General features: G+C 70.9%; 55 protein-coding genes (1 of these 55 running past the window's edge). 37 read left to right on the forward strand and 18 right to left on the reverse strand.

The window, feature by feature from the left end; genetic code table 11:
* Positions 1–40: 40 nt before the first annotated feature.
* Both VHW64_RS10670 and VHW64_RS10675 read left to right on the forward strand, forming a co-directional pair.
* A complete protein-coding gene (locus VHW64_RS10670; protein WP_329650532.1) occupies positions 41–493 on the forward strand; it encodes an HAD-IA family hydrolase in 453 nt (150 codons plus the stop codon).
* 104 nt (positions 494–597) lie between these two features.
* The gene (locus tag VHW64_RS10675; RefSeq protein WP_329650533.1) at positions 598–954 is read left to right on the forward strand and encodes a cyclic nucleotide-binding domain-containing protein; all 357 of its coding nucleotides are present in this window, start codon (positions 598–600) and stop codon (positions 952–954) included.
* A gap of 34 nt (positions 955–988) precedes the next feature.
* On the opposite strand, the gene VHW64_RS10680 is transcribed toward VHW64_RS10675, so the two are convergent.
* Positions 989–1,498, reverse strand: coding sequence for a CAP domain-containing protein (locus VHW64_RS10680; protein ID WP_329650534.1), 510 nt, complete (start codon positions 1,496–1,498; stop codon positions 989–991).
* Between the two features lie 36 nt (positions 1,499–1,534).
* Here VHW64_RS10680 and VHW64_RS10685 point away from each other — a divergent pair, with 36 nt between their 5' ends.
* The 6 genes from VHW64_RS10685 (at position 1,535) to VHW64_RS10710 (ending at position 7,678) form a co-directional block, all read left to right on the forward strand.
* Positions 1,535–2,668 (forward strand): class I SAM-dependent methyltransferase, encoded by a 1,134-nt coding sequence (locus VHW64_RS10685; protein ID WP_329650535.1) that lies wholly within the window; start codon positions 1,535–1,537, stop codon positions 2,666–2,668.
* Positions 2,669–2,729: 61 nt separating this feature from the next.
* Positions 2,730–2,924, forward strand: coding sequence for a DUF3046 domain-containing protein (locus VHW64_RS10690; protein ID WP_329650536.1), 195 nt, complete (start codon positions 2,730–2,732; stop codon positions 2,922–2,924).
* Between the two features lie 171 nt (positions 2,925–3,095).
* A complete protein-coding gene (locus VHW64_RS10695) occupies positions 3,096–4,376 on the forward strand; it encodes an endo-1,4-beta-xylanase (RefSeq protein ID WP_329650537.1) in 1,281 nt (426 codons plus the stop codon).
* An 83-nt stretch (positions 4,377–4,459) separates the two neighbouring features.
* Positions 4,460–5,683: a xylose isomerase gene (gene xylA, locus VHW64_RS10700; RefSeq protein ID WP_329650538.1), complete on the forward strand. Its 1,224-nt coding sequence runs from the start codon at positions 4,460–4,462 to the stop codon at positions 5,681–5,683.
* Entirely contained in the window at positions 5,676–6,365 is a 690-nt protein-coding gene (locus tag VHW64_RS10705) for a ThuA domain-containing protein (RefSeq protein ID WP_329650539.1), read from the forward strand. Before xylA ends, VHW64_RS10705 begins: the two co-directional genes overlap by 8 nt.
* Entirely contained in the window at positions 6,362–7,678 is a 1,317-nt protein-coding gene (locus VHW64_RS10710) for an FAD-dependent oxidoreductase (protein WP_329650540.1), read from the forward strand. The genes VHW64_RS10705 and VHW64_RS10710 overlap by 4 nt, the downstream gene beginning before the upstream one ends.
* Before the next feature lie 68 nt (positions 7,679–7,746).
* Here VHW64_RS10710 and VHW64_RS10715 read toward each other — a convergent pair whose 3' ends face one another.
* Together VHW64_RS10715 and VHW64_RS10720 are read right to left on the reverse strand one after the other, a co-directional pair.
* Entirely contained in the window at positions 7,747–9,720 is a 1,974-nt protein-coding gene (locus VHW64_RS10715; protein ID WP_329650541.1) for a S9 family peptidase, read from the reverse strand.
* Entirely contained in the window at positions 9,717–10,067 is a 351-nt protein-coding gene (locus VHW64_RS10720) for a Rieske (2Fe-2S) protein (protein WP_329650542.1), read from the reverse strand. Before VHW64_RS10720 ends, VHW64_RS10715 begins: the two co-directional genes overlap by 4 nt.
* Positions 10,068–10,172: 105 nt before the next feature.
* Between VHW64_RS10720 and VHW64_RS10725 the strand changes: the two genes are divergently transcribed.
* From VHW64_RS10725 to VHW64_RS10775, 11 genes are all read left to right on the forward strand, one after another.
* Positions 10,173–11,321 carry an amidohydrolase family protein gene (locus tag VHW64_RS10725; protein ID WP_329650543.1) on the forward strand — a complete coding sequence of 383 codons (1,149 nt, stop codon included), beginning with the start codon at positions 10,173–10,175 and terminating at the stop codon, positions 11,319–11,321.
* A 23-nt stretch (positions 11,322–11,344) separates the two neighbouring features.
* Positions 11,345–12,883, forward strand: coding sequence for an alpha-N-arabinofuranosidase (locus tag VHW64_RS10730; RefSeq protein ID WP_329650544.1), 1,539 nt, complete (start codon positions 11,345–11,347; stop codon positions 12,881–12,883).
* Entirely contained in the window at positions 12,880–13,827 is a 948-nt protein-coding gene (locus VHW64_RS10735; RefSeq protein WP_329650545.1) for a nucleoside hydrolase, read from the forward strand. The genes VHW64_RS10730 and VHW64_RS10735 overlap by 4 nt, the downstream gene beginning before the upstream one ends.
* The gene (locus tag VHW64_RS10740) at positions 13,824–14,735 is read left to right on the forward strand and encodes a ribokinase (RefSeq protein WP_329650546.1); all 912 of its coding nucleotides are present in this window, start codon (positions 13,824–13,826) and stop codon (positions 14,733–14,735) included. Before VHW64_RS10735 ends, VHW64_RS10740 begins: the two co-directional genes overlap by 4 nt.
* A gap of 114 nt (positions 14,736–14,849) precedes the next feature.
* Entirely contained in the window at positions 14,850–16,034 is a 1,185-nt protein-coding gene (locus VHW64_RS10745; RefSeq protein WP_329650547.1) for a Gfo/Idh/MocA family oxidoreductase, read from the forward strand.
* Entirely contained in the window at positions 16,031–17,038 is a 1,008-nt protein-coding gene (locus tag VHW64_RS10750) for a sugar phosphate isomerase/epimerase family protein (RefSeq protein ID WP_329650548.1), read from the forward strand. Before VHW64_RS10745 ends, VHW64_RS10750 begins: the two co-directional genes overlap by 4 nt.
* A gap of 56 nt (positions 17,039–17,094) precedes the next feature.
* Entirely contained in the window at positions 17,095–18,183 is a 1,089-nt protein-coding gene (locus VHW64_RS10755; protein ID WP_329650549.1) for a Gfo/Idh/MocA family oxidoreductase, read from the forward strand.
* 135 nt (positions 18,184–18,318) lie between these two features.
* Complete coding sequence (locus VHW64_RS10760) at positions 18,319–19,080, forward strand: phytanoyl-CoA dioxygenase family protein (RefSeq protein ID WP_329650550.1); 762 nt, start codon at positions 18,319–18,321, stop codon at positions 19,078–19,080.
* A 10-nt stretch (positions 19,081–19,090) separates the two neighbouring features.
* On the forward strand, positions 19,091–20,029 hold the full coding sequence (locus VHW64_RS10765) for a sugar phosphate isomerase/epimerase (protein ID WP_329650551.1): 939 nt from the start codon (positions 19,091–19,093) through the stop codon (positions 20,027–20,029).
* Positions 20,030–20,065: 36 nt separating this feature from the next.
* Positions 20,066–22,171 (forward strand): hypothetical protein, encoded by a 2,106-nt coding sequence (locus tag VHW64_RS10770; protein WP_329650552.1) that lies wholly within the window; start codon positions 20,066–20,068, stop codon positions 22,169–22,171.
* Positions 22,168–23,124 (forward strand): zinc-binding dehydrogenase, encoded by a 957-nt coding sequence (locus VHW64_RS10775; protein WP_329650553.1) that lies wholly within the window; start codon positions 22,168–22,170, stop codon positions 23,122–23,124. The genes VHW64_RS10770 and VHW64_RS10775 overlap by 4 nt, the downstream gene beginning before the upstream one ends.
* A gap of 15 nt (positions 23,125–23,139) precedes the next feature.
* Here VHW64_RS10775 and VHW64_RS10780 read toward each other — a convergent pair whose 3' ends face one another.
* On the reverse strand, positions 23,140–24,204 hold the full coding sequence (locus VHW64_RS10780; protein ID WP_329650554.1) for a LacI family DNA-binding transcriptional regulator: 1,065 nt from the start codon (positions 24,202–24,204) through the stop codon (positions 23,140–23,142).
* Positions 24,205–24,328: 124 nt separating this feature from the next.
* On the opposite strand from VHW64_RS10780, the gene VHW64_RS10785 reads away from it, so the two are divergent.
* The 8 genes from VHW64_RS10785 to xylB all read left to right on the forward strand — a co-directional run bounded on the left by VHW64_RS10785 (position 24,329) and on the right by xylB (position 33,412).
* Positions 24,329–25,195 (forward strand): AraC family transcriptional regulator, encoded by an 867-nt coding sequence (locus VHW64_RS10785; RefSeq protein ID WP_329650555.1) that lies wholly within the window; start codon positions 24,329–24,331, stop codon positions 25,193–25,195.
* 127 nt (positions 25,196–25,322) lie between these two features.
* Complete coding sequence (locus tag VHW64_RS10790) at positions 25,323–26,639, forward strand: sugar ABC transporter substrate-binding protein (RefSeq protein ID WP_329650556.1); 1,317 nt, start codon at positions 25,323–25,325, stop codon at positions 26,637–26,639.
* 137 nt (positions 26,640–26,776) lie between these two features.
* Positions 26,777–27,739, forward strand: a complete 963-nt coding sequence (locus tag VHW64_RS10795; protein WP_329650557.1) for a sugar ABC transporter permease — start codon at positions 26,777–26,779, stop codon at positions 27,737–27,739.
* On the forward strand, positions 27,736–28,740 hold the full coding sequence (locus tag VHW64_RS10800; protein ID WP_329650558.1) for a carbohydrate ABC transporter permease: 1,005 nt from the start codon (positions 27,736–27,738) through the stop codon (positions 28,738–28,740). Before VHW64_RS10795 ends, VHW64_RS10800 begins: the two co-directional genes overlap by 4 nt.
* 2 nt (positions 28,741–28,742) lie before the next feature.
* A complete protein-coding gene (locus VHW64_RS10805; protein ID WP_329650559.1) occupies positions 28,743–29,981 on the forward strand; it encodes a hypothetical protein in 1,239 nt (412 codons plus the stop codon).
* Positions 29,974–30,975, forward strand: a complete 1,002-nt coding sequence (locus VHW64_RS10810; protein WP_329650560.1) for a Gfo/Idh/MocA family oxidoreductase — start codon at positions 29,974–29,976, stop codon at positions 30,973–30,975. Before VHW64_RS10805 ends, VHW64_RS10810 begins: the two co-directional genes overlap by 8 nt.
* Positions 30,972–32,006, forward strand: a complete 1,035-nt coding sequence (locus VHW64_RS10815) for a Gfo/Idh/MocA family oxidoreductase (protein ID WP_329650561.1) — start codon at positions 30,972–30,974, stop codon at positions 32,004–32,006. Before VHW64_RS10810 ends, VHW64_RS10815 begins: the two co-directional genes overlap by 4 nt.
* Positions 32,003–33,412 carry a xylulokinase gene (gene xylB / locus VHW64_RS10820; RefSeq protein ID WP_329650562.1) on the forward strand — a complete coding sequence of 470 codons (1,410 nt, stop codon included), beginning with the start codon at positions 32,003–32,005 and terminating at the stop codon, positions 33,410–33,412. The genes VHW64_RS10815 and xylB overlap by 4 nt, the downstream gene beginning before the upstream one ends.
* A gap of 329 nt (positions 33,413–33,741) precedes the next feature.
* Here the strand turns inward: xylB and VHW64_RS10825 are convergent, their stop codons facing one another.
* A complete protein-coding gene (locus VHW64_RS10825) occupies positions 33,742–34,749 on the reverse strand; it encodes a GNAT family N-acetyltransferase (RefSeq protein ID WP_329650563.1) in 1,008 nt (335 codons plus the stop codon).
* 32 nt (positions 34,750–34,781) lie between these two features.
* Entirely contained in the window at positions 34,782–35,801 is a 1,020-nt protein-coding gene (locus VHW64_RS10830; protein WP_329650564.1) for a GNAT family N-acetyltransferase, read from the reverse strand.
* Positions 35,802–36,082: 281 nt separating this feature from the next.
* On the opposite strand from VHW64_RS10830, the gene recA reads away from it, so the two are divergent.
* From recA to VHW64_RS10860, 6 genes are all read left to right on the forward strand, one after another.
* The gene (gene recA / locus VHW64_RS10835) at positions 36,083–37,138 is read left to right on the forward strand and encodes a recombinase RecA (protein WP_329650565.1); all 1,056 of its coding nucleotides are present in this window, start codon (positions 36,083–36,085) and stop codon (positions 37,136–37,138) included.
* Positions 37,128–37,778: a regulatory protein RecX gene (locus tag VHW64_RS10840; RefSeq protein WP_329650566.1), complete on the forward strand. Its 651-nt coding sequence runs from the start codon at positions 37,128–37,130 to the stop codon at positions 37,776–37,778. Before recA ends, VHW64_RS10840 begins: the two co-directional genes overlap by 11 nt.
* Before the next feature lie 101 nt (positions 37,779–37,879).
* Positions 37,880–38,338, forward strand: a complete 459-nt coding sequence (locus VHW64_RS10845) for a phosphoribosyltransferase (protein ID WP_329650589.1) — start codon at positions 37,880–37,882, stop codon at positions 38,336–38,338.
* On the forward strand, positions 38,335–39,177 hold the full coding sequence (locus tag VHW64_RS10850; RefSeq protein WP_329650567.1) for a PPK2 family polyphosphate kinase: 843 nt from the start codon (positions 38,335–38,337) through the stop codon (positions 39,175–39,177). The genes VHW64_RS10845 and VHW64_RS10850 overlap by 4 nt, the downstream gene beginning before the upstream one ends.
* Complete coding sequence (locus VHW64_RS10855; protein ID WP_329650568.1) at positions 39,174–39,935, forward strand: HipA family kinase; 762 nt, start codon at positions 39,174–39,176, stop codon at positions 39,933–39,935. Before VHW64_RS10850 ends, VHW64_RS10855 begins: the two co-directional genes overlap by 4 nt.
* On the forward strand, positions 39,932–40,324 hold the full coding sequence (locus VHW64_RS10860) for a DUF3037 domain-containing protein (protein WP_329650569.1): 393 nt from the start codon (positions 39,932–39,934) through the stop codon (positions 40,322–40,324). The genes VHW64_RS10855 and VHW64_RS10860 overlap by 4 nt, the downstream gene beginning before the upstream one ends.
* A gap of 41 nt (positions 40,325–40,365) precedes the next feature.
* Here VHW64_RS10860 and VHW64_RS10865 read toward each other — a convergent pair whose 3' ends face one another.
* From VHW64_RS10865 to VHW64_RS10900, 8 genes are all read right to left on the reverse strand, one after another.
* A complete protein-coding gene (locus VHW64_RS10865) occupies positions 40,366–41,553 on the reverse strand; it encodes a hypothetical protein (RefSeq protein ID WP_329650570.1) in 1,188 nt (395 codons plus the stop codon).
* Between the two features lie 92 nt (positions 41,554–41,645).
* Entirely contained in the window at positions 41,646–42,389 is a 744-nt protein-coding gene (locus tag VHW64_RS10870; protein WP_329650571.1) for a sirohydrochlorin chelatase, read from the reverse strand.
* Positions 42,390–42,489: 100 nt separating this feature from the next.
* Positions 42,490–43,236 carry a phosphoadenylyl-sulfate reductase gene (locus tag VHW64_RS10875; protein ID WP_329650572.1) on the reverse strand — a complete coding sequence of 249 codons (747 nt, stop codon included), beginning with the start codon at positions 43,234–43,236 and terminating at the stop codon, positions 42,490–42,492.
* Complete coding sequence (locus VHW64_RS10880) at positions 43,233–43,415, reverse strand: hypothetical protein (protein WP_329650573.1); 183 nt, start codon at positions 43,413–43,415, stop codon at positions 43,233–43,235. Before VHW64_RS10880 ends, VHW64_RS10875 begins: the two co-directional genes overlap by 4 nt.
* Positions 43,412–45,145: a nitrite/sulfite reductase gene (locus VHW64_RS10885; RefSeq protein WP_329650574.1), complete on the reverse strand. Its 1,734-nt coding sequence runs from the start codon at positions 45,143–45,145 to the stop codon at positions 43,412–43,414. Before VHW64_RS10885 ends, VHW64_RS10880 begins: the two co-directional genes overlap by 4 nt.
* A gap of 275 nt (positions 45,146–45,420) precedes the next feature.
* Entirely contained in the window at positions 45,421–45,822 is a 402-nt protein-coding gene (locus tag VHW64_RS10890) for a hypothetical protein (protein ID WP_329650575.1), read from the reverse strand.
* Positions 45,823–45,838: 16 nt separating this feature from the next.
* Positions 45,839–46,624 carry a heavy metal-binding domain-containing protein gene (locus VHW64_RS10895; RefSeq protein WP_329650576.1) on the reverse strand — a complete coding sequence of 262 codons (786 nt, stop codon included), beginning with the start codon at positions 46,622–46,624 and terminating at the stop codon, positions 45,839–45,841.
* A gap of 80 nt (positions 46,625–46,704) precedes the next feature.
* Positions 46,705–47,484: an isocitrate lyase/phosphoenolpyruvate mutase family protein gene (locus VHW64_RS10900; RefSeq protein WP_329650577.1), complete on the reverse strand. Its 780-nt coding sequence runs from the start codon at positions 47,482–47,484 to the stop codon at positions 46,705–46,707.
* Between the two features lie 75 nt (positions 47,485–47,559).
* Here VHW64_RS10900 and VHW64_RS10905 point away from each other — a divergent pair, with 75 nt between their 5' ends.
* A complete protein-coding gene (locus VHW64_RS10905; protein ID WP_329650578.1) occupies positions 47,560–49,020 on the forward strand; it encodes a glycine hydroxymethyltransferase in 1,461 nt (486 codons plus the stop codon).
* A 46-nt stretch (positions 49,021–49,066) separates the two neighbouring features.
* Here the strand turns inward: VHW64_RS10905 and VHW64_RS10910 are convergent, their stop codons facing one another.
* Entirely contained in the window at positions 49,067–50,728 is a 1,662-nt protein-coding gene (locus VHW64_RS10910) for an acyl-CoA dehydrogenase family protein (protein WP_329650579.1), read from the reverse strand.
* A gap of 18 nt (positions 50,729–50,746) precedes the next feature.
* On the opposite strand from VHW64_RS10910, the gene VHW64_RS10915 reads away from it, so the two are divergent.
* On the forward strand, positions 50,747–51,688 hold the full coding sequence (locus tag VHW64_RS10915; RefSeq protein ID WP_329650580.1) for a YihY/virulence factor BrkB family protein: 942 nt from the start codon (positions 50,747–50,749) through the stop codon (positions 51,686–51,688).
* A gap of 23 nt (positions 51,689–51,711) precedes the next feature.
* A complete protein-coding gene (locus VHW64_RS10920) occupies positions 51,712–52,809 on the forward strand; it encodes a potassium channel family protein (protein WP_329650581.1) in 1,098 nt (365 codons plus the stop codon).
* A 35-nt stretch (positions 52,810–52,844) separates the two neighbouring features.
* On the opposite strand, the gene VHW64_RS10925 is transcribed toward VHW64_RS10920, so the two are convergent.
* From VHW64_RS10925 to VHW64_RS10935, 3 genes are all read right to left on the reverse strand, one after another.
* On the reverse strand, positions 52,845–53,282 hold the full coding sequence (locus VHW64_RS10925; protein WP_329650582.1) for a GNAT family N-acetyltransferase: 438 nt from the start codon (positions 53,280–53,282) through the stop codon (positions 52,845–52,847).
* Between the two features lie 418 nt (positions 53,283–53,700).
* Positions 53,701–54,402: an NADPH-dependent F420 reductase gene (locus VHW64_RS10930; RefSeq protein ID WP_329650583.1), complete on the reverse strand. Its 702-nt coding sequence runs from the start codon at positions 54,400–54,402 to the stop codon at positions 53,701–53,703.
* 1,261 nt (positions 54,403–55,663) lie between these two features.
* Positions 55,664–55,906 carry a hypothetical protein gene (locus tag VHW64_RS10935; RefSeq protein WP_329650584.1) on the reverse strand — a complete coding sequence of 81 codons (243 nt, stop codon included), beginning with the start codon at positions 55,904–55,906 and terminating at the stop codon, positions 55,664–55,666.
* 1,032 nt (positions 55,907–56,938) lie between these two features.
* Here VHW64_RS10935 and VHW64_RS10940 point away from each other — a divergent pair.
* Positions 56,939–57,113, forward strand: partial view of a site-specific integrase gene (locus VHW64_RS10940; protein WP_329650585.1) — the beginning only. The gene runs 986 nt beyond the window's last position; only the first 175 of its 1,161 coding nucleotides appear in the window; the start codon lies at positions 56,939–56,941; its stop codon lies beyond the right edge, outside the window.

The following is a 57,113-nucleotide window of genomic DNA, read 5'->3' on the forward strand; positions in this document are numbered from 1 at the left end:
CTGCTGACCTGAGCCCACGTCGTCCTCGCCAAGGAGTGCCTTGTCCCGCGTCCAGCACGTTCTCTTCCACGCCGACGGCGTGCTCCAAGACGTCCCGGGCGGCTGGTATGCCGCGATGGAGGCACACCTGGGAGACCGGGCGCGCGAGTTCCTGGAGGCGACGTGGAGCGACGAGCTGCCGGCCCTGGCCGGCCAGGCCGACTACCTCCCGCTGCTGGCGGCAGCCCTGGCCGAGTACGGCGCCACGACGAGCTGCTACTCCTACGAGCTCGGCGTCGCCAAGCCGAGTCCGGGACACGTCACGCGGGCCGCGGCCAAGATCGGCGCCGCTCCGGAAGCGATCCTCTTCGTCGACGACATTGCGGCGAACGTCGAGGGGGCTCGCTCGGCGGGCCTGGCATCGGAGCAGTGGGACTTCGAACAGGGTCTCGGCCGGCTCCTGGCGCTGCTCTCCCAGCACGGGATCGCCGTGAGCCTGGCGCAGCGGTCGTGAGGGCCGTCCCCACGGGGCTCGGAGTCTGAACGCCGGGGAAACCTTCGATGACCACTTGGTCGTGCCCGATGCCGAGGGTCTCGGCGACCTGCGATCATGCGCCCATGACCAGCATCGGAGCGGTGTTCGCCAACGCCAAGGAGCCACGTGAGGTCGCTGCCGGGGACACGATCTTCGCCGAGGGCGAGACGGGCCACGAGATGTTCGGGGTGATCTCGGGCGCTGTCGAGCTGCGCAAGGGCGATCACACGGTGCGGGTGCTGGAGCCCGGCGAGACGTTCGGGGAGATGGCGATCGTGAGCGATGCGCCCCGCAGCCTGAGCGCGATCGCGACCGAGTCGTCACAGCTGGCCGTGATCGACGAGCGGACCTTCCTCTTCCTGGTCCACGAGACCCCGATGTTCGCGATCCAGGTGATGCGCTCCCTGGCCGAACGCGTCCGCGAGCACGACGCTCTCTGAGAGCACCGGGACCCGGCGGGTCCGACCGCCCGGTTCAGCCGACGAAGTCCTGGATGGCGTACGTCGCGCCGTGGCCCAGCCGCGCGCCCGCGACGCCGATCCGGGTGAAGGCCGGGTCGAGCAGGTTGTGCCGGTGTGGCGGATCGCTCATCCAGCCGCGGACCACCGACCGCGGCGTGTCGTAGTTCCACGCGATGTTCTCCCCGGCCGTGTGGGCGCTGCTCCCGCAGTGGAGGAGCCGACCGAGGGACGAGTGGTGGACCAGCAGCTGGATCCGGGCCATGTGTCGAGCCCAGGGTGCCGCGAACCGGCGCGGGCACCTCGCGGCCCTCAGCGGCTTCACGCCGTGCGCCGTCCGGCGCGCGTTCGTCAGGGCGATCACCTTGGCCTCCCACGCGCGGGGGCGCAGGTGGACGGTCGCTGCCCTGGGTGAGGCGACGGCCGTCGGCTCGTCGAGATGGTCATGAACGGTCTGGGCCTGCGCCGCCGTGACCGGCAGCGCGAGAGCGGTGAGCACAGCGACGGCGAGAAGGGGGCTTCGCATGCGACGCCACTGTGCCACGGGGGGCAGGATGAGTCAGTGGCCCTCGAACCCGATACCAAGGACTGGACGTGGGTCCTGGACCGCCCGTGCGACGAGTGCGGGTTCGAGGCGGGGGCCTTCGAGCGGCCGGCCATCCCCAGGTCGTTGCGCAGCAACGCCCAGGTCTGGCTGACCCTGCTGGCCGACCCGAGCGTCGGCGAGCGCATCCGGCCGGACCGCTGGTCGACCCTGGAGTACGCCTGCCACGTGCACGACGTCCATCAGGTCTACCACGACCGGGTCACGCTGATGCTCGTCGAGGACGACCCCGAGTTCGCGGACTGGGACCAGGACCGCGCCGCGGCCGAGGGCCGCTACTCCGAGCAGCTGGCTGGCATCGTCGGGCCCAGCCTGGTGACCGCCGCCTACGCGATGGCCGACCTCTACGCCGCGGTCCCACCGCTGTCCTGGCGACGGCCGGGCCGGCGCAGCAACGGCAGCCGGTTCACCATCGAGACCCTGGCCCGCTACCAGCTCCACGACGTCGTCCACCACCTCCACGACGTGCGCCATGCCGCGCGGGCCGCGACCATCCGGGCCTACGACGCCGACGCCTCGGGCTACCGGGAGGCGACGGCGGCGCTGCCACCGCCGATCGCCGCCGCCGTCGGGCGCTACGTCGGCATGCTCGGCCCCGGCGCCCGGGTGCTGGAGGTCGGCAGTGGCTCCGGTCGGGACGCGCTGGCCCTGGAGGAGGCCGGGCTCTCGGTGCGCCGGACCGACATCACCCCGGCGTTCGTCCGGATGCTGCGCGACTCGGGTCATGCCGCCGACCAGCTCGACCCGCTGCACGACGACCTCGCCGACCCGGCCGCACCCGGCACGGCGTACGACGGGGTCTGGGCCGACGCGAGCCTGCTGCACGTCGACCGGGACGACCTGCCGGCCGTGCTCGCCCGCCTGGGGGCGGCCACCAAGCCCGGCGGAGCGCTGTTCGTCTCGGTCAAGGAGGGCGACGGCGAGGGGTGGTCGGTGCACGGCAACGTGACGGCACCGCGGTTCTTCACCTTCTGGCGGGCCGAGCCGCTGCGGTCGATCCTCGAGGCCGCCGGCTGGCAGGTGCACGACGTGATGTCCGGCGAGGGTCGCGAGGGCGAGCCCTGGCTCGAGGTGCTGGCCCGGCGAGCCTGACCGGTCGGCCCGACCGCCAGCCCGGGCGATGTGCCTTGGTGCGGCGGAGGATGATGCTCCGGTGAGGCACACCGAGTTCTGGAGCCGGATGGAGGCCGCCCTCGGGCCGGCATACGCCCGGGCCTGGGCCGGCCGGTACGTCATCGCCGAGCTCGGCGAGCGCACGGCCCAGGCCGCCCTCGACGCGGGCGAGCCGCCGAAGGCCGTCTGGGCGGCGGTCTGGCGCACCCTCGGGCTCCCCGCCTCCGAGCGCTGACCACGAGCGCGGCACCGAGCGACGACCGGGGACCGACCCCGACCGAAGTCTGGCCTTGCCGTCCGGCACCGTCGGGCATAAGGTCCCGAAGCAGATGTAAATCGTTTTGCATCCACCGCCGCCGCACCGCGGCGAGGGGGTCGGCAACGGGATCGGTCGCGAGGAGCCGTGATGAGCAACGAGGTGAGCAACGAGACGGGGAGCACGTCCGGCGTCAACCGGAGGAACCTCCTGCTGGGTGGCGGCGCGGGTGTGGTCGGGGCCCTGTCGGGTCTCGCATGGGAGCCGGCGGACGCGGTACCGGCCGCCCACGAGGAAGCCAGGACCAGGCTGGGCTGGCACGTTCCGGCGCTCTGGAAGGCCGCCGCGCGTCGTAGCGGGATCCTGTACGGGTCGTCGATCGCGACCTGGCAGATCGAGGACGACGCGACCGGCAAGATCACCGACCACGGCTACGCCAAGCTCCATCCGCACCATGCGGCGTTGCTGTTCCCCGAGGACGACCTGCTGTGGTGGCGTCTGCGGCCTACCCCGACCTCCGGCCTCGACTTCACCCACCCCGACCGCATCTACGCCTTCGCCGAGAAGCATCGCCAGCTGGTCTACGCAGGCCCAGGCCTCGTCTGGGACGACGGCTTCGGCGACGGCTGGACCGACGACGACCTCTGGAACATCAGCGAGAAGCGCGCGCGGCACCTGCTCTACGGGACGCTCCGCGCGGTGATGAAGCGCTACAAGGGTCGGACAGCGGTCTGGCCGGTCGTCAACGAGGCGATCGTCAACGGCACGGACCAGGGCCACCGCGGCCTCCGCAAGGACGTTCCGTGGTTCAACACGATCGGTCCGGGGTACGTCGCGCACGCCTTCCACGAGGCGCGCGAGGCCGACCCCCACGGCATGCTGCTTCTCAACGACTTCGGCTACGAGACGGTCAGCGTCTACGGCGACCGGCCGATCGACAAGATGCGGGCGACGTTGAAGGTCATCGACGACCTTCAGAAGGACGGCGTGCCGCTCGACGCGTTCGGTGTCCAGGCTCACCTGGCGGCCCAGAGCTTCCATCGCCTCTTCGACGCCAAGCAGTACCGCCACTTCCTGCGCGAGCTCGGAGCGCGGGGCCTGCACGTGCTCATCACCGAGATGGACGTGCTGGACGACGGGCTGCCCAAGGCGCCACACCGTCGCGACCGGATGATCGCGGACGTCTATCGCCGCTACCTCGACGTTGCGTTGGAGAGCCACTACGTCAAGGCCGTGATGAGCTTCGGCCTGACCGACCGCTACACCTGGCTCGACGAGGACACCCCGCGCAGCGATGGTGCGCACAGGCGACCGCTAGCCTTCGACCGGCACCTGCGGACCAAGCCGCAGTACCACGCCATCTACGACCGGCTGGCCCAGGCTCCGAAGCGGCCGGTTCCCTTCCACTTCGAGCGGCACCTGCCGCGCTAGGGAGCCGGCACCCACGCCATCGACGGCCGGGCTGAGGCCGACCAGCGTTCCCCCGGCAGCAAGGACAGGAGAAGAGAGATCGGATGACTCTCGGCGCAGACGAGAACGCCCCGCCCACAGCCGTCGCCAGACGCGAGGACAAGTTTACGTTCGGGCTGTGGACGGTCGGATGGCGCGCCGTCGACCCGTTCGGCGACGCGACCAGGGCTCCCCTGGACCCGGTCGAGACGGTGCATCGCCTGGCCGAGCTCGGCGCCTACGGCGTGACCTTCCACGACGACGACCTCGTTCCCTTCGGGACCGAGGAGGGCGAGCGCGCGCGGTTGGTTGACCGGTTCCGCCAGGCATTGGCCCAGACCGGGCTCGTGGTGCCGATGGCAACCACGAACCTGTTCACCCATCCGGTGTTCAAGGAGGGAGCGCTGACAGCCAACGACCGCGGCGTGCGCCGGTTCGCGATCCGCAAGGTCATGCGCAACCTCGACCTCGCTGCGGAGCTGGGCGCGCACACCTACGTGCTCTGGGGCGGCCGCGAAGGAGCCGAGGTGGACACGGCCAAGGACGTGCGCACCGCGCTCGACCGCTATCGCGAGGGGCTCGACCTGCTCGCGACGTACGTCGTCGACAACGGCTACGACATCCGGTTCGCGATCGAGCCGAAGCCGAACGAGCCGCGCGGTGACATCCTGCTGCCGACGATCGGCCACGCACTGGCGTTCATCGGCAGCCTCGACCACGCCGACATGGTCGGCCTGAACCCGGAGGTGGGCCACGAGCAGATGTCGAACCTCAACTTCGTGCACGGCATCGCCCAGGCGTTGTGGCACGGCAAGCTGTTCCACATCGACCTCAACGGCCAGCACGGTCCCAAGTTCGACCAGGATCTGGTCTTCGGGCACGGCGACCTCCTGAGTGCCTTCTGCCTGGTCGACCTGCTCGAGAACGGCGGGACGCAGGGAGGGCCGGCGTACGACGGGCCACGGCACTTCGACTACAAGCCGCATCGCACCGAGGACACTGCCGGCGTGTGGACCTCGGCCGCGGCCAACATGCGCACGTACCTGCTGCTCAAGGAGCGCGCTCAGGCGTTCCGCGCCGATCCGGAGGTGGTCCGGGCACTGGCTGCCTCGGGGGCGTCGGAGCTGGCCGAGCCAAGCCTGGCCGAGGGGGAGACCTGGCAGTCGCTGCGCGCGGACCGAGGCGCCTTCGAGGAGTACGACGTCGACGGGACCGCCGCGCGCGGCTACGGCGTGGCGCGCGTCGACCAGCTGATGGTCGAACACGTGCTGGGAGCCCGTCATGTCTGACGCCCCTGGCGCGTCGCTGCACGACTCGGAGCGCAAGGCCCTCGTCGTCCGCGGGGGCTGGGAGGGCCACAGTCCGGTCGAGGCGACCGACATGTTCATCCCGTTCCTGGAGAAGAGCGGCTTCACCGTCGACGTCCACGACAGTCCCGCGGCGTACGACGACGCGGGCGCGTTGCTCGACACCGACCTCGTCCTTCAGTGCTACACCCAGGGCGTCGCGACCGATCAGCAGGTGGGCAACCTGATGGCCGCCGTGCAGGCCGGCACGGGTCTCGCGGGGTGGCACGGCGGCATCGTCGACTCCTACCGTGCCAGCCCCGACTACCTGCACCTCACCGGCGGGCAGTGGGCGGCGCACCCCGGCGGCCTTGTCGACTACGAGGTCGCGGTGGTGCCCGAGCGACGTGACCACCCGATCGTCGAGGGCCTCGACCGCTGGCACCACCACACCGAGCAGTACTGGTGCCTGACCGACGACCTGAACGACGTGCTCCTGACCTCGCGGTTCGTGGCGACCGACGAGACACCCTGGCGCACCGATCTGGTCGTGCCCGCGGCGTGGACACGGCTCTGGGGACGCGGGAGAGTGTTCGTCTCGACCATCGGCCACCAGCTGGAGGACCTCGACGTGCCCGAGGTACGGACCCTCACCGAGCGTGGGCTGCTCTGGGCCGCACGGTGAGGCAGGCCCCGTCGGGGGCCTGCGACGTCGCCGTGATCGGCGCCGGTGTCATCGGTTCGTCGATCGCGCTGGAGATGGCGCGCCATGGGTACGCCGTGACGGTCGTCGACAAGGCCGGTGGAGTCGGTCATGGGTCAACCAGCGCCTCGAGCGCCATCGTCCGCTTCAACTACTCCACGTTCGCCGGTGTCGCGCTGGCCTGGGAGTCGCTGCATGCGTGGCAGGACTGGGCCGGGCACCTCGGTCCGCTGTCGTCTGCTCACGGCGCGGAGGTAGCGCGGTTCCGGCGCACGGGGATGCTCGTCGTACCCGCCGAGGCGTCGATCACCCAGGCCACGGCCGAGCTCTTCGACCGGGCCGGCGTGCCCTGGCAGCGGTGGACCGCCCGCGACATGGCGGAGCACGCCCCAGCCCTCGACCCCCGCGCGTTCGGACCGCCCTGCCCCGTCGACTCCGAGGAGTTCTTCGCGCCTGCGCACGGTGAGCTCGACGGGCTCTGGACACCGGACGCGGGATACGTCGACGGCCCTCAGCTCGCCACACAGAACCTCGCCGACGCCGCGCGGGGTCACGGCGCGCGCTACCTGCTGCGGCAGGCCGTCACCGGGCTGCGTCGGCATGCTGGCCGCTGGACCGTCAGCACGTCGGCCCTAGACATGGACGCCGAGGTGGTGGTCAACGCGGCTGGACCGTGGTCGGGCCGGGTCAATGCGATGGCGGGGGTCGAGCGTGACTTCGGAGTGCACACCCGCCCGATGCGACAGGAGGTGCACCATGTCGCCACGCCGGCGGGCTACGACGGTGACGGTGCCGTCGCGCTGGCCGACCTGGACCTCGGGACCTACCTGCGGCCCACCGGCGACGGCCACCTCCTCGTAGGCGGCACCGAGCCGGAGTGCGATCCGCTGGAGTGGGTGGAGGATCCCGACGCGGTCGACCCTCGACCGACCGCCGACCTCTTCCGCGCCCAGGTCACTCGCGCGGCTCGGCGGCTCCCTGCGCTCGGCGTCCCATCGCGGCCGAGTGGCGTCGTGGGCGTCTACGACGTCACCGACGACTGGACGCCGGTCTACGACCGCACCTGCGAGCCTGGCCTCTTCGTGGCCATCGGGACCAGCGGCAACCAGTTCAAGAACGCGCCGGTGGTGGGCAGACTCATGCGCTCCCTCATCGAGGCGGCCCGGGCCGGCCACGACCACGACCACGACCCGGTCCAGCTCGTGCTGCCGCGGACGGGTCACACGATCGACCTCGGTACGTTCTCCCGGCTGCGCACCGCCGAGAGCGACGCGCCCCACAGCGTGCTGGGCTAGCGTCGAGGGCTCGGGATCGGTGAAGGGTCGCCGCTGCGATCCTGGGCAGCTCGCCGCGGGCCGACTCGTCAGTCGCCCCGGAGGTACCGGTCGAACCACGCCACCATCCGGGCGCACTGGTCGACGACCGACAACGGGTGGCGTACGCCATGCCCCTCGTCGGGGTAGATCACGAGCTGAGTGTCGACACCGCGCTCGCGCAGAGCGGTATGGAGCACCTGGGCCTGAGAGGGTGGGGTGGCCAGGTCGTTGCTCCCTGCGGTCAGCAGGAGAGGTGTGTGGATCGAGTCGAGGTGTCGCAGAGGGCTCCGCTCGACATACTGCGACTCGGGATCGAACGGCTCGCCGTCCAGAAACCGCCGGTCGAACTCGGCGATGTTGCTGGTGAGGTGCTGGAGCAGCCAGTCTGTGCAGGGCGAGCGGGCGACGGCGGCGGCGAACAGGCCCGTGCGAGCGGGTACCCACGCCGACATGAAGCCGCCGTAGCTGATCCCCGTGATCCCCAGTCGTGCGGGGTCTGCGATCCCGAGGTCGACGAGGTGTCGTACGCCGGCGACCAGGTCGTCCACGTCGAGGCCACCCATGTCGCCCCGCACTGCCTCCGCGAACGCCGCACCCCGTCCCGAGCTGCCACGCGGGTTGGGCCACAGCACCGCATAGCCGCGGGCCACCAGGGACGACGTGTGGGGGTCTCGGCCGAGCCACGTGTCCCGGTAGGCGTGCGTCGGGCCACCGTGGACCTGAAGCACGAGCGGGTGCGGGCGTGGCCCCCCGTCCGGCTCGATCAGCAGGCCCTCGATCTCCAGGCCGTCGGACGACGGCCAGGTCATCGACGAGATGGAGCCGGCGGACCGCGCCTGGTGGAGGGACCCCGGGCCCTCGACGGCAAGCACCGGACGAAACCCGGTACGCCGGAGGACCCCGAGGCACGGTGCCTCGCGGTGGCTCTCCAGGACGACGAGCGGGTCATGACCCGCGAGGCCGGCGACCTGCGGAAAGTACTCCCCGGACGTCTGCTGCCCGGCCCACAGCTCCTCGAGGGCACCGGAGCCCACGTCGACGGTGGCGACGACTGTGTGGAGCCCGCGCAGCCCGGTCACGAGCAGGGACCGCTCATCGAGCCAGTGCTGGTCGGTGACATGGACCCCGCGGGTGTCGAGATCCTTCGGTAGCTCGCCCTCGCCACCGACAACGAGAGTGCCTGCCGGGAGCCCGCGGTCACTCTGGAGTCCGCGGAGCACCGACCAGCGGGCACCCGACCGGGTGGAGGCGACCGCGGAGAGCTGGTGCTCGGGCACGAGCAACGTCTCGTGCCCTGGCCTGCGGACGTCCAGTCGCGTCAGGCGTGCGCCGTACCACGCGTTCTCGTCGGGCTCCTCGCTGGTGAGCGCGAGGAGCGCGTCCGGTCCGCTCCACGCCAGCTCCCAGACCGTCAGCTCCGAGAGCGCCCGGCTCTCGCGCGAGTCGGGATCCCAGAGGAAGGCCAGCCGCCGCCCGGCGCCCGGGTCCGGGGCGACGCGAGGCCGCCAGGCTTCGTGGTCGGCACCGCCGAGCGTCCCCGAGCCGTGGACGTCGGAGATCTCCGCGCCGGGCATCGCGACCTGGAGAGCCAGTCGTGTGCCGTCGGGTGACCACAGGGCCCTTTCCACGAAACCCGGCAGGCCGGAGGTCGCGGTCACCGTCAGCTCGTGCGGCTCTCCCTGGAGGACGACCGCGGCCGCGCCCTCGTCCGAGGTGCCGACGAGGACGAGCCGCGATCCGTCCGCTGACCACTCCGGCCAGGCGCAGTCGTCGTGCGGGAGGTCCAGCACGGTGAGGTCGTCGGCGGACAGGTCGACGACGGCGATCCGACGCTGGACCGGGGTCATCGGCCGTTGCCGCAGGGTCACCGTGCACGCCACGAGCCGACCGCTCGGGTGCGGCGCGACCTGGGCGATGTCCTCGATCGCGCGTGGCCCAGGCGTCTGGCACCTCGTCAGGTGGTCGCGGACCCCGGCCTCCGTGGCCTCGAACGTCGTCGTCGGCCGGCTCGCGAGGCTCATGCGTGCACGACGACCTGGCCGTCGTCCGTCGTGACATCGTAGGTCCGGAGCCCGTAGCGGCGCGGCTCGAGCAGAGACCGGCCGGTTGAGAGGTCGAACTCCCAGCCGTGCCAGGGGCAGCGGATGACCCGGTCGTCCATCCCGTAGACGAGCTCGTGAGGGTCTGAGGGCACCAGGGTCCCGCTCAGTGAGCCGACGCACATGGACGCGCCCATGTGCGGACAACGGTCGGAGACGGCGTAGAACTCCTCGCCGACCGAGACCACGCCGACGGGCCGACCCTCGACGCTCACGACTCGGCATCCCTCTCGTCGCAGGTCCTCGACGGAGCCGGCCACAACCTGCACGCCCTACCTCCTGTCGCAATGCCAAACGATTTGCTAAGCATGACTCTGACGCCAGGGAGGGCGTCCGCGCAACGGTTCGACAGTCGCCGAGACAGGAGAGTCCCCATGACCGAGCTGCTCGCCGAGGTCGGGCCGGACACCGAGAGCCACCACCGCTACCGTCTGGTCGACTGCGACGTGCATCCGATCATGCGTGGCGGCATGGCCGACCTGCGCCCCCATCTGTCGTCGGCCGGACGGCGACGGCTCGGTCTGGACGAACGTCGCGACCTGACCACGACGGGGCATCGCGAGGCGGTCTCCGTCCCTCGCAACATGCTGTACGTGAACCAGGCAGGGGTGCTCCGCGACGATGCCAGGGCTCCCGATGGCTCCGCGCCGGGGGCCGACCCAGCGTTCACGGCGCAGCAGCTGCTCGACGCCAACGGCATCGACCGGGCGGTCCTGATCGGGGGCGAGGTGCTCGGGCTGGGTGCGATGCCCGACCCCGACGCTGCCGCACTGATCGCCGCGGCCTACAACGACTGGCTCGCCGCGACCTGGCTCGAGGCCGACGAGCGCTACCGGGCGAACCTCGTGGTGGGCGCGCAGGACCCGTCCGCAGCGGCGGCCGAGATCCGCAGGTCCGGACAGAACCCGAGGTTCGTGGCGGTGCTGCTGCCGTTGACCAACATCTTGATGGGCCAGCGGCACTACTACCCGATCTACGAGGCGGCGGCGGAGCTGGGGCTGCCGATCACCGTCCACCCCAACTCCGGGGAGGGGATCTTCCGGACCTCGCCGCCGCTGGCGGGCGGGACACCGACCTACTACGTGGAGTGGCACACCGGGCTCAGCCAGGTCTTCCAGGCCAACGTGATCAGCCTGGTGTGCCACGGTGTCTTCGAGCGCTTCCCCGAGCTGAAGGTCGTCCTGACCGAGGGGGGCCTCGGCTGGATACCCGACGTCATCTGGCGCCTGGACAAGAACGTGAGGGGCCTGCGCGACGAGGTGCCGTGGGTCAAGCGGCTCCCTAGCGAGTACATCGCCGACCACGTCCGCTTCACGACGCAGCCGTTGCCCGAGCCCAGACGACGGCACCATCTGCATGTGCTCTGCGAGATCGCCCAGGCGGAGCGGACGCTGATGTTCAGCTCCGACTATCCGCACTGGGACTTCGACGACCCGCGGCACGCGCTGACGGCACTGCCGGCCGAGATCCGGCAACGCGTCAGCGTTGACAACGCGGTCGAGACCTACGGCGACCGGCTCTGAAGCGCACCTCGGGAAGGCGACCCGTGCCGAGCCTCCACGACGCCACCGTCGACCTTGACCCCGGTCATCACCGCGGTGTCATCGACGGACGGCTGTTCGGCTCGTTCGTCGAGCACCTGGGTCGGTGCGTCTACACCGGCGTCTTCGAGCCGGGTCACGATTCCGCCGAAGCCTCCGGGTTCCGTCGCGACGTCGCCGAGCTGGTCACGGAGCTCGGCGTCGGGCTCATCCGCTATCCCGGGGGCAACTTCGTCTCGGGATACGACTGGACCGACGGCATCGGGCCGCCCGAACGTCGTCCGCGCAGGCTCGACCTGGCCTGGCGCTCCATCGAGACCAACCGGGTCGGCACCGATGAGTTCCTGGCGTGGGCCTCCTCGCTCGGGGTCGAGCCGATGATCGCCGTCAACCTCGGCACGGCCGGTGTGCGGGAGGCCGCTTCGCTCGTCGAGTACTGCAACATCCGGGGCGGCACCCATTGGTCTGAGCTGCGTCGAACCCATGGTGTGGACGAGCCGCACGCCGTCCGCCTGTGGTGTCTGGGAAATGAGATGGACGGCCCCTGGCAGATCGGCCACAAGAGCGCCGACGCCTACGCAGCGCTCGCCGCCGAGACCGCGAAGGCGATGCGCATGGTCGATCCGGGCATCGAGCTGGTGGCGTGCGGCAGCTCGTTCCACGAGATGCCGACGTTCGGCTACTGGGAGTCCACCGTCCTGGAGCAGGCAGGTGACCACATCGACTACCTGTCGATGCACGCCTACTACGAAGAGGAGGACGGCGACACCGACAGCTTCCTGGCGTCGGCGGTGAGCATGGACTCCTTCATCGACGGCGTCGTGGCGACGGTCGACGCGGTCGCGGCGCGACGGCGGTCCGCACACCGGATCGACATCGCGTTCGACGAGTGGAACGTGTGGTACCGGAGCAGGTTCCCGGGAATGGACTCGTTCGCGCTCGAGGAGGCTGGGGCCAGGATCGAGGACGACTACTCCACCCTGGACGCCGTCGTCGTCGGCGATCTGCTCAGCTCACTGCTCAACCACTCCGAACGCGTCCGGGTCGCGTGCCTGGCTCAGCTGGTCAACGTCATCGCGCCGATCCGGACCGAGCCGGGAGGCCCGGCCTGGAGACAGGCCACCTTCCACGTCTTCGCAGCGGTGGCGCGACTGGCGCGAGGGCATGGGCTGGTGGCCCGGGTGACGTCACCCGGGCTCAGGACTCGCCGCTACGGGGACGTCCCCGTGGTGGCCGCGTCGGCATCCCACGACCCTGAGACCGGGAGCGTGGCGGTCTTCGTGACGAACCGGGCGCCGGGCGCGACCAGGGTCCGACTGCGTCATCCCGCGTTCCCGCGCTGGAGCGTCCGGTCGGCCGAGCTGATCGCAGCCGACGCCGCCGGTCCTCGCGACCGCGAGGCGGCTGCGCGCGTGCGGCTGACCCCCCTGCCGACATCGGGGGACAGCCGGGAGACGAACCTGGTCCTGCCCCCTCGGAGCTGGACGGTCGTTCATGCACACGCTGGAAGGGAAGACCCCGCCGACGAATGGGTGCGCCGATGACCACCAGGGTTCTGCTCGACACCGACCTCGCGATGGGGGCGCCGGGGTCGGACATCGACGACGGCTTCGCGCTCGCCCTTGCCTTGGCTGAGCCCGACTTGTCCCTCGAGCTGGTCACCACGGTCAACGGCAACACCGATGTCGTCACCGCGACCCGGCTGACCGGCGAGCTCCTGGATCGGCTGGGCCGGGAGGTGGAGGTGACCCGGGGCAGCGACATGCCCCTCGTGCCCGCCGAGGCTGTCCGCGGCACGCCGGCGCTCTCCAGCCATGATTGGAACGGCGGGACCCCGCATGCCGCCGTCCGACTGGTCGAGCGGGTGATGGGCGAGCCGGGCGAGCTCACCGTCGTGGCAATCGGGCCGCTCACCAATGTCGCGCTCGCCCTGGCCCTCGAGCCGAAGGTGGCCACCGCCGTGCGTGAGATCGTGGTGATGGGCGGGGTGTTCCTCGGGGGCACCGGCGTCGGCGTGATGCCCGGGGAGTTCAACTTCTGGGTAGACCCGGACGCCGCGGCAGTCGTCCTCGACAGCGGCGCGCCACTGCGGCTCGTGGGTCTGGACGTCACTCGAAGGGTGCGACTGGAACGTGCCGACGCCGCGCGGCTCCGGGCCTCCGGCAAGAACTTCGCGACGTTCGCCGCCGACCGCACCGACGAGTGGATCGACCATCTCGAGCGGACGACCCCGGGCGACGACTGGGACCGGGGAAGCTGCGCCCTGCACGACCCTCTCGCCGTCGCCGTGGTGACCCACCCGGGTCTGGTGACCTGGCGCCCGGCGCGGGTCGCCGTCGAGCGGCACGGTTCCCTTACGCGTGGTGTCGCGGTCACAGACCTGCTCGGCACGGACCACCCACCGGAGCCCAACTGCAGCATCGCCGTCGACGTGGATGCCGAGAGCTTCCGCGAGTACTTCCTCGAGCGGATCGGCTCCCTGCCGTGAGCGTGCGGAGAACGGTCGTCGTCGTCGGGTCCCTCAACCGCGACTACGTCTGCGCGGTCGACCGGCTCCCTGGTCCCGGCGAGACCCGGCTGGGCTCCGAGCTGACCCTGTTCTGCGGCGGCAAGGGCGGTAACCAAGCTGTCGCCGCGGCTCTCGTGGGTGCGGAGCGGGGTGTCGAGGTCGCTATGGTGGGCGCGGTCGGGTCCGATGTGGACGGGCTGGCTCTGCGACGCGGACTCCAGGATGCGGGCGTCGACCAGGCGGACCTCCTGATACGACGCGACGTGAGGTCCGGGTCGGCATTGATCACGGTCGCGGCCGACGGTGAGAACACCATTGTGGTCTCGCCGGGCGCCAACGCGACTGTCACGGCCGAGGCGGCGACCGAGGTGGTGCGACGACGGCGCCCAGGAGTTGTGCTCGCGCAGGGCGAGCTGCCGTCGAGGACGATCGAGGCCTCACTGCGCGAGGCCGCCGTCACGGACGCCCGACCGGTCCTGAACCTGGCTCCGGTCGTGGATCTCGACGAGTCCGTGCTGGCTCTGTGCGACCCCCTGGTGGTCAATGCGGGTGAGGCCGCCACGCTCCTGGGCCGGGATGGCGTCGCTGCCCGCGAGCTCGCCCGCATGCTCTCGCACCTGGCACGGTCGGTCGTGGTCACCGCCGGGCCGGGCGGCGCCTGGGTCGGCCGGGCGGGAGTGGCGCGGGGCGTGCCCGCGCGTCCGGCCGAGGCGGTCGACTCCACCGGCGCGGGTGACGCGTTCACCGGAGCCATGGTGGTCGGGCTCGCGCTCGGTCACGACCTCGTCGTGGCCGCCGCTTGGGGTGCAGCTGTCGCGTCGTACTCCGTGTCTCGGCCCGGGGCGCAAGCCTCCTTCCCGCGGGGCCGCGACATCCCACTCGGATAATCCGTGGCGCCCCTTGCCGAGGGCACCGTCGGCCCCCTAGCGTCGCCACAGGCCGATCAAATCGATTTGCATAGGATGACTGGGACCGCGACGCGGTCTGATCCGGGAGGACCCATGACCGACAAGCCGGCGCTCCGTGTGGCGATGATCGGCTATGCGTTCATGGGCGCAGCGCACTCGCAGGCCTGGCGCAACGCCCATCGCTTCTTCGATCTGCCGGCCGTGCCCGAGCTGGCGGTCCTCTGCGGTCGTACGCAGGACTCCGCCGAGGCAGCCGCCCGGAACCTGGGCTGGGCCCAGAGTGCCACCGACTGGCGCGAGGTAGTCGGTCGAGACGACATCGACGTGGTCGACGTGTCCTCGCCGGGAGACACCCACCGCGAGATCGCGATCGCGGCCCTCGAGGCAGGCAAGCACGTGCTCTGCGAGAAGCCGTTGGCCAATACCGTGACCGAGGCGGAGGAGATGGTGGCCTCGGCCGACGCTGCCCGCGCGCGCGGCGTCCACGCGATGGTCGGCTTCAACTACCGGCGTACGCCGGCCCTGGCTCTGGCTCGCCAGCTCGTCTCGCAGGGGCGGCTCGGCCGCCTCCACCACATCCGCGCGCAGTACCTCCAGGACTGGATCGTCGACCCGGCATTCCCCCTGGTGTGGCGTCTTCGAAAGGACAAGGCCGGCTCCGGAGCGCTCGGCGACATCGGCGCGCACGTCATCGACCTGGCGTACTTCCTGACGGGTGAACGGCTCGCGGGCGTCTCAGGGACGCTCGAGCGCTTCGTCGAGCGGCGTCCCGTGCCAGAGCAGGCGGCCGGCCTCAGCGCGAGCGGGGGTGAGGAGACCGGCGAGGTGACGGTGGACGACGCGACCGCGTTCTTCGGTCGCACCGACGGTGGCGCCCTGGCGACGTTCGAGGCGACCCGGTTCGCGACCGGCCGCAAGAACGCGATGCGGATCGAGCTCAACGGCTCCGAGGGCAGCCTGGCCTTCGACTTCGAGCGGCTCAACGAGCTACAGGTCTATGACGGCAGCGTGCCCAGCAATGATGCGGGCTTCAGGCGCATCCTGGCCACCGAGCCGGACCATCCCTATGCCGGCGCGTGGTGGCCGCCGGGCCACGGCCTGGGCTACGAGCACACCTTCGTCCACGAGATTGCCGACTTCGTGCGCGACGTGTGCGCAGGCACCGCACCGTCCCCGTCCTTCGCCGACGGCCTCTACGTCCAGCAGGTGATGGACGCGGTCGAGCGCTCGTCGGCCGCAGCGTCGACCTGGACCGAGATCGTGAGGAGCTCCCGATGACCCGACCCGTCACGCTGTTCACCGGCCAGTTCGCCGACCTGCCGTTCGAGGAGGTCTGCCGTCTCGCGGCGGGCTGGGGCTACGACGGTCTGGAGATCGCGTGCTGGGGCGACCACTTCGACGTCCACCGCGCAGTCACGGAGGACGACTACGTCGCGGGTCGCCGGGCGATCCTCCACGAGCACGGGCTCGCGGTGTACGCCATCTCGTGCCACCTGACCGGGCAGGCGGTGTGCGACCATCCGATCGACGAGCGCCACCAGGGGATCCTTCCCGCCCGCATCTGGGGCGACGCGGATCCCGAGGGCGTGCGATCGCGGGCGGCCGAGGAGATCAAGGACACAGCCCGTGCCGCCGCGGCGCTCGGCGTCGAGACGGTCATCGGGTTCACGGGCTCCTCGATCTGGCACACCGTGGCGATGTTCCCGCCCGTTCCTCCCGAGATGATCGAGCGCGGGTACGCCGACTTCGCGGAGCGCTGGAACCCCATCCTCGACGTCTTCGAGGAGGTCGGCGTGCGGTTCGCCCACGAGGTCCACCCCAGCGAGATCGCCTACGACTACTGGACCACCGAGCGGGCGATGGAGGCCATCGACCACCGGCCGGCGTTCGGTCTCAACTTCGATCCCAGCCACTTCGTCTGGCAGGACCTCGACCCGCTCGACTTCCTGTGGGACTTCCGCGACCGCATCTACCACGTTGACTGCAAGGAGGCGAAGGTGCGCCTCAACGGTCGCAACGGCCGCCTCTCCTCCCACCTTCCGTGGGGAGACCCCCGTCGTGGCTGGGACTTCGTATCGACCGGGCACGGAGACGTTCCCTGGGAGCCGGTCTTCCGCATGCTCAACAGCATCGGCTACGCAGGCCCCATCTCGGTCGAGTGGGAGGACGCCGGCATGGACCGCGCCGTCGGCGCGCCCGACGCGCTGGCCTTCGTCCGGCGGCTGACCGAAATCGAGCCACCATCGTCGGCGTTCGACGCAGCGTTCTCGTCGCGAGGCTGACCCTCGCGCCCGGCCCCGCTGACATCTCGCCAACCACACCATCGAGAGGATCACGAGTGAGCCAGCTTCGCGTCGGAGTCATCGGTCTGGGAGAGGTCGCGCAGGTCGTCCACCTACCGGTCCTGGAGTCGCTGCCCGATCTCTACCGGGTCACCGCGGTCTGCGACATCTCCGCGACCCTGCGTGACCTCGTGGGCGATCGGTACCGCGTGGAGCACCGCTACGACGACGTCGCGGAGATGGTGCGGGAGACGCCGTCCTTGGACTGCGTGCTCGTGCTCAACAGCGACGAGTACCACACCGAGAGCGTGGTGACGGCCCTGGGCGCGGGCCTCCACGTCCTGGTCGAGAAGCCGATGTGCCTCTCGCCGAGGGAGGCCGAGGAGATCCTCGCGGCCCGTGACCGCTCCGGTCGCATCGTGATGGTGGGCTACATGCGGCGCTTCGCGCCGGCGTTCGAGGCAGCCAAGTCCCGGCTGGCGAGCCTCGGGCGGATCAACTATGCACGGGTCCACGACATCATCGGCCGCAACCAGCTGATGATCGACCAGACGGCGCGCGTGGTCAGGCCCTCCGACCTCCCGCAGTCGGCCCTCGAGGAGCGCTGGGCACGCGGCTCGGCCCTGGTGCGCGAGGCGATCGGGGACGTCGACCCGGTCCTCGGGGGCACGTATCGCCTCCTGTGCGGCCTCGGGAGCCACGATCTCTCGGCGATGCGCGAGCTGCTGGGACGCCCGCGCCGGGTCGCTGCGGCCCGGCAGTGGCGAGACGGCGGCTACATCGCCGCGCTGCTCGAGTACGACGACTTCGTCGCCGTCTACGAGACCGGCGTCGACGACCAGGTCAGGTTCGACGCCCACCTCGAGGTGTACGGCGACCTTGCCGAGCTGCGCGTGCAGTACGACACGCCGTACATCCGGCACTTCCCCACGACCCTGGTCGTCAAGCAGACCGTCGGCGAGGGCTACGAGGAAACGGTCGTCAGGCCACACCTGAAGGACCCCTACACCCACGAGCTGGAGGCGTTCCACGCCGCGGTCACCGCGGGAGCCCCCGTGAAGACCACGCCGGAGGACTACGTGGAGGACATGGAGCTCTTCGTCCAGATCATCCGCGCCCTCGAGCAGGCTTCGGACCAGGCGTGAGCCGAGCGTGACCGGCCAACCACCGGAAGATAGGTCGAGCACGCCGGAACTCAGTCCAAGCGTGAGCGTCCGCCGTTGCCTAGCCTCGTGGAGAGCGCCCGGGGCAGTCCCCCGACGACACCGAGAGAGAGACAGATGCTGACCCACGACGACGTCGAGTTCTTCCGAAGCCAGGGCTACCTCCTGCCGCAGCGACAGCTCTTCTCCGAGGAGAGGCTGGCGCAGCTGGAGGGCATCTTCAACGAGCACCTGGCCGACAAGGGCGACAAGCTGTCCGACGAGCTGGACACCCCGCACTACCGCGACGCACGCCTGCTGGACTTCCTGATGTCCGACGAGGTGCTCGACACCGTCGAGCCGCTGACCGGGCCGAACATCGCCCTGTGGTCGAGCCACTTCATCTCCAAGGACCCTTTCACCGGTCGGGAGACGCCGTGGCACGAGGACAGCGCCTTCTGGAACGGTCGCTTCAGTGCCTATGACGGCATCGTGACCGTCTGGCTGGCCCTGGAGAGCCCGAGCACCCGGAAGAACGGCTGCATGCGCGTCGTCCCGGCCACCCATCTGCTGTACGGCGCCTCGGAGTACGTGCCGACGGACATGTCGAACAAGACCTTCCACGCCGAGATCGCGCAGGTCGACGAGGACAGGGCGGTGTACTTCGAGCTCCAGCGGGGCGAGTTCTCGATGCATGACGGCCGGATCGTCCACGGGGCGAAGGCGAACACGAGCGCCATCCGGCGCACCGGCTACACCATGCGCTACTTCCCGACCTCGGTGCGGATGTTCGACAACGAGATCAACGCCGGCTGGAAGATCTGGCTGGCTCGCGGTGAGGACCTCGCCGGCAACACCTACGCCAACGTGCCCACCCCTGGCCTGAGGGGCGACCAGTGAGGATGGAGCAGTGAGGCTGGGTCTTCTCACCGCGTGTCTGCCCGGCACACCGCTGGAGCAGATCGTCGCGTGGGCGTCGGGTGCGGGCTACGCCGCCCTCGAGGTCGCGGTCTGGCCCGACGTCCCCGGTCGCGACTGGGAGGCGAGCCATCTCGACGTCGCGGCGTTCGACGCCCGACAGGCGGCACGGACGCGGGAGCTGTTCGACCAGCACCATCTGGAGATCTCCGCGCTGGCCTACTACGAGAACAACCTCGAAGCCGACCAGGGGCGCCGCGCTGACATCCACAAGCACCTACGACGGGTGATCGACGCCGCTGAGCTCCTCGGCCTCGGCCTGGTCGGGACCTTCGTCGGGCGCGACGTGACACTCACGGTCGAGGAGAACCTGCGGCTCGGCGAGAGGGTGCTCCCGCCACTGGTGGCGTACGCCGCGGACCGCGGTGTCCGCCTGGTGGTGGAGAACTGCCCCATGGAGGGCTGGCATCCCGACGGCTACCCCGCGAACCTCGCCTACTCCCCGCAGCTGTGGGACTGGATGGCGGGCGTGGGCCTCTACCTCAACTACGACCCGTCGCACCTGACGTGGCTGGGCATCGACCCGGTGGCCGTCGTCCCGGCGTACGCCGATCGCATCTTGCACGTCCAGGCCAAGGACACCGAGATCGACCCGGTCGGCCGAAACCGGCTGGGCGTGTTCGGCAACGCCGTGGCGCGCGCGGAGAACCCCTGGGCGAGCGGCTGGTGGCGCTACCGCATCCCCGGGCTCGGTGACGTGGACTGGGCGGCGGTAGTCGAGGCGCTGCGCAGCTCGGGGTACGACGGCGTCGTCTCCGTCGAGCACGAGGATCCCGTGTGGAGCGGCACGGAGGAGAAGGTCCACCACGGACTCGTGCTCGCGCAGGAGACGCTGGACCCGCTGGTGCGAACGACGACCGTGCAGACCTGACTACGACGCCCGGACCCGAGCCAAGGAGCAACGCGCGTGCACAGAGGGGTGTACTTCGACGGCTGGTTCTCTCGCCAGCACTGCTACCACCCGAGCCTGCCTCCGCGGCGGCTGCGCATGGTCGACGACCTCGTCGACTACCGCGCGACCGTGCTGGTGTGGGCGTCCATGGGTGGCGGCTCGCTGTCGTTGCCCTATCTGGAGCAGGAGGCCTTCGGCGAGCTCTCGGCGCGTGACCGCTTCTACGGCTTCGTCAACGACAGCGAGTTCGTTGCCGAGTGTCACAAGCACGGGATCGCCGTCTTCGGCATCGTCTTCGAGGCCCAGGGCTGGGAGTTCCCGGTCGAGCTGGACGACGACGAGTCCACCGTCCTGTCCCTCAACGAGCTGCGTGGTGTGGGCACCCGAGGCTGGCTCGGGCTTCGGGAGTTCTCCCAGAACCGCTATCCGAGACTGTGGAAGCCGGTCGAGCACTACTTCCCCGACGGCCTGGTCAACAGCCTCGGCGAGCGCGTCACCGATCTGATCGAGGAGTGCGTGGCCCGCGACATCCACCAGGAGCCCTGCCACGCGCGTTGGGTGGAGTGTCCCGACCGCGAGCATCAGTGCTACTACATGGACCGGAACAACCCCGTGTGGCGCGAGTACCTCAAGGCCGTCATCCGGATCCAGATCGATGCCGGCGTCGACGGGATCCAGCTGGACGAGGCCGAGCTCCCGATGGGTGCCTTCCAGTACGGTGCGTGCTTCTGCAAGGACTGCCTGCGGCTCTTCCGCGACTGGCTGCTCGCCCAACCCGAGGCACAGCGCAGCCCCCTGCTCGACGGGGTCGACCTGACGTCGTTCCACTACGGCGAATGGCTGCTGGCCCAGGGCTACGACTTCAAGTCCGACCGTGAGCACACCCCGCTGTTCGGTGAGTACTACAGAGCGCAGTGCGCGGCGGTCAAGCGGCACTTCGCCGAGCTCGCCGACTACGCGCGTGCCTATGCCGAGAGCGTCGGGCGAGAGGTGCTGGTCTCCGGGAACTTCTTCAACCTCGACCCCTCCTACCTGGCGCTGGCCGACGATGTGGACCTGATCATCACCGAGATGCGCAACACGACGTACCGGCAGCCGGAATGGTATCGCTACGTCGCGGCCTTCGCCGCCCACAAGGACGTCGTGGTGGTGGAGAACCCCTACGGCGGCGTGGTCCCCGAGCTGGTCGATCTCCTCAGCCGCGGACGCGGCCACGACCTGTTCCGGCTCTCGCTCTACGAGGCCGCCGCCTTCGGTGCCAGCATGACCGTGCCGTACGGCGCGTGGATGGGCGCGACGATCCAGGACGCCTTCTACGCGCCGCATGAGCTGGCGACAGAGGTCCAGGGTTTCATCGCCGACCACGACCACCTCTACGCCAAGGAGTCGTGGCACGAGGTGGCGGTGGTGTTCAGCGTGGCGAGCACCCGAGAGCTGATCGGCCGCGCCGACGCCAGCGACAACCTCGCGAACGCCCGCGACGAGTCCGTCCGCGTGCCGTACCGCGTGGTGACCGAGACTTTGTCGGGAGGTGGTCTCCCCTTCGACGTCGTGATCTTCCCCGACGGTGAGACTGCTCCGGACCGAGTGTCCGCGGAGTCGCTGGTGGGCTACCGCACCATCGTCCTGCCCGACTGCTTCGACCTGACCGACCGACAGGTCGATGCGCTGCGCGAGTGCCTGGACAACGGCATGACTCTGGTGGTGACCGACCGGTTCGGGGAGTCGTTGTCGGCCCAGAGGAGGTCGGCCCTGCTCGCTCACCCGGGCGTACGTCGGGGCGAGGCCGACGACATCGCCGCTCTGACGCCGGGGGGCCCCCAGGTCACGCTGTCGGTCCCGCTGGGGGTCAACGCGCACCGGCTCCCCGAGGGTGTGGCCGTGCATCTGGTGAACTACGACATCGACCGTGACGAGCACGCCCTGCGCCGCACCGGCGAGGTGACCGTCTCGGTCAGGTTCGACGGCGCGCCGGCGGACACCCTCTGCGAGGCGGTCCTGCACACCCCGGACGCTCCGGAGCAGACGTTGCACGTGCGGGTAGAGGACGGAGTGCGCACGGTGACTCTGCCGGACCTCGGGGTGTACGCGGTGATCGAGCTGAAGGGTGCCCGAACATGAGGCAGGGAGTGCTGACCGGGCCGGGGAGCTTCGACGTCGTGGACGTAGCCACGCCGGTCCCCGGGCGGGGCGAGGTGCTGGTCGAGGTCTCGGCGTGCGGGGTATGCGCCTCGGAGCTGGAGGCGTGGACAGGCCGGTCCGAGCCGACGTACCCGCTCCGTCTGGGACACGAGGTGAGCGGGACGGTCGTCGAGGTGGGTCCGGGCGTCGAGTCTCCCGCCGTCGGCGAGCCGGTGGGCGTGTGGGTCGCGAGCGATGGGTACGCCGACTTCGTCGTAGCTCGCGCGGAGCACTGCTTCGCAGCGCAGGGGGCTCCGCTCGACACGGTGCTCGCCGAGCCGCTCGCCTGCGCGGTCAACGCGGTCGAGCTGGCCGACGTCAGGCTGGGAGACGACGTGGTCCTGGTAGGCGCGGGGTTCATGGGGCACCTCGTCCACCAGCTGGTGGCACTTCGCGGAGCACGACAGGTGATCGTCGCCGACACCCGGGTCGACGCCCTCGAACGTGCCGTCGCGCTTGGTGCCACGGCGACGGTGCATGCCGGCGACCGGGATCTGGCCGCCGCCGTCGCCGAGCTGACCGACGGCGTTCTGGCCGATGTCTCGTTCGAGTGCACCGGCTCGCAGGCCGCCTTGGAGAGCATGGGTCGCGTCACGCGGATGAGCGGCAAGCTGGTGCTGGTGGGCTTCCACCAGGGGCCGCCTCGATCGGTGCCGTTGGGCTGGTGGAACTGGATGGCCTACGACGTGCGCAACGCCCACTTCCGTGAGATGTCGACGATCCTGCGTGGCATGGATGTCGGCATGCGTCTGCTGCGAGCCGGCCTGCTCGATCTCGCTCCGCACGTGACGCATCGGTTCCCGCTCGCCGATATCGGCGACGCCTTCGACGCCGCCGTCACCAAGCCCGACGGCTTCGTCAAGGCGGTGGTCACCATGGCGGGCACGTCCTGACGGCCACACTGCGGGTCAGCCGGATGCGCGGACGACCAGGGGACAGGGGAGGGGCACCTCACGCCCTTCCCCGTCGTACTCGCCGGACAGCCTGCTCACCAGCAGCCTGCCGGCGCTGACGCCGATGTCGTAGGCCGGGTTCAGCACGGTCGTCAGCGGCGGATGGACGATGGTGGCGGCGTCGACGTCATCGAAGCCCGCGACAGCGACGTCGCCGGGCACCGTCAGCCCGGCGTCGCGCAGAGCGTCGATCGCTCCGATGGCCATCAGGTCGTTGGCGCAGAACACCGCATCCGGCGTCTTGCCCGGCCGCGCGGTCAGGATGGTGTGCATCGCCTCCGACCCGCCGTGCCTCGTCCAGTCGCCGGTGACCATGTAGGCCGGGTCGATGGTGCGGTCGGCGTCGGCAACGGCTCTGGTGAACCCGCTGACGCGCTGGGCGCCGTACGGGCTCGGGCCCTGGATCATCGCGATCCGATCGGGGTCGCGTGCGAGCAGGTGCCGGGTCGCCTCGTAGGACCCGCTCTCGTCGTCGATGGTCACGACGTCGATCCGCGGATGGTCCAGCCCGCGACCGACGCACACGACCGGGACTCCCATGTCCGCGGGCTTGAGCGCGCCCGCGGACGCGGCGTCGATGGCGGCCAGCACGATCCCGTCCGCCCCGCGGTCGAGGACGTCGTCGAGGAACGTCGCCTCCCGGTCGAGAATCCCGTCGGTGTTGCACACGTAGGTGCCGTAGTCCTGGCCGTCGAGGGCGTCGGCGACCCCGCGGGTGAGCACGCTGTAGAACGGGTTGGTGATGTCCGGCACGATGATCGCGATCATGTGCGACCGTCTGGTGCGCAGCGAGCGGGCGACGTGGTTTGGCCGGTAGCCGAGGGTGCGGATGGCCTCACGCACTGCGCCGCGCGTGTCCTCCGCGACGAGGCGCTTGCCGGACAGCACGTGGGACACGGTCGTCGGGCTCACGCCCGCGAGGGCGGCCACCTGGTTGATCGTGACCCGGCTCTGCTCGGGCAGGCGGGCGGCGCCGTGGGCAGGCGCGGCGCCGGGGCTGAGCGTTCGTTTCGCCGCCATGTCCTCGCCGTTTCGTCAGGCCCCTCCGCTCGAGGCCCCGGAGTCGACCCGACCGATCTCCCGACCGGCCGACGGGGTTGTATCGTAGCGAGCCGCCGGGCGACAAATCGATTTGGGGTTTGCTATGTGGGCCGATGTCGAGCGCTTCGGGATCGATGCGCTGGTCGCGGCCGACTCCACGGGTCCGCGTCGACGGCCCCGGCGCTTCGCCGTCCAGGTCCCCGAGCTGACCTCCGTCGAGGTCCACTGGCACGACTACTACGAGCTCGGCGTCGTGCTCGAGGGGTGCGGCTCGCACGTGGTCAACGGCGGTGCCCACGACCTGGGACCCGGCGACGCCTTCCTGTTGTCGCCGGCCGACTTCCATGCCCTGGAGGCTCGCACATCCCTCCTCATGGTCAACGCGGTGCTCCATCCGGAGCTGGTCGAGCCCACACTGGAGACGGTTCGGACCGGCGATCCGGGTCTGCCCTGGCACGCCGGCGAGCTGGCGCCGGTCCGGGCGGCGATCGGGGCCGTGCGTCGGGAGGTGGCCCGTCGCGAGCCGGGGTGGGAGCTGGTGGTCGAGTCTGCGCTCACCGCCGCCCTGGTGGGCCTGGCCCGGTCCTGCGGCGACGCCGACACCGAGCGCGAGGAGGACGACCAGGGCGGGTCCATCCATCTTCGACGAGCGGTGCGGTACGTCGAGCAGCACTTTCGCGAGCCGCTCACGTTGGGGCAGGTCGCCGCCGTTGCCCATCTGTCGCCGCACTGGTTCAGCGAGCAGTTCCGGCGTACGACCGGTGACTCCTTCCAGTCCTACCTGAAGCGGCGCCGGCTGCGGTTCGCGCGAGCGCTGCTGGAGTCGACCCGGCTCGGAGTCACCGAGGTGGGCCTGGCAGCCGGGTTCGGCGACCCCTCCTACTTCGGCCGCGCATTCCGCCAGGAGTTCGGGGTCCCCCCCTCCCGGGTGGGCGTGCGTGGTGTCCACCCGGACGCTCGGACGAGGTGAACGAGGGCATAGCCGGGGTGCAACGGCTCTTGACAACCCGAAACGCCACAGACGATGCTGCCGGAAGCCAATCGATTTGCATGTTGCGTCGCTCACATCCAGACGCGCTCGATCCAAGGGGCCAGCCATGGTTAGTCACCGAGTCTCCAGCAATGCACGTGTCGTCGTCGCGGTCGCCCTGGCCAGTGCGCTGGTCGCCGCGTGCGGGAGCGGCCACAAGCCGAGCACGAACGCTGGGACGGGGCAGGGTCCGGTCAAGGACCCGACGTCGCCGACCACGGTCACCTTCTCGTCCTGGGTTGGCAGCGACCCGACGATGAAGAAGATGGCCGCGAACTTCCACAAGCTCCACCCGAACATCACCATCCAGTTTCAGAACGTCAGCGCCGACAACGCGGCCCAGAAGCTGACCACGCAGATCGCTGGCGGCAACCCGCCTGACGTCGCCTACATCGACGCCAGCAACACCTCGGACTTCGCATCCCGGCAGGCGCTGGTCAACCTGGACAACTACATCAGCCGCAGCAGCGTGGTGAAGCCTGACGACATCGTCGACGCGTTCAAGACCTTCGTCACCTACGACGGACACCTGTGGGGCCTGCCGATCGACGGCGAGTCCACCGGACTCTTCTACCGGACCGACCGCTTCAAGCAGGCCGGAATCGACGGGCCGCCCAAGACCTGGGACGAGTTCATGACCGACGTCCAGAAGCTCACCGATCCGGCCGCGAAGCAGTACGGCTACGAGGTCTTCGCCCCCGAGGCCGCCTACTACTGGTACCCCTGGCTGTACCAGGCCGGTGGCGACCTGCTCAGCGCCGACGGCAAGGACATCACGTTCGACAGCTCCCAGGCGCAGACGGCCGCGAACTTCTACGTCAACCTCGCCAAGTACTCGCCGAAGGACTACCTGAACTCCAACTCCTACGACGGACGCGTCGCGTTCGAGCAGGGCCAGGTGGCGATGTACATGGCCGGCTCGTGGCTGGCCGGGACGCTGCACTCCGAGGACCCGAAGATCGACGACGACTGGGCCACGGCTCCGCTCCCGAGCGGCCCCGCGGGGTGCAAGACGACGATCGCGGGCGACTCCCTGGTGCTCCTCGCCGACAGCCCCCACCCCGACGCCGCCTGGTTGTGGATCGAGTACCTCGAGAAGCCGTCGAACCTCGCGCTGTGGACCTACAAGTCCCCGAACGGCACCGAGCTCCCGCCGTTGAAGTCCCTTCTCGACTCCCCGGACCTGGCCAAGACCAAGCCCGTGCTCAAGGGCTTCGCGCAGCTCATGTCCTGTGGAGTGGCGAGCACCGTGTCGAACCCGAAGTTCCCGCAGATCGAGCAGCAGCTGAACACCGAGCTGGGCAAGGCGTTCTACGGGCAGCAGACGGCGGACCAGGCTCTCGCCAACTCCAAGGACAAGGCCGAGCAGATCCTGGCTCACTGAGCTCGAGAGGAGCACGCTGACGAAGGCGACTCGGCGTATGACGGCCCGGACCGGCACGCCGGCCCGGGTCGTCGTGCGGTAGCGCCGGATCCGACCACCACGGGCAGGACGACGGGCACGATCGGGAGAGTGAGGACGTGGCGATCACAGGAGCGCTGACCCGGGGACGCGCCCGGAACGCCAAGCCGACGAAGCCGAAGCGGAGGCGGAGTCTGCGCAGGACGGCTCGCCGGGCGCGCCGGGAGTGGTCGGCCTACGTGTTCCTCGCGCCCGGACTGATCGTGTTCTCCGTCTTCACCGTGGCGGCTCTCGTCTTCGCGTTCTACCTGACGTTCCACGAGTGGGATGCCATCCAGCCCTACAAGCCCTACGTCGGGCTCCAAAACTACCGGGACATGGTCCACGACAAGGACTATCGCCAGTCGATCCTCAACACGGTGTACTACACCGGTGGCTCCGTTCCGCTCGGCATGCTGGTGGGCCTGGCGCTGGCCCTGCTGCTGAACCTGCCGATCAAGTTCCGTGGGTTGTTCCGGACGCTCTACTACCTTCCGGTGGTCACGCCCCTGGTCGCCGCCTCGATCCTGTGGAAGTGGCTCTACAACGGCGACTTCGGACTCTTCAACTACTACCTGCTCAGGGTGCACCTGATCGACCAGCCGCTGCTGTGGCTGTCCAGTGAGAACCTCGCCATGCCCGCGGTAATCCTGATGACAGTGTGGATGAGCACCGGGTTCTCGATGGTGGTCTACCTCGCCGGCCTCCAGGCCATCCCGGACGAGCTGTACGAAGCGGCGAAGATCGACGGGGCCGGGCCGCTCAAGCGGCTGATCCACATCACGATCCCGATGCTCCGTCCGACGACGCTGTTCTTGCTCGTGATGGGGATCATCGGCTCGTTCCAGGTGTTCACCCAGATCTTCATCATGACCAACGGCGGACCCGTCGACAAGACGACCACGATGGTGTTCTTCATCTACCAGGCAGCGTTCAAGTTCTACCAGTTCGGCTATGCCAGCACGCTGGCGTTCGGGCTCTTCGCGCTGCTCTTCGTCGTGACCCTGGTGCAGCTGCGCCTCTACCGGAGGGCGGACCTGTGACGGCGTACGGCGAGACCGAGCACGAGTCCGCGGCCGTTCTCGAGGCTCCCGGGAACCGGCGACGCCCCGGCTCGGGACGTGAACGGCGGCGCCGCGGCCAGACGGCCGAGTGGGGCTGGGCGCGATGGCTGGTCTACCTCGTCCTGGTGGCCGGCGCCATCGTGTTCCTGGCGCCGTTCGCCTGGCTGGTGAGTGCCTCGTTCCAGAGCCTGAGCGAGATCTTCTCGGTCTCCCCGCACTGGATCCCGCACCACGCGACCGCCACGGGCTACCGGCAGTTCCTCAACCTCGGTCACCTCACGACCGCCCAGCGGGGGCAAGGGACGGGCGACTGGCGGTGGTTCGCCAACAGCGCGTTCGTCGCCACGTCGGTGACGGTCCTCCAGACCTTCTTCAACGCCCTTGCCGCCTATGTCTTCGCGAAGCGGGAGTTCCCCGGGCGCAACATCATCTTCATGATCTTCCTGGCCACGATGATGGTCCCGGGCCAGGTCACGCTGATTCCCAACTACATCATCACCAAGCACATCCCGTTCTTCGGGGGCAACGACTTCCTCGGCAACGGCGGTCACGGGTGGCTGGACTCCTACTGGGGCCTGATCATGCCCGGGACGGTCAGCGCGTTCGGGATCTTCCTGCTGCGCCAGTACATGCAGAGCATCCCGGACGACCTGCTGCAAGCGGCCCGCATCGACGGCGCCAGCGAGTTCCGGATCTTCTGGTCGATCGTGATCCCCCTGTGCGGGCCTGCCCTCGCGGCATCGGCGATCTTCACGTTCCAGGCGGCGTGGGAGGACTTCCTGTGGCCGTTGATCATCATCTCGAGCCCGGATCGCTACACCGCCCCGCTGGGACTGGCACTCTTCGTCGTCAAGAACGAGACGTCGTGGAACCTGCTGTTCGCGGGATCGGTGATATCGACACTGCCGATGGTGCTGATCTTCGCCATCTTCCAGCGCCGGTTCATCAAGGGCATCGCCCTCAGCGGGCTCAAGGGCTAGGCGTGGCCTCGTCGGTTCGCGACCGGGTGGCTGCCCTGCTCGGTGACGACGGTGGTGTGCTCCGACTCGAGCCGGCGTTCGTGGCCCGTGACTTCCTGCCTCCGGGACGCCGCCTCGGGCTCCCCGAGGACGCCTACGACGTGGGGGAGCGCGGCGCGATCTGCGAACGCTGGCTCGCCTCGACAACCCGGGCGGACAACCGGGTCGGCCCCCCGGACGAGGGCCTCAGCGGCATCGTCACCGGCGACGGTCCGCTGCTCCTCGCCGACGCGGTGGCTCACGCCCCGGACCTTCTCATGGGTCAGGAGTACGCCGCGGCGCACCCGGACGGGCTGGGCCGGCTCGCCAAGATCTTCGACTACGCCTACCGACTGCCGTTCCACGTCCACCCGCCGCAGGAGTACGCCTCCTTGGTCGGAGCCCACGCGAAGGACGAGGCCTACCACTTCCTGCCCACCGATCGCGGGGCCCATCCCGAGTCGTTCCTCGGCCTCCACCCCTGGATCGGGAACCAGGCAGCGCACGACGTGCTCCTGCCGTACCTGGAGGACTGGGACAGCGACCTGATCCTGCGCCACTCCAGGGCCGAGCTCCAGGTGCCGGGCGAGGGCTTCCTTATCCCGTCCGGGGTCCTCCACGCTCCCGGGACGGCCTTGACCCTGGAGCTCCAGGAGGACTCCGACGTGCTGTCGATGTTCCAAGCGCTCAACGCGGGCGCCGTCATCAGCAAGGAGCTGCTGTTCAAGGATGTCCGTCCCGAGGACCGTCGGAACGAGGGCGAGAGGTTCCCCTTGCGCTTCGTCGACTGGGCGCAGAACACCGACACGTACTTCTACGAGAACCACCACCTCAGGCCGCTGCCGACGAGCCCCCGAGACATCGGCCCCGTCCCGGCTGGGCGCGTCGAGGAGCACTGGGTCTTCTACGGCACTGAGAAGTTCTGCGGCAAGCGCCTCACCGTGGAGCCGGGCGCCAGTGTCTCGGTCGTCGAGCCCGGGGTGTACTCGGTGTTCGTGTGGTCCGGCCAGGGCGAGGTCGCCGGCCACGAGGTGCGTGGGGCGGACCCCGGACTCGACGAGCTCGTCATCTCCCACCAGACGGCGACGCATCCGCACCAGGTCCGCTGCACAGGGGTGGAGCCGCTCGTCGTGTTCGCCCTGTTCGGGCCCGACCTGCACGACGAGGTTCCCTCGCTCGGTGCGGCGACCGGTCTCACCACGCCCGAGGCCGCTCGTGGCTGACGCCCTCCGCGTCGGTGTCGTCGGTGCCGGCCTGATCGCGGGTTGTCACGTCCGCGCCTACACGCGCATCCCGGACGTCGTCGTGGTGGCGGTGGCCGACCCGCACGTGACGAAGGCCGAGCAGCTCGCGAGCACGGTGGGCGCGGCCGCCTGTGCCGATCTCGACGAGGTGCTGAGCAGGGGGGTCGACGTGGTCAGCGTGTGCACGCCTCCGGCACGTCACGCCGACGTGACCCTCGAGGCCCTGGCGGCCGGGTGCCATGTGCTCTGCGAGAAGCCGGTTGCCCGGACCTTGGCCGACGCCGTCCGGATCCAGAGCGCCGCCGAGGCCGCGGACACGGTGGTCATGATCGGACACGTGAGCCGGTTCGAGCCCGACCACCGGATGGCGCGCGACCTCGTGGCGGATGGTCACGTCGGCGACGTCGCGATGGCGACGCACTCCATGACGACCTCGTTTCCCGGATGGAGCGAGGGAGGGTGGCTGGCCCGTGCCGAGGAGTCCGGGGGACCACTGCTTGACCTGTCGGCCCACAGCTTCGACTACCTCGCGTGGGTGATCGGCAGTCCGGCCGTCCGCGTCCATGCGGTGGCGGCCGACAGCCCCGCGGGTCCCTCGACGTACGCCTTGGCCACCGTCCGCTTCGCCAGCGGTGCGATGGGCCAGGTCGAGACCAGCTGGGCCCATCCGGTCGCTCGTGGCTTCAAGGCGGTCGTGGAGATCGTCGGCACCGATGGACGGATCTCGTGGGACTACGACTCGCTCAACGGCGGTGCCATCTATCTCGACCAGGGCGACGTCATCTGGCTCGACCCACTGGGGGAGCGCGGCTACACCCGCGAGATCGCTGCCTTCGTCGAGGCAGTGCGCTCCGGCGGGCCCTCCCCGGTCCCTGTCGCCGACGGCGTGGCCGCGACCCGCACGGCGCTGGCCGCCCTGCACTCACTGCGCGCCGGGGAGCCGGTCGACCTGACCTCGTGGGAGGGATCGTGACGGGGCCCGTGCGCGTGGCGATCCTGGGCTGTGCCCATCGCCCCCATGCCTGGGCCTACGCCCGCGCCCTGTCCGCGTCCGCGCGGGCTCGACTGGTCGCCGTCTACGACGAGGACCCTGCGCTCGGCCGCTCCGTGGCCGACGACTTCGGTGCGACGTGGACCGACGACCTGCCGACGCTGCTGCGGGACGGCGACCTCGAGGCGGTCGTCGTGTGCAGCGCTACGTCGCGTCATCGCGAGCACGTCGAACAGGCAGCGGCCGCGGGTCTCCACGTGCTTTGCGAGAAGCCGATCGCCACCTCCCTGCGCGACGCCTCGACCATGCTCGCGGCCTGCCACGAGGCCGGGGTCCAGCTCCACCTCGCCTTCGTCTCACGGTTCCTGCCTCACGTCCGGACCGCCAAGGCCGCTCTCGACGCCGGCTCGCTCGGTGACGTCGTCGGCATGCGGCTCGTGAACCGAGGGCGGCCGCCGCTCCCTCCGCACTACCCCGCGTGGATCACGACCGTCGAGGAGTCCGGGGGCGGGGCGCTGATCGACCATTCCGTCCACCTGACCGATCTCGTGCGTCACCTCACCGGTCGCGAGGTGCGCCGGGTCGCGGCGGAGACCGGCACGCTGCTGTGGGACACAGACGTCGAGGACTGTGCACTGCTCTCCCTGGTGCTCGACGACGGGACTGTCGTCGCCCTGGACCCCAGCTGGTCGGTGCCGGCCGGCAACCCCTGGGACTACGACTTCTCCCTCCACCTGGTCGGGACCAGGGGATCGATCGACCTCGACGACCTCGCGGAGTCCGTGCAGGTCGTCAGCCCTCGTCTCGGTGCGGGCCTGCGCCTCGCGGGCTTCGCGGAGGATCCCGACATCGCCATGCTCGATGCCTTCTGCGAGTCGGTCCGTCTGGGTCGTCCCGTCTCGCCCAGCGCCACCGGCGAGGACGGTCTGCGCGCGCTCGAGGTGGCGCTCGCCGGCTACGCCTCCGCCGCCGACGGTGCCCGCCCGGTCGTCGTGGGGGGTGGCCCGTCATGACGTCGTCCAAGCGTCTGGTCGCCGGGGTCGACTCCTCGACGCAGTCGTGCAAGGTCATCCTGGTCGACGCCGACACCGGGCGCGTCGTGCGGCAGGGTCGCGCGCCTCATCCCGACGGCACGGAGGTGGCGCCCGCCGCATGGGACGCGGCGCTCGCCGAGGCCGTGTCAGCGGCCGGCGGCCTCGATGACGTGGCGGCCGTCGCGGTCGCGGGTCAGCAGCACGGCATGGTGTGCCTGGACGATGGGAGCGCCGTCGTCCGCCCGGCCCTGCTGTGGAACGACACGCGCTCAGCGACGGCCGCCGCCGAGCTGACCGCCGAGCTCGGGGGCAGCCGCGCCTGGGCGGAGGCGGTCGGCCTCGTGCCGGTGGCGTCGTTCACCGTCACCAAGCTGCGGTGGCTGGCCGAGCACGAGCCGGAGAACGCCTCCCGTACCGCAGCGGTGTGCCTACCGCACGACTGGCTCACCTGGCGGCTCGGGCGACACCAGGGGCTCGATGCGCTCCGGACCGACCGCAGCGACGCGAGCGGAACCGGCTACTGGTCCGCCGCGACTGAGTCCTATCGGACCGACCTGCTCCGGCTGGCGCTCGGGAGGGACGCCGTTCTTCCGCTGGTGCTGGGCCCGCGCGAGCCCGCTGGGATGCTCCCGGGTGGCGCGCTCCTCGGTCCTGGCGCGGGCGACAACGCCGCTGCCGCGCTCGGGCTCGCAGCCACGGAGGGCGATGTCGTCGTCTCGATCGGCACCTCCGGGGTCGTGACCGCCGTCTCGGCCGTGCCCGCCGCGGACGCGAGCGGGATCGTGGCCGGGTTCGCCGACGCCACAGGACGTCATCTGCCTCTGGTCGCGACCCTGAACGCCGCACGCGTGCTCGACGCCACCGCGCGCATCCTGGGCGTGGACCACGTCGAACTGTCCGACCTGGCGCTCACCGCGCCGCCGGGGGCCGGTGGGCTGGTGCTGGTGCCGTACCTGGAGGGCGAGCGAACCCCGGACCGGCCGGCGGCCACCGGAGCGGTTCACGGACTCACCCTCGCCAACGCCACGGCGTCCAACCTGGCGAGGGCCGCGGTCGAAGGCCTGCTCTGCGGCCTGGCGACCGGACTGGACGCGCTGCGCGGCCAGGGCGCGGTCGTGTCGCGGGTGCTCCTGATCGGCGGGGGAGCGGCCTCTGAGGCTGTCCGTCGGATCGCCCCGCAGATCCTGGGATGTCCTGTTCATGTCCCACAGCCGGGGGAGTACGTCGCGCTGGGGGCGGCCCGGCAGGCCGCCTGGGTGGCAGGGGGGACCGAGGAGCCGCCGGAGTGGCTCGCGGGCTCCGTCACCGTCTACGACAGCCCCGGCGTGCCGGCCGTCCGGGAGCGATACCAGCAGGCCCAGGAGTGGGTCCTCGATCGGCCCTGACCCCCTGTGGCGCTGTGCCGGGCGCCCTCGTCAGGCCGAGCTCATGTCGTCTTGTACCCGATTCGTGTGACCTCCGGCAGAACTCGAAGGTAAAGACCCTCATTCTGGGGACGAGCGTGAGGCACGTCTTTTTGTACGTTCAGAGAGCCCCAGCGCGAAGGGGCAAAGACACCCGTGGACACACCCCATGCTCCAACGGGTGGCGTCTGGTCAGAGAGCCGGACATCGATGCCCGCCGGTCAGTGCGTGCCCGGCGGGCATCGTCGCAGCACGGCGTGATCCGCCCGCCGTTCGCCCGCCGTTCGTGCGTGGTCCGAGCCTCGACCGGGTCAGCCGAGCCGGCGCTGGAAGTCGCCCCAGACCTGCGACACCTCGAACCCCAGCGCCTCGTTGATCGCGACCATGTGCCGGTTGGTCTCGGCGTTGGTCGTCTCGACGTACCGCTTGCCGGGGAAGCCGTCCGACAGGGCCCGCAGCACGCCGCACTTCACCGCCGTCCCGAGCCGGTGGCCGCGGTGGGCCGGGTCGACCAGGGTGCCCCACTGGTCGACGTGGGCGTGGCTGTCGTTCGACGTCGCGGCCACGGAGTAGGCCACGACGGTGCCCGCGGCGTCCAGGGCGTACGCCGCCACCCGGGTGCGACCGGCAGACACCAGCTCCCGGTCCTGGGCGGCGAGCTCGGCCACCGTGTCCTGCCCGGCCTCGACCTCCATCTCACCGCTCGGTGCCTCGACGATCAGCTGGTTCTTCAGGGCGACGTACGACGCGGCGAGCTCCGCGGGCACGGGCCCGACCACCGTGCGCAGGAGGTAGTCGTGATGGCGTGGTGCGGCCTCCGCCTCGAGCCGGTCGAGTCTGTCGCTGTCGAACGGCAGAGCGAGACGGCGCTCGATCTCGGTGTTGGCGACGTCGTAGCCGAGCGACCGCGCGAACCGCACGTTGCCGTTGTCGCGGTCGGTCCCGATCCGGCCCGTCGCCTGGCACACGTGCCGACCCGCGTCCCGGACCTCGGCGTGGCCGACCGCCGCGAGCTTGGTCCCGATGCCGCGGCGCTGGTGGGCGGGGTCGACCCAGATCCACACCCGGGCCGAGTCGAGGTTGTCGAGCAGGGGCAGGCTCACCATGAGCTCGCCGACCATGCGGTCGCCGGCGAAGGCCCCGTACGCCGCCGCGCTCCTGCCGCTGTCGGTGCCGCTGAGGATGGAGATGCCGTCCTCGCGGGAGTAGAGCGCCGCGACGGGGTCCTCGGCGAGCTCGGCGGCGACGTAGACCTCCTGGAAGCCGTCCATGTCGGCGCCTTCGCCGTGGTCGAGGCGCCGGATCGAGATCGGGGACACGGCTCACACGGTCTCGAGTCCCTGCCGAGGGATCAACCGATTTGCGAGCCCGGGGGCTCGAGGCGCTTCTCGAGCTCCATCCACACCTGGTGGACCTCGAAGCCGAGGGCGAGGTTGATCGCGACCATGTGCTCGTTGACCTCGGCATTGGCCGTGGCGATGTATGCGCGCTCCGGGAAGCCCTCGCCGACGGCTCGCAGCTGGGCGCACTTGACGGCCGTTCCGAGCGCGCGTCCGCGATGGGCGGGATGGACCAGGGTGCCGAGCTGGTCGACGTGGTGGGCTCCCGCCGGCAGCTGTGCCTCGGTGTAGGCGACGACCTGGTCGACGTGCACGGCGAAGGCGGCCACCGAGACCCGGCCCGCGGCCTCCAGCCTCGCCTCCTCGGCCACGAGGTTCTCGACAGTCTCGCCGGCCTCCTCCAGCTCGAGCCCGCCGCTGGGGGCCTCGGCGATGAGCATGTTGCGCAGCGCGACGTACGACGCGCGCAGGTCTGCCGGGAAGGGACCGACGACGACGCGCACGTCGTAGCCCTGGTGCCGCCGGGCAGCCTCGGCGGCCAGCCGGTCGAGCAGGGCGATGTCCACCGGCAGTCGGAGCCGGCGCTCGACGACGCTCAGGACGACGGCGTAGCCGCGGGACTCGGCGAACCGCTGGTTGCCGACGTGACCGGGACCTGCCCGGAGCTGCGTGCGGAGCACGGTCCGTCCGTCGCGATGCAGGAGCGTCTCGATCGCGTCGGCCAGGGTGGTCCCGACGCCGCGTCGTCGGTGGTCGGGATGGACCCACACCTGGATCTGCGCGAGCGTGAGGTTGTCGCGCCGGCCACCGGAGGTCATCGAGACGGCCAGCAGCCGGTCGTCGGCGAAGGCGCCGTAGCCCTCGAGGAAGAACGACATGTCCTGCGAGCCGAGCATCGCGGTCGCGTCGGCGCTGGTGGCCAGCCGGGCCTCGGGATCGGCCGCCCGCTCGGCGGCGCCGTAGACCGAGACGAAGGCGTCGACGTCAGGGGGATCCTGCGCGTCGACGGGCCGGATCACCAGCTCGGTCACGGGGTCACAGTGCCCAGACCAGGGCGGGACCGCAAGAGACTCTGTCCAAGATCCTGCCCGGGACCCTGCCCGGCGTGTCGGGCGCGGCATCGAACACGTGTTCGGGTTAGATGGTGTCTGCAACCGAGCTCGATCCACGGCTCTCCACAGGTCCGCGCGTGCCGCGAGCGGGCTGTCGGCGGCCGGGTCTAGCGTCTCGCGCGACGACGAAGACCGCACTGATGGCTGCTACGAGGCAGCACCGAGTCGGGGCCAGGGGTCCCGGAAGAGGATGGACGCAGATGGCTGGAGACCGCGACCAGGCGCTCAACGTGGCGCTCGCGCAGATCGAGAAGCAGTTCGGCAAGGGCTCGGTGATGCGCCTGGGCGACGAGACACGGGCGCCCCTGGAGGTGATCCCGACCGGCTCGATCGCCCTCGACGTGGCGCTGGGCCTCGGCGGCCTGCCGCGCGGCCGCGTGGTGGAGATCTACGGTCCGGAGTCCTCGGGCAAGACCACGGTCGCTCTGCACGCCGTGGCCAGCGCCCAGCGCGCCGGCGGCATCGTGGCCTTCATCGACGCCGAGCACGCGCTCGACCCCGACTACGCCAAGAACCTCGGCGTCGACACCGACGCCCTGCTGGTCAGCCAGCCCGACTCCGGCGAGCAGGCGCTGGAGATCGCCGACATGCTGGTGCGCTCCGGTGCCCTGGACCTGGTGGTCATCGACTCGGTGGCCGCGCTGGTGCCGCGCGCCGAGATCGAGGGCGAGATGGGTGACAGCCACGTCGGCCTCCAGGCCCGGTTGATGAGCCAGGCGCTGCGGAAGATGACCGGCGCGCTCAACAACTCCAACACGACCGCGATCTTCATCAACCAGCTCCGCGAGAAGATCGGCGTCATGTTCGGCTCGCCCGAGACGACCACAGGTGGCCGCGCCCTGAAGTTCTACTCCTCGGTGCGGCTCGACGTGCGTCGGATCGAGACCCTCAAGGACGGCACCGACATGGTCGGCAACCGCACCCGGGTCAAGGTCGTCAAGAACAAGGTGGCCCCGCCCTTCAAGCAGGCCGAGTTCGACATCATGTACGGCAAGGGCATCAGCCGCGAGGGCGGCCTGATCGACGTCGGCGTCGAGGCGGGCATCGTCCGCAAGGCCGGTGCCTGGTACACCTACGAGGGCGACCAGCTCGGCCAGGGCAAGGAGAACGCGCGCGCGTTCCTCACCGACAACCCCGACCTCGCCAACGAGCTGGAGAAGCGGATCCTGGAGAAGCTCGGCGTGGGTCCGACCGTGGACGCGCCCGCCGAGGGCGACGCCCTGTCTGACGAGCCGATCGGCGTCGATGACTTCTAGGCCGGCGAGCGCCTGGCAGGGTGACGTCGAGGCGGGGGTGCGTGCGTGGACCGGTGGGTCCGCGGGCGAGCCCCCGTCAGCGGCGCCGCGGGGGACCCGGCCGGACACCCCGCCAGATACCGCGGCCGAGGGTCCGGACGCCGACCAGGAGTCGGTCGGCCGCGCGATCCTGCTCGACGCCTTGACCGGCCAGGCGCGGAGCCGTCGCGAGCTGCGCGCCAAGCTCCGGAAGAAGGCCGTGCCGGACGACCTGGCGGAGCGCCTGCTCGACCGGTTCACCGAGGTCGGGCTGGTCGACGACGCGGCGTTTGCACGCTCCTGGGTCGAGAGCCGGCAACGCAGCCGGGGGCTGGCCCGGCGGGCGCTGGCCCAAGAGCTGCGTCGCAAGGGGGTCGACCAGGAGTCCGCGAGCGTCGCACTCGACGACATCGATCCTGAGCAGGAGAAGGAGACCGCGCGGCTCCTGGTCCGCAAGAGGCTGCGGACGCTGCGCGGGGTCGACAGCACGACCGCGACGCGCCGTCTCGCCGGTCTGCTCGCGCGCAAGGGGTACCCCGCCGGGATGGCCTTCGCCGTGGTCCGCGACGAGCTGGCCGCAGCCGGGCTCGAGGGTGCGGAGGGCGACGTCCCCGACGCGTGAGCGCGTGTCACGATGTGCCGGTGACGCAGCCCTCGGACTCCCGACACGACGCCCCCCAGGATGTCCCGCACGACCCCGGTCACGAGGTCCTCAGCTACGAGATGTTCGGCGACGCCGTACGCGAGCTCGGGCAGACGATCGCCGACGACGGGTTCGCGCCGAATGCCGTCCTGGCGATCGCGCGCGGTGGTCTGGGGCTGGCGATGGGCTTGTCCTACGCGCTGGACGTGAAGGACCTCGCGATGGTCAACGTCGAGCTCTACACCGGCGTGGGCACGCGGTTGGACGCCCCGGTGTTCCTCTCCCCGGCGACCGGCGCCGGCGACCTGCGTGGGAAGCGGGTCCTGATCGCCGACGACGTCGCGGACTCCGGGCTGACCCTGGAGGCCGTACTGGCGTGGTGTGCGGAGCACGTCGCCGAGGCGCGGAGCGCGGTGCTGTTCCGCAAGCCGCCTTCGGTGGTCGAGCCCGACTACGTCTGGCGCCGGACCGAGCGGTGGATCGACTTCCCGTGGTCGTGGCAGGGCCCGGTGTCCCGGTCCGCCATGATGGGCAGGTGACCGCACACCTGCACCGTCTGCCCGCCGGGCCGGTGGATCTCACCGTGATCCCCACCGACGACACCCCGGGGTTCGACGGCGGCAAGAAGCAGGGCGCACCCGCCCTTGCCGCCCTCGGCGACGAGCTGTCCGACCTCCAAGAACGGCTGTGGGCCGAGCGCGGCACGGGATCGCGCCGCCGGGTGCTCCTGGTCCTCCAGGGCATGGACACCTCGGGCAAGGGCGGCACCCTGCGACACACCGTGGGCCTGATGGACCCGCAGGGAGTGAAGATCACCAGCTTCAAGGCGCCGAGTGACCAGGAGCGTCGCCACCACTTCCTGTGGCGCATCCGCCACGCGCTCCCGGAGCCGGGATACATCGGTGTCTTCGACCGCTCCCACTACGAGGACGTGCTGATCGTGCGGGTGCACGGCCTGGCCGAGCCGGAGACCGTCGAGCGGCGCTACGACGAGATCAACGCCTTCGAGGCCGAGCTTGCCGCCGACGGGGTGGTCCTGGTCAAGTGCATGCTCCACGTCTCGGCTGCCGAGCAGAAGGAGAGGCTGCTGGCCCGGCTGGAAGACCCCGAGAAGTACTGGAAGTTCAACCCCGGCGACATCGACGAGCGGGAGCGCTGGGGCGAGTACCGCACGACGTACCAGATCGCGCTGGAGCGCACGAACACCGAGATCGCCCCGTGGTACGTCGTTCCCTCGGACCGCAAGTGGTACCGCAACCTGGTGATCGGGCGTCTGCTCCTGGATCACCTCCGGGCGCTGAACCCGCAGTGGCCACCCGCGGACTTCGACGTGGACGCCCAGCGTCAGCGACTCCTGGAGGAGACTCCGGTCTCGTGATCGACACCGTCGCAGTCACCCGCTACGTGACACCGCTGCGTGAAGGCGGCAGTCTCCCCGGGATCGTCGAGGGCGACGACCTGGGCACCTACGTGTGCAAGTTCCGGGGAGCCGGTCAGGGCGTCCGGGTCCTGGTCGCCGAGGTCGTCGTGAGCTCTCTCGCGACGCGGCTGGGGCTCCGCACGCCGCGGCTCGTGGCGCTCGACCTCGACCCGGAGCTCGCCCGCTACGAGGCGGACGAGGAGGTGCAGGACCTGATCAACGCCAGCGCCGGCCTCAACCTCGGCATCGACTTCCTGCCCGGGGCCTTCGGCTTCGAGGCTGAGGCGAGCACGCCGCCGGACGTCGCGGCGCGGATCCTGTGGCTCGACGCCTTCACGGCCAACGTCGACCGCACCTGGCGCAACCCCAACCTCCTGCTGTGGCATGGCGACGCCTGGGTGATCGACCACGGCGCGGCGCTCTACTTCCACCACGCCTGGAGCGGTGGCCCGACCGACCCGGCTCGCTTCGCCGCCCAGCCCTGGGATGCCGCGGACCATGTGTTCCGAGGCCAGCTGGGGGGCCTGCCGGCCGTGGACGCGGCGATCGACCTGACCCCCGACGATCTCGCCGCGTGCGTGGCGGAGGTCCCCGACGCCTGGCTGGAGCCGGTGCCCGGGGCGGAGACGTCCGACCAGCTGAGGGCGGCGTATGTCGCGTTCCTCTCCGCCAGGCTCGGCACCCGGGCCTGGCTGCCGGGGGAGTCCGCGGCATGAGTAGCCCGGCGCGGGGGATGCCGTACCAGTACGTCGTGCTGCGGTGCGTCCCGCGCGTGGACCGAGAGGAGTTCCTCAACGTCGGCGTCGTGCTCTACTGCGAGGCCGCGGGCTACCTCGAGGCGGCGTGGAGCGTCGACCGCGAGCGGCTGAGTGCCGTCGCGCCCGGGCTCGACCTCGACGCCGTCTGCGAAGGGCTCGACTTCGTGCGGGCGGTGTGTGCGGGCGACGAGGCGGCAGGCACCGCGGCCGGTCAGCCCGCCGGCACCCGCTTCGGCTTCCTCAAGGCGCCCCGCAGCACGGTGCTCCAGCCGGGCCCGGTCCATGGCGGGGTCACCACCGACCCCGGCCGTCAGCTCGAGCACCTCCTGGAGCGCCTCGTCGGCTGACTCCGTGATGTTCGACCCCGGGTCCTCGCGCGGCGCGGGGGTCACGCGAAGGCGACGGCCCTCCACTTGCCGGGGGAGCCGGGCTTGGTGCACAGCCAGAGGGCGCCGGAACTGTCGACGACGAGCTCACCACGCTGGTGGTGCCCGGACGTCGGATGTCCGGTCGTGGCGTGGGGCACGAGCCTCAGCGGCGCGACCCCACCCTCGAGGGATGCGCCCAGTCCGGCCGCGGACGTCGCGGTGATGCCGCCGTCCGCCTGGAGCGCAGGACCCTCCGCCGACTCCGCATGGACGGCGGGGCCCGACGTCGACGTGGCGTGCACGGCGACGCCCGAGGTGGCGGTCGCCTCCAGTGCCGTCGAGGAGTCGGAGACCGCCTCGAGTCCTGTCCCCGACTCGCTGTACGCCTTGATCGCAGTGCCGGTCAGGGAGCGGCCGAGGACGCCGAGCCCGTCGTCGCAGGCACCGAACACCCCGGCGACCTGCCCTCCTGAGCTGACGCCGTCGGTGATGCCCTCGACGCCGTGGGACTGGTGCGAGTAGCCGTAGACGGCCGTGCCCTGCGAGGTCGACGTGATGCCCTGGCCGTCGCTGGTGGCGACCAGGGCGATGCCCTCGGTGGCCTCGGCCTTCATGCCGATGCCGATGCCTCCCCAGCCGTGGACACCCACCGTCCCGTTGCCGTAGACCCCGTCGCCCTCATAGGTCATCCCGTACACCCCGGCGCCGCTCCCGGACCTGCCGTACACACCCGAGCCCGACAGGGCGCCGCCATAGACCGCCGCGGACGTGGTCGGGTCGGAGAACTCGTCGAGGTGGTCCACGAGTGCGGCAATCCCCACCTGGTCGATCGGAATGGCGGCCGGGGTCCTGATGGTGTTGTCGACGCGGAAGAGGGCGGCGGAGTACGTCGTCGACGAGGGGTTGGCGATCCGCGTCGGCGGGCTGGTCGGATCGGTGGGCGAGACCGTCTGGGCCACCAGCACGCCGTCGCCGTCGGCGGCTGCCGCAGGCGACCCCAGCGCGTCCAGGCCACCGATCCCGGCGACCGCAGCGGCGCTCAGACCGAGGCCGCGGCGCAGCATCCGGCGCCGGCTCACCGCGCTCGCCTCGTCCGGCCCGTCGGCGGTCAGCGGCGACTCCGACCGTGGTGCGGTGAGCCGCTCGACGAGCGCCTCCAAGTGGGCGACGCGGGCGTGCAGCCGGGCAAGCTCCTGGTCGTGCTCCACGGGAGCCTCCTCCAGTCGTGTCACGACGACGACGTCGTGGTCCAGCGGGAGGCTATGTCAGCTGGGGTGCCCGGCGAGGCGGAACCGCGTTCTCAGACCGGCACGAGCTCGACCGCGCCGACGGCGTACCGGGCCAGGACCGTGCGGGCGACGGCCTCGTGGACGCCGAGCGGCTCGGCGACCGCGACGGCGCCGGCCTCGAGCGCGAGCTCCTTGGCCCGGTCGGGTAGGAACCCGGGGGCGAGGAACAGCGAGGCCACGGCGATGTGCCGTCGGCCCTCCTTGCGGAACGCGCGCACGGCCTCGCCGGTAGCCGGCGGGGCCGCGGAGGCGAACGCCGCGGTGACCGGCAGGCGGTGGTGGCTGCCCCACAGCCGCGCCAGGCGAGCCACGGCCTGGTTGGCCAACGGGTCGCTGGAGCCCGCCGCGGCCAGGACCAGGGCGTCGAGCTCGCGGATGCGCGAGGCCTTGAGCGCCTCGCGCATGCGGACGTCGAGGACCTCCAGGAAGCAGGCCTCCAGGCCCAGGATGGACGTCGCGCGGACCGTCACGTGCTCGTGGCGCGTGCCTGCGTCGGCGACCACGGCCGGGACGTCGACCTTGGCGTGGAAGGCGTCGGTGAGCAGCAGTGGCACCACGACGACCTCCTCGAACCTGGCCCGGGCCAGCTTGTCGACGACGGTGTTCAGCGTCGGCTTGGCCAGGTCGAGGAAGGCGGTCTCGATCCGGAGGTCGGGCCGCAGGCCGCGGACCTCCTCCATCAGCGCCTTGATCGTGGCGGCGGACCGCGGGTCACGGCTTCCGTGAGCCAGGGCCACCAGTGCGGGAGCAGCCATCAGCGCGGCCTCCTCTCGTTGTTCGTCGCCGGCTCCAACGCCGGCGTGGGGCAACCGACGGCGGTGTCGGTCGGGCTCGGGGTGGGGGTGGGGTGGGGACTCATGAGTGGATCCCGCACTCGGTCTTGCCGGTGCCGGCCCAGCGACCGCTGCGCTGGTCCTCGCCGGGGGCGACCCGCCGGGTGCACGGGGCGCAGCCGATGGAGGGATAGCCGTCGTAGACCAGGGGGTTGACCAGCACGCCGTGCTCGGCGATGTAGCGCTCGACGTCGGCGTCGCTCCAGCGAGCCAGCGGGGACACCTTGACCTTGCCCTTGCGGGCGTCCCAGCCCACCACGGGCGCGATCACGCGATGGGCGGTCTCGGCCCGGCGCAGGCCCGTGGCCCAGGCGTCGTACCCGCGCAGTGCCTCGCCCAGCGGGCGGACCTTCCGCAGGGCGCAGCACAGGTCGGGGTCGCGGAGGTACAGCTCGGGCCCGTACTCGGCGTCCTGCTCGGCCACCGACTGCACCGGCGTGATCGGGATCAGGTTCAGGTCCATCGTGGCGCCTACCGCGTCGGCGGTGCCGAGGGTCTCGGTGAAGTGGTACCCGGTGTCGAGGAACAGGACGTCGACACGGGGCGCGACTCGGGAGACGAGGTGGGCCAACACCGCGTCGGTCATCGAGGACGTGACGCAGAACCGGTCGCCGAACGTCGCGACGGCCCACTCCACGATGTCCTCGGCCGGCGCCAGCTCCAGCTCGGCGCCGACGTGGGAGACCAGCTCGCGCAGCTCCTCGGAGCTGCGGCCCTCGGTGTGGGTGCCGCGCGCGTTGAAGGCGCGCGTCGTCGCCGGGGAGGTCATCGCGGCGCCTCCGGTGCCGCCGGCTGTGGCCTGACCAACCCCAGCGACCTCAGCGAGAAGGCACGCAGGCACGAGTGGCACTCCCAGGCGCCGTGACCCTCCTCGCCCGGCCACAGGTCGCCGTCGCCGCAGTAGGGGCAGTGGAACGGGACGGCGCGCTCGCCGGACGCGTGGCTCACGAGACCGCCTCCAGGCCCGGACCGACCAGCACCCGGTCACCGCGCAGCAGGTCCTCCTCGGCGCGCACGACCCAGTCGGCGAACGACTCGTCGTCCGCGCGGTCGGAGAGGAAGTTGGTGACCACGGTCGTGACGTAGTCGTCGAGGCCGGCGCTGGTCACCTTGTGGGCCCGCAGCTTGCGCCCGAAGCCGGCCTTGAGCCCGGTCGCCCCACCCAGGTGCACCTGGAAGCCCTCGACCTGGCGGTCGCCGTCCAGCACGAGCTGACCCTTCAGGCCGATGTCGGCGACCTGCGTGCGGGCACAGGCGTTGGGGCAGCCGTTGACGTTGACCGTGATCGGCACGTCGAGGTCGGGGAAGCGGCGCTCGAGCTCGGCGACCAGGTCGCGGGCGCGGCTCTTGGTGTCGACGATCGCCAGCTTGCAGAACTCGATGCCGGTGCACGCCATCGTGTTCTGCCGCCAGGCCGAGGGCCGGGCCGACAGGCCGATCTCGTCGAGGTCGGTCAGCAGGTCCTCGAGGACGGCGGGCGCCACCCCGACCAGCACGATCTTCTGGTACGGCGTGAGCCGGGCGCCGTCGACGCCGTAACGCTCGAGCAGGTCGGCGAGCCGCACCAGCAGCGACCCCGACACGCGGCCCACCGTCGGGGCGATCCCGACGTAGAGCCGGCCGTCGTGCTGCGCGTGCACACCCACGTGGTCGCGGTGACCGGTGGGTGAGGGCGGCGACGGGCAGGTGACCAGGGGGCGCTGGAGGTACTCGTTCTCCAGCACCTCGCGGAACTTCTCCACGCCCCAGTCGGCCACCAGGAACTTCAGCCGGGCCCGGGAGCGCAGCCGGCGGTAGCCGTAGTCGCGGAAGATCGAGACGACCCCCTCCCAGGCGTCGGCGACCTCCTCCAGGGGGATCCACACGCCCATCGGCTGGGCGAGCATCGGGTTGGTGGAGAGCCCGCCGCCGACCCACAGGTCGAAGCCGGGGCCGTGCTCGGGGTGCACGGTGCCGACGAAGGCGACGTCGTTGATCTCCGGCGCCACGTCGTGGCTGGGGTGGCCGGTCACCGCCGTCTTGAACTTGCGCGGCAGGTTGGAGTACGCCGGGTTGCCCAGGGCCCGGCGGGCGATCTCGTCGAGGGCGCTGGTCCCGTCGATGATCTCGTCGGCCGCGACGCCGGCGACCGGCGAGCCGAGGAACGGTCGCGGAGAGTCGCCGCACGCCTCCAGGCTGGACAGGCCGGCGTCGTCGAGCCGCCGCCAGATCTCCGGGACGTCCTCGATCCGGATCCAGTGGTACTGGATGTTCTCGCGGTCGGTGACGTCGGCGGTGTCGCGGGCGAAGTCGACGCCGATCTCGCCCAGGGCGCGCACGGCTCGGTGGCTCAGCAGCTTGCCGTCTGAGCGGACCCGGAGCATGAAGTACTCGTCGTCGAGCTCCTCCTCCTCGAGCATCGCGGTCTTGCCCCCGTCGAAGCCGGGGGCGCGCTGGGTGTAGAGGCCCATCCAGCGGAAGCGGCCGCGCAGGTCGGCCGGGTCGATCGAGGCGAAGCCGCGCCGGGAGTAGATGGTCAGGATCCGGTCGCGGACGTTGAGCGAGTCGTCGTCCTTCTTGGACTGCTCGTTCTTGTTGAGCGGCTCGGTGTAGCCCAGCGCCCACTGGCCCTCACCGCGCTTGGGGCGCGGGATCTCGGTGTGCGTCGCCGGGGATGGCTTGAAGCGGAGGTCTGGCATGGGGTGGTCGGTCCTTGACTGGTCCGGTGCCGGGGCCTGCGCGCTACGTCGGGCGCGGCCTCGTCGGCAGGGGTGGTGGGCGCGGTCAGCGGGGCCAACAGATCATGCTGCGCGTGCGCCCGAGGTCCACATGGCGCCGGGCCACGAGGTGCATCTGGTACGCGACGGTGAGCATGGGACGAGTCTCAGTGAGTGGACCGGGGTTCCACAAACCCAAATCCCGAGGAGTGAGACTACTGACCAATATGTGAGATCCTGAGGGGCTCGGCGGGAGGTCAGCCGTCCGCGAGCTCGCGCGCCGCCGTGAGGACGGCGGACGCGTCGCCGACCGCCCCGGTGCGACGTACCAGGTCGACCACCACTCGACCGAGAAGCCCCGGGGCCTCGCCCGGCTCGACCTCCTCGCGGTGCAGGACCACGCCGTTGACGACGTGCAGCAACGTGGGCGGCTCGGTGCGCGACCAGCAGCTCTCGGTCCCCAGCCACACCGCCGCGGGCGCCGCGGGGCGCAGCAGGCCCTTGCGCACCTCCGGAGTCACGCGGGTGCCGGGCAGCCGGGCGAGCAGGTCCGAGACCGCGTCGAGACCACCGGTCGACACGGTCGCGGCCACGACCTCGGCGACCGCCGCGGCGTCGGTCGGGTCGACGTAGCCCGCCGGCAGAGGTACCTCGCTCATCGCGCTGTCCGAGGGCTCACCGCAGTGGCAGGACGAAGCCGGGATCGAACCCGTCGGGCTCACCGGTACGGCGCACGGCCGTCCCGGACGTGAAGAACTCCAGCGTGTGGGTGCCCCACATCCACTCGCTGGCGCTCCAGTCCACCCCGGTGATGCCGGTGGCCTGCACCCGCTCCGCCTCGGCCTGCATCCGGGAGAGCGCGGTCTCGCGGGCGTCGTAGTAGCCCTGGGTCCACTGCGGCATCTCGACGTTCTGACCCATCTGCCGCAGGGTCTGCATGAAGCCCTGGGCCGCGACGTGCCAGACGCACACGCCCATCACGAACTCCACCGGCGTGTGTCCGGTCTTGAGCAGTGTGTAGAAGTCCTGGACGTTGAGGTGACTGGTGAACGGCGCGCCGTCGGGACGTCGTAGCGCGCCGGGGTCGTCCTTGCTGATCACCGCGGTGCCCACCGCGATGAACTCGATGTGCTCCGCGCTCACGCCGTGCTGGCGGAAGGTCAGCCTGGTGCCCACGACACCGTCCGCGCCGACCTGGGCCGCCTCGGCGATCATCCGGCCCATGGCGTTGAACCGCGCGGTGTACATCGCCTGTGAGAGCACCTGGAGCTCGACGGACTGGCGGAGGTTCTGCTGCTGCCAGCCGATGTGGTAGACCGAGCTGCCCATCACGAACTCCAGCGGGCGGAAGCCGGCGGAGTCCAGCAGCGCGAACTCGCTGACCGACAGGTCCGAGGTCCACACCTTGCCGGCCTCGCCGAGCCGGGCGGAGGCGACGGCGTCGGGGGTGAGCTCGCTCATGGGAGATCCTTCGTTCGTCCGGACGGTGGCATCGCGAGCCTAGGGCGTCTCTCCCCATTCGGGCGCGCCTGGTGCTGCGACTAGCGTCCTACGTATCTGGTCAGTCGTGACTGGAGGTCGGCATAGGTCACGGCGTCGGCGAGGGGTTGCCCGTCGCGCACGGCGTTCGCGGTAGCCACGGCCGCGGCCAGCGCGGTGCGATAGGGGAGCGACCCCGTGCTGACACGTCGTACGCCGAGACCCGCGAGGTCGTGGAGGGTCAGCCCAGGCACCGGCAGCAGGTTGACCGGCACCGTCAGGGCTCCGGTGATCTCGCGGATCGAGTCGGGGTCGCTCAGACCCGGCACGAAGACGCAGTCCGCCCCGGCCGCGACGTAGGCCCTCGCGCGCGAGAGCGTGCCGGCGACGGTGTCCTCCTGGCCGAACCAGTACGTGTCGACGCGCGCGTTGACGAACAGCTGCGGTGCCCGCTCCTTGACCGCCGCGAGCTTGCCCGCCAGGGCCGAGGGCTCGAGCAGGCGGCCGTCGCGGCTGTCCTCGAGGTTGACCCCCGCGACGCCCGATGCGGCGACCTGAGCGGCGTACGACGCGACCCCCGCGGGCTCGTCGTCGTAGCCGTCCTCGATGTCGATGCTGACCGGGACCGGGAGCCGGCCCAGGGCGCGGGCGAGGGCGAGGTTCGCGTCGCGGGTGGACCGAGAGGCGTCGGGTCTGCCCAGGCTGGACGCGACACCCTGGCTGGTGGTGCCGATCGCCGGGTACCCGGCCTCGAGGAACCCGAGCGCCGAGGCGAGGTCCCAGGCGTTGGGCAGGAGCAGGGGGAGGGGACCGTCGTGCAGGCCCGCGAACGTGCTGTCCATGGGGTCATTCCAGCGCATCTGCCGTACGCCGGCCACCGAGGCGACGTCGGACGGCCATGTCCTACATTGGCCCGCATGAGCGACGTCGTCACGCCGGACACCACTGCCAAGACCGCCTCGGCCGCCTACGACGCGGCCCTCGACGTCATCGCGAGCGTCGAGCCGCGGATCGCCGAGGCGACCCGCAAGGAGCTCGCCGACCAGCGGGCGTCGCTGAAGCTGATCGCGAGCGAGAACTACGCGTCCCCGGCGGTGCTGCTGACGATGGGGACGTGGTTCTCCGACAAGTACGCCGAGGGCACGATCGGCCACCGCTTCTACGCCGGCTGCCAGAACGTCGACACCGTCGAGGCCGTGGCCGCCGAGCATGCTCGCGAGCTCTTCGGTGCGCCGTACGCCTATGTGCAGCCGCACAGCGGCATCGACGCCAACCTCGTGGCCTACTGGTCGATCCTGGCCCACCACGTCGAGACCCCCGGGCTCGCCCGGCTCGGCGCCAAGAACGTCAACGAGCTCAGCGAGGCCGACTGGGAGTCCCTGCGCGGCGAGCTGGGCAACCAGCGCCTGCTCGGCATGTCGCTGGACGCCGGCGGCCACCTCACCCACGGCTTCCGGCCCAACATCAGCGGCAAGATGTTCCACCAGCAGCAGTACGGCACCGACCCGGCGACGGGGCTGCTCGACTACGACGTCGTGCGGGCCAAGGCGCGGGAGTTCCGGCCGCTGGTGCTCGTCGCCGGGTACTCGGCATACCCCCGTCGGGTCGACTTCGCCAAGATGCGCGAGATCGCCGACGAGGTCGGGGCCACGCTGATGGTCGACATGGCGCACTTCGCCGGGCTCGTGGCGGGCAAGGTGTTCACCGGCAACGAGGACCCGGTCCCGCACGCGCACGTCGTGACGACGACGACGCACAAGTCGCTGCGCGGACCGCGTGGTGGCATGGTGCTGGCCCAGGAGGAGTTCGCCCCCGACGTCGACCGCGGCTGCCCGATGGTGCTCGGCGGCCCGCTGTCGCACATCATGGCCGCCAAGGCGGTGGCGCTGGCCGAGGCCCGGCAGCCGTCGTTCCGGACCTACGCCCAGGCGGTCGCCGACAACGCGCAGGCGCTCGCGGAAGGCTTCTTGAAGCGTGGCGCGACGCTGGTCACGGGGGGCACCGACAACCACATCGTCCTGCTGGACGTCTCGTCGTTCGGCATCACCGGCCGCCAGGCCGAGTCCGCCCTGCTCGACGCGGGCGTGGTCACCAACCGCAACTCCGTGCCCGCCGACCCCAACGGGGCGTGGTACACCTCCGGCGTGCGGATCGGTACGCCGGCGCTGACCACGCGCGGCTTCGGGGCGGAGGACTTCGACAGGGTCGCCGAGCTCATGGTGGAGGTGCTGTCGAACACGCAGCCCGGGACCACGTCGGCCGGCGCGCCCTCCAAGGCGACGTACACCCTCGCGGACGGCGTCGCCGACCGCATCCACGCGGCCAGCGCCGAGATGCTCGACGAGCACCCGCTCTACCCCGGACTCGACCTGGCCTGACCTCGCTCAACGAGCCCGGAGGGCCAACTCAACGGACCCGGAGCGGTCAGGACTCGCCGCTCAACGGGGTGGGGGTGGCGCGGTCTGCGATGGCGCGCAGGTCGGCGGACCCAGCGGTGAGCGCGCCGTACGTCCCGTCGTACGACGTGCCGAGGCGCGAGCCGCAGAACGCGTCGGCCACCTCGGCGGGGGCGAACCTGACGAGCAGGGCGCCCTGGAGGCACGCCGCCATCCGTCCGGCCAGACGCCGGGCGCCGACCTCGGCCGAGCCGGTGTCGCCGAGCAGGGCGAGGGTGTCGTCCACGGCGCGGTCGAGACGCCGGTCGGCGCCCCGGGCGTGCCCCACCTCGACGATCCAGGCGTCCAGCACCTCCGGCTCACGCCCGAGCGCCCGCAGTACGTCGAGCGCGTTGATGTTGCCCGACCCCTCCCACACCGAGTTCAAAGGAGCCTCCCGGTAGCGCAGGGGGAGCCCCGACTCCTCGACGTAGCCGTTGCCGCCCAGGCACTCCAGCGCCTCGGCGACGAACCCCGGCGTCCGCTTGCAGACCCAGAACTTCGCCAGCGGCAGCGCGATCCGGCGCAGCGCGGCCTCGCGCGGGTCGTCGCCCGCGTCGACGGCCGCGGCGAGCCGGATCGCCAGGGCCGTGGCCGCCTCGGCCTCCACCTGGAGGTCGGCCACGACGTTCAACATCAGCGGCTTGTCGGCCAGGAGGCCGCCGAACGCCGAACGGTGGGCGACGTGCCAGGCCGCCTCGTTGAGCGTGTGCCGCATCAGCGAGGTCGAGCCCAGCACGCAGTCGAGGCGGGTCGCGGCGACCATCTCGAGGATCGTGCGCACCCCCCGCCCCTCCTCGCCGAGCCGCGCCCCGACGGTGCCGTCGAGCTCCAGCTCGGCCGAGGCGTTGGCGCGGTTGCCGAGCTTGTCCTTGAGTCGCACGATGTCGATCCGGTTGCGCGTCCCGTCGGCGAGCACCCGCGGCACGACGAAGCAGGTCAGCCCGCCCGGCGCCTGCGCCAGCATCAGGAAGACGTCGTTCATCGGGGCCGAGGTGAACCACTTGTGGCCGTGCAGGGTGTACTCACCCTCCCCGGCGGTGGGCCGCGCGTCGGTGAGGTTGGCCCGTACGTCGGAGCCGCCCTGCTTCTCGGTCATCCCCATCCCGGCCAGCGCGCCACGCTTGGCCGACGGCGGGCGGAGCCCGGGGTCGTACGCCGTGGCCGCCAGTGCGGGAGTCCAGTGCGCGGCCAGCGCCGGGTCGACCCGCAGCGCGGGCACGGCGGCGTACGTCATCGAGATCGGGCAGCCATGCGCGGGGTCGGTGTGTGACCAGGCCATGAAGCCGGCCGCCCGGCGCACGTGTGCGGTCGTGGCACCCTCGGCCTGCTCGACCCATGGCGCCGCGTGCAGGCCGTACCCCACGGCGCGCTCCATCAGCCAGTGCCAGGACGGATGGAAGACGACCTCGTCGATCCGGTTGCCGTACCTGTCGTACGGCGTGAGCTCGGGCACGTGGCGGTTCGCGAGCCGGCCGTGCTCGCGGGCCTCGGCGCTGCCGGCGCGCTGTCCGAGTGCCAGGAGGTCGTCGACGACGTCGCTCCCGGCGTGCCTGGTGACGGCCTCGACCAGGGCCCGGTCGCTCGCCACGACGTTGTGACCGACCAGCGGGGGCGGCTGGTTCGTGGCTTCCCGGGAGGACGGCGACATGTGGCTACGGTAGACACCATGCCCGGTCCCGAGCCGTCGCGGTCCGTGGACGCCGACGACCCAGGTGGCGCGGTCCTGGCCGTGCCCGCGTGGCTCGCCCGGACCCGGGAGACCGGCTGGCGGCTGGTCGTCTCGTCCGTAGCCTCCTCGATGCGACACCGGGTGACCGGGCTGGCCGCGGAGGCGGCGTTCTTCACGGTGCTCTCGGTCCCGCCCCTGCTCTTCGCGCTGACCGGAGCGATCGGCTACGTCACCGAGTCGTTCAGCCCGGGCCAGGTCGACCACGTCCGCACCGCCATCCTCGACCTCGCCTCGCGCTTCCTCACCGACAGCGCGGTCCACCGGGTGATCCAGCCGACCATCGACGACGTGCTGCGCGGCGGGCGGTTCGACGTGGTGTCGGTGGGGTTCGTCCTGGCCCTGTGGTCGGGGTCGCGGGCGATGCACGTCTTCGTCGACACGATCACGATCATGAACGGGCTCAGCGGTCGTCGCGGGATCGTCAAGACCCGCGCGCTGTCCTTCGGCCTCTACCTGCTGGCGATCGTCACCGGCGTGGTCGCACTGCCCCTGGTCGTGGCCGGCCCGCGGCTGGTGCGTGAGTGGCTGCCACACCGGGCGGGCTTCCTGATGGGCTTCTACTGGCCGGTGGTGGTCATCGTCTGCATCTGCTTCCTGGCCACGCTGTACCACGTCTCCATCCCGGTCCGGAGCCGTTGGCGCACGAACCTTCCTGGCGCGGCGTTCGCCTTCGGGGTGTGGATCCTCGGCAGCTTCGCGCTGCGCATCTTCCTGACCGCGACGGCGTCGGACTCCCGCTCGATCTACGGTCCGCTCGCCGCCCCGATCGCCGTCCTGCTCTGGCTCTACATCCTGTCGATCGCGGTGCTGGTCGGGGCCGCCCTGAACGCCGCCGTCGACACCGTCTTCCCGGAGGGGTCGGCCCAGGTCGTTGGCTAGCGCAGGTGCACTAGGGTCTGCCCGTGCCCGACGACCAGGAGCGTCACGAGCAGTCCCGTCACGGGTTCGTCGTGCTCCCCGACCGCGGCAACACCATCTGGCGGGCGCTTGCGCAGCGCGTGGCGCTCGGCGTCGGGATCATCGCCGTCACCGTCCTGCTGGTCTACCTCGACAGGAACGGCTACGTCGACAGCAACGACCCGACCGGGAAGATCAACCTGGCCGACTCGATCTACTACACGACCGTCACGCTGAGCACGACCGGGTACGGCGACATCGCGCCGGTGGCCGAGCACTCGCGGTTGATCAGCGCGTTCGTCATCACCCCGCTGCGCATCGCCTTCCTGGTCCTGTTGATCGGGACCACGCTCGAGGTCGCGGCCGCCCAGGGCCGTCGCATGCTGCGCATCGCCCGTTGGAGGAGACACATGAGCGACCACGTCGTGATCGTCGGCTACGGCACCAAGGGGCGCAGCGCGGCGGAGACCCTGGTGAACAACGGCATCTCGCGCGAGGACATCGTGGTCGTCGACAAGGGTGGAGCGGCAGTCTCCGACGCCCATGCCGACGGCCTCGCCGTGGTCACCGGCGACGCGACCCGCAGCGGAGTGCTCCAGCGCGCCGGTGTCGAGCGCGCCACCCAGGTCATCATCACCACCGACCGCGACGACTCCAACGTCTTGTCGACGCTGACCGTGCGCCAGCTCAACGCGGGCGCCTACATCGTCGCGGCCGTGCGGGAGCACGAGAACGCACCGCTGATGAAGCAGTCCGGAGCCAACTCGGTGATCACCTCCTCCGACGCCGTGGGGCGGCTGCTGGGCCTCTCGTCGCTCTCGCCGACGCTGGGCACCGTGATGGAGGACCTGCTGACCTACGGCGAGGGCCTCGAGGTGGCCGAGCGCGACCTGCTCGTCTCCGAGGTCGGCCAGCAGCCGCAGACGCTGCCGGACCAGGTGATCGCGGTCGTGCGCGACGAGACGGTCTACCGGTACTTCGACCCCACGGTCACCCAGCTGGCCCGCGGCGACCGGCTGATCGTCGTACGCCCCGCCAAGGAGCTGCCGTGGGCGCCCCGACCGGGCACGCACGGCGAGGAGACCGACCTCGACGAGACCTGACCGGCGACCGAGCTCCGCCGACCGGCTCCGCGGAGTCAGTCCGGCAGTCGCTGCGGACGCCGGTCGATCTGCATGAAGATCTCCGGACGCGGCAGCGGAGCGAAGCCCGCGCGGGCATAGACCTCGTGGGCGTCGCGGGTCCCCAGCAGGATCCGGTGGACGTCGCGCTCCTCGGCCCACCGCACCGCCCACCGGGTGAGGGCGCTCCCGAGCCCGTGGCCACGATGGGCCGGGTCGACGTAGACGTCGCAGTACCACGCGAACGTCGCGCCGTCGGAGACCAGCCGAGCCACCGCCACCTGCCCGTCGGGGCCGGCGTAGATCCCGCAGACCGCCGACGCGGCGAACGAGCGCTCGACGATCTCGCGGGGCCGTCCCTTCGCCCAGTACGACTCGCCGCTGAGCCAGGCGAAGACGCGGTCCATGTCGAGCTCGTCGTGAGCCTCGCTGAGGCGGTACGGAGCGGTGGTCACCGGACAACTCTGCCGTACGTCGCCGGGCGGGCCCGAAGCCGGGTCGGGCGCCGAGATCGTCGCCGCCCGCTCGCGACACCGGGCGTTCACCCGGATGCCCGAGGATCGGGCGGTGACGTCCGGCCCCGGCCTGCTGCCGCCGCTGACCGCGGCTGACCGGGCACCATGAGCGCCCCCGGGTGCTCGTCCAGCACGCCTCGGCCGCGGCCGGCCGCGATCTCGGTGATCCGTTCGACGCCTGGCCGCGTAGCCCGGGGGAGCGGGCAGGCGGCGCACATCAGAGGCGCCGAGGTCCGTCTCGTACGCCGGGTCGTCTCGTCGTCTCGCGCGGCATCAAGGCGGTCGGCGACTGAGCCTGCCCAGAGCCGGCCGGGCGGCGATCCCGGGCACCAGTCGACATGTCGTCGTCAGTCCGTCTTCACATGTCGCGGTAGCGCTCCGCCGCGGCCAGCTTCTCCCGCATCACCTCGGGGGTGATCGCGACTCCGCTGCCCGGGGGCGGCGGCCAGGTCCCGGTGGTGTCGCCGTTGTAGAGGCCGGCGTACGCCGCGGTGTCGCGCTGGTAGCGCCAGCCCTCGGCCAGTGGCCCGGCGTCGTACGCGTCGTACCCGATGCTGTCGAGGAACGACGTCACCTCGGCCTTGGCGTCCGCGTCGTCGCCGGCGATCGCCAGCACCGAGCGGTCCGGGCTGCCCGACGGCCGGGCCAGCTCGCGCAGCTGCACGTAGGAGATGTTGTTGAACCCCTTGACCACCCGGCTCTGCTCCAGGTGACGCTGGACGAGCTCGCTGGTGGTGGTCGACTCGTCGTCGAGCTCGGTGACCTGTCCGTCCCGCTGCGGGTAGTAGTTGCAGGTGTCGATGACGACCTTGCCCGCGAGCGGGGCAGCGGGCACCCGGTCGACCGCTGCGAGCGGGACCGTCACGACGACCAGGTCGCCGGCCCTCGCGGCCTCGTCGGGTGTCGCGGCTCGGGCGCGCGGTCCGAGGTGGGCGACCAGGTCGGCCAGGGTCTCGGGACCTCGACTGTTGCTCAGCACGACGTCGTGGCCGGCGTCGACCGCGAGCCGCGCGACGGTACTGCCGATATTTCCGCTTCCGATGAGCCCGATGGTCCTCATGCCGTCCCAACCGGACCCGTGCGGCGCGAATTCCGCAGCGGTCGGGGTCCTCGTGGCGACCCCAGCCGGAGAATGTGAACGCGCCCCGCTCGGTCCGAGTGGCGAGGCGCGTTCCCCGGCACGGGTCCCGGGACGGACGCTGCGTCGAGGTGGACGTGCCCAGCGGCCGCGTGTCCAGTCTGTCGGCCACGCTGCCGGGTTGTCGTCACCCGACTGAGGTACGGCGCCGGGCCGCCGAGACCGGGGCCCCCGCGACGCAGGCCTGTGCCGGCGCCGCGGGGTGGCGCCCGGCATGGGTCGGGACGCCACTGGAGAGACACCGCTTTACCTCGGTTGTGACGCCGCCGAGAGGTCACTTCCCGGCTCGAAGGGACAAATCGGCTGCCGGATCGGCACCGAAACGGACCCCCGGCCAGAGATGCTGCCGCTCCGAGGCCGATTGGCAACGAAGACTGGTGCTGAACGCGCGTCACATCGGGCACCGTCGGTCGTTGGTACTCACGGGGGGTCTCGTGTGCGCGCCGACGACGTCGGCGTGCGGCACACAAGGGGGCCCCCGCAGGCCGGTCCGGGTGCGTGTGCCCGGCCGGAAGATGGGCTCGACTCCCCGTGTCGGGCCCAACGAGGGGTGGCCGGTCCGGACTCGGGGGGAGTCCCTGACGGCCACCCCTCACCCTCGTCCTGGCCCGGGGCCCGAGGTGTCGCGGGCCGGCGTCGTAGCCCGGCGCGACCTCGGTCGTTGAGACATGAGTGCGCCCCACGGCGTCATGGGGCTGCCGCGGGGCGCACGTTCCTCGCCCTAGAACCGAGGAACACGGCCAGGGTAGCGGCGCGGCCTGCTCGCTCCCAGACCCGACCGGTTGAGTCCGGACGAACCTGACGCCCGCCGGCTCTCCAAGACCGGCGGGCGTCAGGTGTGTGCTTTCGAGCTTGGCGGCACCCGTCGGAGCATGGGGTCACCGACGGGTGCGGGCCTCTTGACGAGGCCAGCTCGAGGCTACGTGCCCCGCCCCTCGAGCGACATCCCCAGTTGTCGGGAACCCGCCTGCACGCGGCGACGCGAAGCGCCCCACGGCGCATGGGGTGCCGTGGGGCGCTGACCTCCGGCGGGGGTCCGGAGATGCTTCGCCGGCGTGCCGCACGACAGCCGACCCCCAGCGTGCCCCCGGGGACGCCTGTACGTCGTCACCCCGCCGGGTGACGTCGTCCCGATCCGGTGTTCATGGGTGACCGCGCCGCCCTTGACCGTGGTGCAGCCCGCTCACTCGGTGTCGGGGAGGGTGCCGCGCGAGATGGCCTGGGCGACCCGCTGCACGTGCTGCGGGTTGTGGGGCACCCCGGGCAGTCTGCCGCGCAGCCTGGACATCAGCACCGAGTGAACGCGGGCGGCGTCCTGGCCGCGCATCTCTCGGTTGACACGACGGATCGTCTCGGCCTCGAGGCGAGCCACTGCTGCGTCGAAGCCCGTCTCCCGTGCGTCGAGCCTCGTCCAGTCGATCGGCACCTTGCCCACGCTAGGGCTCGCCGGTGTCCGTGGCTAGACAGGGGCCATAGCCGGGCTGGACAGGGCTCGAGGTGGCGAACGGCGAGTCCCGCGCCCCGGAGCAGGCGCTCCGCGACCGCACTGGGCGGTCGCGGAGCGCTGTCGCTGGAGCATGCGAGTCAGGCAACGGGGGTATACCCGGATCACGGCTCGAGCGAGTGCCACGTGGGAGAGCGCGGCGAGTCTGAGGTTAAGGCTGAGGCTTATGGTGCACAAGAGCACACCTGTGATCAGGTGGGCCGCCCGGTTCCCAGCCCGGAAATGTGAGAACCCCCGATCGCCGAGGCGTCGGGGGTCACTCGCGCCGCTGTTGGGGGGGTAGCGGCAGCCGGATCCGAAGGGGGGATTTAAGGACCCGTTGACACAAGTATGGCGACAGATGTGCCAGCCCGCTGGCAATTTCCCGAAATTCCTTGGGAAGAGTCCATGAGTTGAGTGATTCTTAACCCAACGGGGGACCGGCCCCGCTGGCTACTGGGGGGCAGCCAGCGGGGCCCCAAAGCCAAACAGTCGATGGGGAGACTGAAGATGAACGCATTCATGTGGGTGATGCTCGGCTTCGCGGTGGTCACGGGCGCGATGCTGGTCGGGGACTGGATCAAGGACCACCGACCGGTGGCGCTCGCCACGCGGTCCTGACGACTTGGGCCGGGCCGCTGCACTCGGGTCGTCCGCTCCACGCCGGGCTCTGACCCGCCGTCAGGCGGACGACCGAGTCGGAGAGCGTGGAACGCCCCGGCCTCGTCCCCGGCCGCGCGCGTCCGATGTTCGATGCTCGGGGGCCGGATGTTGCTGGTGGGCGATACTGGGTTTGAACCTTTCAGAGCCGGGCCCTCGCGGTCTCGCTGGCGACACTGGATTTGGCGTAAACTCGCAGGTCAGAGGGCACTTACGGGATCTTCAGACGCCTGCCAGACGTCGACATCTTCGGACACGTTCTGACGTCTATGTTCCCCGTATGTTCCCCAAAGGGCGACACTGGAGGAACAAAAGATGGCTCGGGAACCTTCTATCGCCCGCCGTGGCTTCGGGCGGATCGAGCGGCGCGAGTCCGGCCGCTACCGCGCGGCGTACACGGGTCCGGACGGTCGGCTCTACCGGGCGCCGACGACCTTCGACGCCAAGGAGGATGCCGTCGCCTGGCTGGCCAACCGACGTGCGGAGATCC

Source organism: Nocardioides sp., from assembly GCF_036267815.1.
GTDB lineage: Bacteria > Actinomycetota > Actinomycetes > Propionibacteriales > Nocardioidaceae > Nocardioides.

What these genes read in the sequence shown, in the direction of transcription:
- VHW64_RS10675 (WP_329650533.1), top strand. Translation starts at nt 598, where the DNA reads ATGACCAGCATCGGAGCGGTGTTCGCCAACGCCAAGGAGCCACGTGAG.
- VHW64_RS10680 (WP_329650534.1), bottom strand. Translation starts at nt 1,498, where the DNA reads ATGCGAAGCCCCCTTCTCGCCGTCGCTGTGCTCACCGCTCTCGCGCTG.
- VHW64_RS10695 (WP_329650537.1), top strand. Translation starts at nt 3,096, where the DNA reads ATGAGCAACGAGGTGAGCAACGAGACGGGGAGCACGTCCGGCGTCAAC.
- xylA (WP_329650538.1), top strand. Translation starts at nt 4,460, where the DNA reads ATGACTCTCGGCGCAGACGAGAACGCCCCGCCCACAGCCGTCGCCAGA.
- VHW64_RS10705 (WP_329650539.1), top strand. Translation starts at nt 5,676, where the DNA reads ATGTCTGACGCCCCTGGCGCGTCGCTGCACGACTCGGAGCGCAAGGCC.
- VHW64_RS10715 (WP_329650541.1), bottom strand. Translation starts at nt 9,720, where the DNA reads ATGAGCCTCGCGAGCCGGCCGACGACGACGTTCGAGGCCACGGAGGCC.
- VHW64_RS10725 (WP_329650543.1), top strand. Translation starts at nt 10,173, where the DNA reads ATGACCGAGCTGCTCGCCGAGGTCGGGCCGGACACCGAGAGCCACCAC.
- VHW64_RS10735 (WP_329650545.1), top strand. Translation starts at nt 12,880, where the DNA reads ATGACCACCAGGGTTCTGCTCGACACCGACCTCGCGATGGGGGCGCCG.
- VHW64_RS10745 (WP_329650547.1), top strand. Translation starts at nt 14,850, where the DNA reads ATGACCGACAAGCCGGCGCTCCGTGTGGCGATGATCGGCTATGCGTTC.
- VHW64_RS10750 (WP_329650548.1), top strand. Translation starts at nt 16,031, where the DNA reads ATGACCCGACCCGTCACGCTGTTCACCGGCCAGTTCGCCGACCTGCCG.
- VHW64_RS10760 (WP_329650550.1), top strand. Translation starts at nt 18,319, where the DNA reads ATGCTGACCCACGACGACGTCGAGTTCTTCCGAAGCCAGGGCTACCTC.
- VHW64_RS10775 (WP_329650553.1), top strand. Translation starts at nt 22,168, where the DNA reads ATGAGGCAGGGAGTGCTGACCGGGCCGGGGAGCTTCGACGTCGTGGAC.
- VHW64_RS10780 (WP_329650554.1), bottom strand. Translation starts at nt 24,204, where the DNA reads ATGGCGGCGAAACGAACGCTCAGCCCCGGCGCCGCGCCTGCCCACGGC.
- VHW64_RS10785 (WP_329650555.1), top strand. Translation starts at nt 24,329, where the DNA reads ATGTGGGCCGATGTCGAGCGCTTCGGGATCGATGCGCTGGTCGCGGCC.
- VHW64_RS10790 (WP_329650556.1), top strand. Translation starts at nt 25,323, where the DNA reads ATGGTTAGTCACCGAGTCTCCAGCAATGCACGTGTCGTCGTCGCGGTC.
- xylB (WP_329650562.1), top strand. Translation starts at nt 32,003, where the DNA reads ATGACGTCGTCCAAGCGTCTGGTCGCCGGGGTCGACTCCTCGACGCAG.
- recA (WP_329650565.1), top strand. Translation starts at nt 36,083, where the DNA reads ATGGCTGGAGACCGCGACCAGGCGCTCAACGTGGCGCTCGCGCAGATC.
- VHW64_RS10840 (WP_329650566.1), top strand. Translation starts at nt 37,128, where the DNA reads ATGACTTCTAGGCCGGCGAGCGCCTGGCAGGGTGACGTCGAGGCGGGG.
- VHW64_RS10845 (WP_329650589.1), top strand. Translation starts at nt 37,880, where the DNA reads ATGTTCGGCGACGCCGTACGCGAGCTCGGGCAGACGATCGCCGACGAC.
- VHW64_RS10860 (WP_329650569.1), top strand. Translation starts at nt 39,932, where the DNA reads ATGAGTAGCCCGGCGCGGGGGATGCCGTACCAGTACGTCGTGCTGCGG.
- VHW64_RS10870 (WP_329650571.1), bottom strand. Translation starts at nt 42,389, where the DNA reads ATGGCTGCTCCCGCACTGGTGGCCCTGGCTCACGGAAGCCGTGACCCG.
- VHW64_RS10875 (WP_329650572.1), bottom strand. Translation starts at nt 43,236, where the DNA reads ATGACCTCCCCGGCGACGACGCGCGCCTTCAACGCGCGCGGCACCCAC.
- VHW64_RS10885 (WP_329650574.1), bottom strand. Translation starts at nt 45,145, where the DNA reads ATGCCAGACCTCCGCTTCAAGCCATCCCCGGCGACGCACACCGAGATC.
- VHW64_RS10890 (WP_329650575.1), bottom strand. Translation starts at nt 45,822, where the DNA reads ATGAGCGAGGTACCTCTGCCGGCGGGCTACGTCGACCCGACCGACGCC.
- VHW64_RS10895 (WP_329650576.1), bottom strand. Translation starts at nt 46,624, where the DNA reads ATGAGCGAGCTCACCCCCGACGCCGTCGCCTCCGCCCGGCTCGGCGAG.
- VHW64_RS10900 (WP_329650577.1), bottom strand. Translation starts at nt 47,484, where the DNA reads ATGGACAGCACGTTCGCGGGCCTGCACGACGGTCCCCTCCCCCTGCTC.
- VHW64_RS10905 (WP_329650578.1), top strand. Translation starts at nt 47,560, where the DNA reads ATGAGCGACGTCGTCACGCCGGACACCACTGCCAAGACCGCCTCGGCC.
- VHW64_RS10910 (WP_329650579.1), bottom strand. Translation starts at nt 50,728, where the DNA reads ATGTCGCCGTCCTCCCGGGAAGCCACGAACCAGCCGCCCCCGCTGGTC.
- VHW64_RS10915 (WP_329650580.1), top strand. Translation starts at nt 50,747, where the DNA reads ATGCCCGGTCCCGAGCCGTCGCGGTCCGTGGACGCCGACGACCCAGGT.
- VHW64_RS10930 (WP_329650583.1), bottom strand. Translation starts at nt 54,402, where the DNA reads ATGAGGACCATCGGGCTCATCGGAAGCGGAAATATCGGCAGTACCGTC.